At 67.4% G+C, this 57671-nt stretch carries 44 protein-coding genes (1 of these 44 running past the window's edge); 23 read left to right on the forward strand and 21 right to left on the reverse strand.

What is annotated here, in order from left to right; all coding sequences use genetic code 11:
* The 4 genes from ACO6D5_RS12535 to ACO6D5_RS12550 form a co-directional block, all read left to right on the forward strand.
* Positions 1-206 (forward strand): LytTR family DNA-binding domain-containing protein (locus ACO6D5_RS12535; RefSeq protein ID WP_485825552.1); only part of this gene is annotated, 206 nt, incomplete at its 5' end.
* A 140-nt stretch (positions 207-346) separates the two neighbouring features.
* Positions 347-1492: a D-alanyl-D-alanine-carboxypeptidase/endopeptidase AmpH gene (gene ampH, locus ACO6D5_RS12540; RefSeq protein WP_485825553.1), complete on the forward strand. Its 1146-nt coding sequence runs from the start codon at positions 347-349 to the stop codon at positions 1490-1492.
* Positions 1493-1572: 80 nt separating this feature from the next.
* Positions 1573-2685, forward strand: a complete 1113-nt coding sequence (locus ACO6D5_RS12545; protein ID WP_485825554.1) for a hypothetical protein — start codon at positions 1573-1575, stop codon at positions 2683-2685.
* Positions 2686-2692: 7 nt separating this feature from the next.
* Positions 2693-4270, forward strand: a complete 1578-nt coding sequence (locus ACO6D5_RS12550) for a serine hydrolase (protein WP_485825555.1) — start codon at positions 2693-2695, stop codon at positions 4268-4270.
* A gap of 19 nt (positions 4271-4289) precedes the next feature.
* On the opposite strand, the gene ACO6D5_RS12555 is transcribed toward ACO6D5_RS12550, so the two are convergent.
* Positions 4290-10463, reverse strand: a complete 6174-nt coding sequence (locus ACO6D5_RS12555; protein ID WP_485825556.1) for an autotransporter outer membrane beta-barrel domain-containing protein — start codon at positions 10461-10463, stop codon at positions 4290-4292.
* A gap of 262 nt (positions 10464-10725) precedes the next feature.
* Here ACO6D5_RS12555 and ACO6D5_RS12560 point away from each other — a divergent pair, with 262 nt between their 5' ends.
* Positions 10726-11502 carry a fused MFS/spermidine synthase gene (locus ACO6D5_RS12560; protein ID WP_485825557.1) on the forward strand — a complete coding sequence of 259 codons (777 nt, stop codon included), beginning with the start codon at positions 10726-10728 and terminating at the stop codon, positions 11500-11502.
* A 19-nt stretch (positions 11503-11521) separates the two neighbouring features.
* Here the strand turns inward: ACO6D5_RS12560 and ACO6D5_RS12565 are convergent, their stop codons facing one another.
* The 6 genes from ACO6D5_RS12565 to dkgB all read right to left on the reverse strand — a co-directional run bounded on the left by ACO6D5_RS12565 (position 11522) and on the right by dkgB (position 19052).
* Positions 11522-13792: an FdhF/YdeP family oxidoreductase gene (locus ACO6D5_RS12565; protein ID WP_485825587.1), complete on the reverse strand. Its 2271-nt coding sequence runs from the start codon at positions 13790-13792 to the stop codon at positions 11522-11524.
* A gap of 7 nt (positions 13793-13799) precedes the next feature.
* Positions 13800-15107: a chloride channel protein gene (locus tag ACO6D5_RS12570; RefSeq protein WP_485825558.1), complete on the reverse strand. Its 1308-nt coding sequence runs from the start codon at positions 15105-15107 to the stop codon at positions 13800-13802.
* A 171-nt stretch (positions 15108-15278) separates the two neighbouring features.
* Entirely contained in the window at positions 15279-16172 is an 894-nt protein-coding gene (locus ACO6D5_RS12575; protein ID WP_485825559.1) for an NAD-dependent epimerase/dehydratase family protein, read from the reverse strand.
* The gene (locus tag ACO6D5_RS12580; RefSeq protein ID WP_485825560.1) at positions 16169-17293 is read right to left on the reverse strand and encodes an alkene reductase; all 1125 of its coding nucleotides are present in this window, start codon (positions 17291-17293) and stop codon (positions 16169-16171) included. Before ACO6D5_RS12580 ends, ACO6D5_RS12575 begins: the two co-directional genes overlap by 4 nt.
* The gene (locus ACO6D5_RS12585; protein ID WP_315528580.1) at positions 17268-18236 is read right to left on the reverse strand and encodes a TIGR03571 family LLM class oxidoreductase; all 969 of its coding nucleotides are present in this window, start codon (positions 18234-18236) and stop codon (positions 17268-17270) included. Before ACO6D5_RS12585 ends, ACO6D5_RS12580 begins: the two co-directional genes overlap by 26 nt.
* A gap of 12 nt (positions 18237-18248) precedes the next feature.
* Positions 18249-19052, reverse strand: coding sequence for a 2,5-didehydrogluconate reductase DkgB (dkgB, locus tag ACO6D5_RS12590; RefSeq protein ID WP_315528581.1), 804 nt, complete (start codon positions 19050-19052; stop codon positions 18249-18251).
* 123 nt (positions 19053-19175) lie between these two features.
* On the opposite strand from dkgB, the gene ACO6D5_RS12595 reads away from it, so the two are divergent.
* On the forward strand, positions 19176-20090 hold the full coding sequence (locus ACO6D5_RS12595) for a LysR substrate-binding domain-containing protein (protein ID WP_485825561.1): 915 nt from the start codon (positions 19176-19178) through the stop codon (positions 20088-20090).
* Between the two features lie 85 nt (positions 20091-20175).
* The gene (locus ACO6D5_RS12600; RefSeq protein ID WP_485825562.1) at positions 20176-21069 is read left to right on the forward strand and encodes a DUF4261 domain-containing protein; all 894 of its coding nucleotides are present in this window, start codon (positions 20176-20178) and stop codon (positions 21067-21069) included.
* 124 nt (positions 21070-21193) lie between these two features.
* Here the strand turns inward: ACO6D5_RS12600 and ACO6D5_RS12605 are convergent, their stop codons facing one another.
* Positions 21194-22414, reverse strand: coding sequence for an MFS transporter (locus tag ACO6D5_RS12605; RefSeq protein WP_315528585.1), 1221 nt, complete (start codon positions 22412-22414; stop codon positions 21194-21196).
* Positions 22415-22511: 97 nt separating this feature from the next.
* Here ACO6D5_RS12605 and ACO6D5_RS12610 point away from each other — a divergent pair, with 97 nt between their 5' ends.
* Positions 22512-23447: a LysR family transcriptional regulator gene (locus ACO6D5_RS12610; RefSeq protein ID WP_485825563.1), complete on the forward strand. Its 936-nt coding sequence runs from the start codon at positions 22512-22514 to the stop codon at positions 23445-23447.
* A 21-nt stretch (positions 23448-23468) separates the two neighbouring features.
* Complete coding sequence (locus ACO6D5_RS12615) at positions 23469-24146, forward strand: hypothetical protein (RefSeq protein ID WP_315528588.1); 678 nt, start codon at positions 23469-23471, stop codon at positions 24144-24146.
* Positions 24147-24155: 9 nt separating this feature from the next.
* Here the strand turns inward: ACO6D5_RS12615 and lhpI are convergent, their stop codons facing one another.
* Positions 24156-25091: a bifunctional Delta(1)-pyrroline-2-carboxylate/Delta(1)-piperideine-2-carboxylate reductase gene (gene lhpI, locus ACO6D5_RS12620; RefSeq protein WP_485825564.1), complete on the reverse strand. Its 936-nt coding sequence runs from the start codon at positions 25089-25091 to the stop codon at positions 24156-24158.
* Positions 25092-25493: 402 nt separating this feature from the next.
* Here lhpI and ACO6D5_RS12625 point away from each other — a divergent pair, with 402 nt between their 5' ends.
* From ACO6D5_RS12625 to ACO6D5_RS12645, 5 genes are all read left to right on the forward strand, one after another.
* Entirely contained in the window at positions 25494-26432 is a 939-nt protein-coding gene (locus ACO6D5_RS12625; protein WP_315528591.1) for an ABC transporter permease, read from the forward strand.
* Positions 26429-27334 (forward strand): ABC transporter permease, encoded by a 906-nt coding sequence (locus ACO6D5_RS12630; RefSeq protein WP_234704841.1) that lies wholly within the window; start codon positions 26429-26431, stop codon positions 27332-27334. Before ACO6D5_RS12625 ends, ACO6D5_RS12630 begins: the two co-directional genes overlap by 4 nt.
* Positions 27335-27380: 46 nt before the next feature.
* Positions 27381-28958, forward strand: coding sequence for an ABC transporter substrate-binding protein (locus ACO6D5_RS12635; protein WP_485825565.1), 1578 nt, complete (start codon positions 27381-27383; stop codon positions 28956-28958).
* A 71-nt stretch (positions 28959-29029) separates the two neighbouring features.
* Positions 29030-30484 (forward strand): amidohydrolase family protein, encoded by a 1455-nt coding sequence (locus ACO6D5_RS12640; protein WP_315528596.1) that lies wholly within the window; start codon positions 29030-29032, stop codon positions 30482-30484.
* A 12-nt stretch (positions 30485-30496) separates the two neighbouring features.
* Entirely contained in the window at positions 30497-32257 is a 1761-nt protein-coding gene (locus tag ACO6D5_RS12645) for an ABC transporter ATP-binding protein (protein WP_485825566.1), read from the forward strand.
* An 81-nt stretch (positions 32258-32338) separates the two neighbouring features.
* On the opposite strand, the gene ACO6D5_RS12650 is transcribed toward ACO6D5_RS12645, so the two are convergent.
* A complete protein-coding gene (locus ACO6D5_RS12650; RefSeq protein ID WP_485825567.1) occupies positions 32339-32995 on the reverse strand; it encodes an aspartate/glutamate racemase family protein in 657 nt (218 codons plus the stop codon).
* A 78-nt stretch (positions 32996-33073) separates the two neighbouring features.
* Between ACO6D5_RS12650 and ACO6D5_RS12655 the strand changes: the two genes are divergently transcribed.
* Positions 33074-34030, forward strand: a complete 957-nt coding sequence (locus ACO6D5_RS12655) for a LysR substrate-binding domain-containing protein (RefSeq protein ID WP_315528602.1) — start codon at positions 33074-33076, stop codon at positions 34028-34030.
* Here ACO6D5_RS12655 and ACO6D5_RS12660 read toward each other — a convergent pair.
* The 3 genes from ACO6D5_RS12660 to ACO6D5_RS12670 all read right to left on the reverse strand — a co-directional run bounded on the left by ACO6D5_RS12660 (position 34027) and on the right by ACO6D5_RS12670 (position 37226).
* Positions 34027-34959, reverse strand: coding sequence for an N-carbamoyl-D-amino-acid hydrolase (locus tag ACO6D5_RS12660; protein WP_006226762.1), 933 nt, complete (start codon positions 34957-34959; stop codon positions 34027-34029). The two genes, ACO6D5_RS12655 and ACO6D5_RS12660, sit on opposite strands and share 4 nt — an antisense overlap.
* Before the next feature lie 83 nt (positions 34960-35042).
* Positions 35043-36512, reverse strand: a complete 1470-nt coding sequence (hydA, locus tag ACO6D5_RS12665) for a dihydropyrimidinase (RefSeq protein WP_485825568.1) — start codon at positions 36510-36512, stop codon at positions 35043-35045.
* A 288-nt stretch (positions 36513-36800) separates the two neighbouring features.
* Positions 36801-37226, reverse strand: coding sequence for an Lrp/AsnC family transcriptional regulator (locus tag ACO6D5_RS12670; protein WP_006226764.1), 426 nt, complete (start codon positions 37224-37226; stop codon positions 36801-36803).
* Positions 37227-37350: 124 nt separating this feature from the next.
* On the opposite strand from ACO6D5_RS12670, the gene ACO6D5_RS12675 reads away from it, so the two are divergent.
* From ACO6D5_RS12675 to ACO6D5_RS12685, 3 genes are all read left to right on the forward strand, one after another.
* On the forward strand, positions 37351-38403 hold the full coding sequence (locus ACO6D5_RS12675; protein ID WP_485825569.1) for an ornithine cyclodeaminase: 1053 nt from the start codon (positions 37351-37353) through the stop codon (positions 38401-38403).
* Positions 38404-38577: 174 nt separating this feature from the next.
* On the forward strand, positions 38578-40068 hold the full coding sequence (locus ACO6D5_RS12680; RefSeq protein WP_485825570.1) for an EAL domain-containing protein: 1491 nt from the start codon (positions 38578-38580) through the stop codon (positions 40066-40068).
* A gap of 36 nt (positions 40069-40104) precedes the next feature.
* Complete coding sequence (locus ACO6D5_RS12685; RefSeq protein ID WP_485825571.1) at positions 40105-41982, forward strand: hypothetical protein; 1878 nt, start codon at positions 40105-40107, stop codon at positions 41980-41982.
* A gap of 46 nt (positions 41983-42028) precedes the next feature.
* Here the strand turns inward: ACO6D5_RS12685 and ACO6D5_RS12690 are convergent, their stop codons facing one another.
* From ACO6D5_RS12690 to ACO6D5_RS12720, 7 genes are all read right to left on the reverse strand, one after another.
* Positions 42029-42241 carry a DUF1059 domain-containing protein gene (locus tag ACO6D5_RS12690; protein WP_315528611.1) on the reverse strand — a complete coding sequence of 71 codons (213 nt, stop codon included), beginning with the start codon at positions 42239-42241 and terminating at the stop codon, positions 42029-42031.
* Positions 42242-42421: 180 nt separating this feature from the next.
* Positions 42422-44506: a putative bifunctional diguanylate cyclase/phosphodiesterase gene (locus ACO6D5_RS12695; RefSeq protein WP_485825572.1), complete on the reverse strand. Its 2085-nt coding sequence runs from the start codon at positions 44504-44506 to the stop codon at positions 42422-42424.
* 212 nt (positions 44507-44718) lie between these two features.
* Positions 44719-45615, reverse strand: coding sequence for a LysR substrate-binding domain-containing protein (locus ACO6D5_RS12700; RefSeq protein WP_315528614.1), 897 nt, complete (start codon positions 45613-45615; stop codon positions 44719-44721).
* Between the two features lie 74 nt (positions 45616-45689).
* The gene (locus ACO6D5_RS12705; protein WP_315528616.1) at positions 45690-46586 is read right to left on the reverse strand and encodes an ABC transporter permease; all 897 of its coding nucleotides are present in this window, start codon (positions 46584-46586) and stop codon (positions 45690-45692) included.
* A 2-nt stretch (positions 46587-46588) separates the two neighbouring features.
* The gene (locus tag ACO6D5_RS12710; protein WP_485825573.1) at positions 46589-47539 is read right to left on the reverse strand and encodes an ABC transporter permease; all 951 of its coding nucleotides are present in this window, start codon (positions 47537-47539) and stop codon (positions 46589-46591) included.
* Positions 47540-47556: 17 nt separating this feature from the next.
* Positions 47557-49200, reverse strand: coding sequence for a peptide ABC transporter substrate-binding protein (locus tag ACO6D5_RS12715; protein ID WP_485825574.1), 1644 nt, complete (start codon positions 49198-49200; stop codon positions 47557-47559).
* Positions 49201-49247: 47 nt separating this feature from the next.
* Positions 49248-50375 (reverse strand): NAD(P)/FAD-dependent oxidoreductase, encoded by a 1128-nt coding sequence (locus ACO6D5_RS12720; protein ID WP_485825575.1) that lies wholly within the window; start codon positions 50373-50375, stop codon positions 49248-49250.
* A gap of 347 nt (positions 50376-50722) precedes the next feature.
* Between ACO6D5_RS12720 and ACO6D5_RS12725 the strand changes: the two genes are divergently transcribed.
* From ACO6D5_RS12725 to ACO6D5_RS12745, 5 genes are read left to right on the forward strand one after another with little or no spacing between them, the layout of a single operon-like run.
* Complete coding sequence (locus tag ACO6D5_RS12725; RefSeq protein WP_315528621.1) at positions 50723-51136, forward strand: Rid family hydrolase; 414 nt, start codon at positions 50723-50725, stop codon at positions 51134-51136.
* Entirely contained in the window at positions 51123-52478 is a 1356-nt protein-coding gene (locus ACO6D5_RS12730; RefSeq protein WP_315528622.1) for an FAD-dependent oxidoreductase, read from the forward strand. Before ACO6D5_RS12725 ends, ACO6D5_RS12730 begins: the two co-directional genes overlap by 14 nt.
* A 14-nt stretch (positions 52479-52492) precedes the next feature.
* Positions 52493-54022 carry an aldehyde dehydrogenase family protein gene (locus ACO6D5_RS12735; RefSeq protein WP_485825576.1) on the forward strand — a complete coding sequence of 510 codons (1530 nt, stop codon included), beginning with the start codon at positions 52493-52495 and terminating at the stop codon, positions 54020-54022.
* Positions 54019-55830, forward strand: coding sequence for an ABC transporter ATP-binding protein (locus ACO6D5_RS12740; protein WP_485825577.1), 1812 nt, complete (start codon positions 54019-54021; stop codon positions 55828-55830). The genes ACO6D5_RS12735 and ACO6D5_RS12740 overlap by 4 nt, the downstream gene beginning before the upstream one ends.
* A gap of 54 nt (positions 55831-55884) precedes the next feature.
* The gene (locus ACO6D5_RS12745) at positions 55885-57018 is read left to right on the forward strand and encodes a serine hydrolase (RefSeq protein ID WP_315528625.1); all 1134 of its coding nucleotides are present in this window, start codon (positions 55885-55887) and stop codon (positions 57016-57018) included.
* Positions 57019-57030: 12 nt separating this feature from the next.
* On the opposite strand, the gene ACO6D5_RS12750 is transcribed toward ACO6D5_RS12745, so the two are convergent.
* A protein-coding gene (locus ACO6D5_RS12750) for a YcjF family protein (RefSeq protein WP_485825578.1) crosses the window boundary here: on the reverse strand, positions 57031-57671 show its 3' portion. 469 nt of this gene lie beyond the right edge of the window; only the last 641 of its 1110 coding nucleotides appear in the window; the start codon falls outside the window, past its right edge — the gene reads right to left on this strand; the stop codon is at positions 57031-57033.

A 57671-nucleotide genomic window follows, 5' to 3' on the forward strand; every position in this document is an offset into this window, starting at 1 on the left:
CCCGCGCGCTGGGCATGTGGTCGACCCTGCTGCCCGAGAAGACGTTCTTCCGCGTGCACCGGACCGCCATTGCAAACGCATTGCATGTCATGGATGTGGACCGCCGCAGCGTGGACAAATGGCTGATCCGGATGCGCGCGGTGGACAGCAACTGGCCGGTGTCGCGGTCGTACCGCAAGCTGCTGCGCGAGCGCATGGGGATCTGAGGGCGGCGGTCCCCCTTTCATGTCATTCGTCATGCCGGCATGTTGTTTCGTCCTGGCGGGCGCGACCGTTCGCCAAGTTCTTGGGATCATCTCGCATGCGGCGCAATCCCCGTTCCGCGAGCCACCCTGAGAGAACCGGCATGCTGGCCTCCCGCCTTTTTTCCCGCTTTACCCTTCTGGCGTTGTCGGCTGCCTGCATGCTGGGCGCGTCCCCGGCGCGGGCGACCGACCTGGCCCTGCAGGATGCCGTGTCCATGGCCGGCATGCAGCTTTACCTGAACTCGGGCGCACCCGCCGTGATCATCGCCGTGGTGCGCGGCGACCAGGTCGTGATCCAGGGGTATGGCGAGACGGCGCCCGGCAATGGCGTCGAACCGGACGCGAATTCCATCTTCAGGATCGCGTCGGTGTCGAAGGTCTTCGCCGCAGACGTGCTGGCCTCGCTGGCCGCCAAGGGCAAGCTGAAACTGACCGATCCGCTGGCGAAATACGCGCCCGACAATGCCCGCGTCGAGACGAATGGCCGCCCGATCACGCTGCTGGACCTGGCCACGCATTCGGCCGGCCTGCCGCGTGAATTGCCCGACCCGGACGCCAAGCCGTCCGACAACCCTTTCGCCGCCTTCGATCGCGCCTATTACTGGAAATGGATCGGCGGCAACAAGCCGGCCTACGTGCCCGGCACCACCACGCTCTATTCGAACCTGGGCTTTGGCCTGCTGGGCGATGCGCTGGCGAAGGCGGGGGGAGCAGACTATTCGACGGTGCTGGCCAACGAGGTCATCAAGCCTGCGGGCCTGGTCGATACCACCAATGTGCTGAACGACGCGCAAAAGAAACGACTGATGACGGGCCTGGACCCGTTCGGCAAGCCGGACCCGAACGCCACGGTGCCCGACGTGATGTACGCGAGCGCGGGCATCTATTCCACAGCCTCGGACATGGCGCGCTGGATGCGTTGGCATCTGGACGGCGCCAAGCAGGCGCAGGAGGCGTTCGCGCTGGACCATGTGATGTGGCTGCCGTATGACGGGCTGAAGTCCGTCGTGGGCACCGAAGTGACGGACGCCGACGGCATGGGACTGGGCTGGGTGGTGACGCTGCCGCGCAACGGCTCGCCGCTGCTGCTGGGCAAGAGCGGTGGCCTGGGCGGCTTTATGAGCTATGCCGTGTTGTCGCCGAACCGTGACCTGGGCGTGTTTGTCGTGGCCAGCCGCGTGAACTTCGCGATGTTCGGCAACATCCATTCCCAGGTACGCGAACTGGCGGCCGAGCTGGCGCGGTGATCGGGTCAGGTTTGTGGACGGCCATGGGCAAGCGTCTCGGATTATCGCTCTGCAGCGCCGCGGTCTTGGCGGCATGCGTCGTGCAAGCCGCGTCGGCGCAAGAGACCAGGGACATCTTCAAGACGGAGATCTTCCTTACGCCTTATAGTGAATTGGGCGACGGGCAAGACACGTATCCCCGTTTGAACGGCCGTTTTCTGCTGATGACGGGGTACACCGGTTTCTTCGGGATCAAGGACGACAACGGCCAGATTCCGCGTTCGCATTGGAGCAGCGTGCAGCCGACGGCGGAAGCCGCACTGGTCTTGCAGCTGACGCGGGAATTCTCGATCCGCACGAAGGCGACGTTCAACTCGTCGACCAACGAAACGAAAGACAACGCGTTTTCCGACCTGGGCGCGGACCTGGATAACCTGTTTGTCGCCTACACCGCCGACAACTACGCGCTGTATGGCGGGAAGATGGACCTGGGCTTCGGCGACGCCTGGCACGTCATTGATGGCCTGTATAGCGGCTTCAACGAGAACTCGGAGTTCCGCGGATCGATCGGCGTGGGCGGACGCTACACCTTCGATACGGCAGGCCAGGGAACGCACTCGGTTGCCGCGGTGCTGTTCAAGCGCGACGACACCGGCTTGAACCACCGGCTGAGCCTGGACGATGGTTTCATCCGGCCGGACCAGCCGCCCGCGTTCAGCGACCAGATGAAGTCGTTCATCCTGTCATACGATTTTCGTGATCTGCCCGGGCTGGAACGCTTGTCGGGCGGGGTGGATGCGGGCCGCCTGCACCTGGACCCGAACCAGGGCGAAAGCGCCAACACGGTGTCTGCGCGGCTGCGCTACGACGCGCCCCTGGGCAATTCGTGGAACCTCGGCTGGTTCAACGAAGCGACGTTTTCCAGCGCCTTCCGGGGGGCGCCGGTGTCCAACGGCAATGGCGTGACGTCGCTGTCGTTTTCGCGCGACCGCTGGCAGCTGACCGCGACCGCCGCCGTGCGCAAGCTATCGGGCAGCGAACAGAAGCTGGCGCAGTTCGGGCTCAAGGATGACGTGGATTGGGCGCTTTCAGGCGCGGTCACCTACGTGACGCCGATCGGCTTCATCGTGCAGGCGGGGCTGACGCATCAGCGCGACCAGACCACGCGCATCAACCAGGGTGTTTTTCGCATCGCTTATCAAGCGGGATTCTGAGGGCATCATGACAAGCAAACCATCACTTCTTGCCGGCGCATGCGTTCTGGCGCTTGGCGCCTCCATGGCGGCGTGGGCGCAGCCCGTGGCCGTTGAAAGCGCGCCCAATCCGCCGGCGGACGCCGTCGCGATCCCCAAGGGCAGCAAGGAGCGCGCAGTCGAAGACCTGCCGCGCATCGTCGAAGACATCATGAAGCGCAGCCAGGTGCCCGGCATGGCCGTCGCCGTCGTTATCGACGGCAAGACCGTGCTGGCGCAGGGCTACGGCACGCGCGAGGCGGGCAAGAATGCGCCCGTGGACGCGCAGACCGTGTTCCAGATCGCTTCGATCTCCAAGTCGCTGTCGGCGACGGTGGCGGCGATTGAAGTGTCGAAGGGCACCGTGGCGTGGGGCGATCCGGTGGCGCGGTATCTGCCGGACTTCAGGCTAAGCAATGCCTATGTGTCGGAGCACGCCACCATCGGGGATTTCTTCGCGCATCGATCCGGTTTGCCGGGCACGGCCGGTGACGACCTTGAAGACCTGGGTTTCGCGCGCAGCGACGTCATCGCCCGCCTGCGGCTATTGCCGCTGGACGCCTTCCGGACGTCCTATCACTACGCGAACTTCAGCACGACGATCGGCGCCGAGGCCGTGGCACGCGCCGCGGGGCGCCCGTGGGACGGGCTGGCCGATGACTTGCTGTTCAAGCCGCTGGGGATGACGGCGACGAGTTATCGGTTCAGCGATTTCATGGCGCGCGAGAACCGCGCCGTGCTGCACGGCTACCAGAAGGGCGTGTTCGTGCCGCTGGGGCAGCGCGATGCGGATCAGCAGGCGCCTGCGGGCGGCGCGTCGTCGACGGTGGTCGATATGGCGCAATGGATCAAGCTGCTGCTTGCCGACGGCCAGTATCAAGGCAAGCCGATGATCGCCGCCGGCGCCCTGCTGCCCGCGCTGACCGCCCAGGCCTTTTCCGCGCGGGCGCACGACCTGAATTCGCGTTCGGGCTTTTACGGCTATGGCTTCAACGTCAACACCGAGTTGGGCGGGCGGCCGTCCATGGGCCATTCGGGCGCCTTCCTGATGGGTACGGGCACCACATTCAGGATCGTGCCGTCCGCCGGTATCGGTATCGTGGTGCTGACGAACGGCGCGCCCGTCGGCGCAGCCGAGTCCGTCGCGGCGTCGTTCATCGACACGGCGTTGTACGGCAAGCCCACGCGCGACTGGTTCGCGGCCTATCACGGCGCGATGAAGGGCTTCTTTGAACCGCAAGCGGATCTTTCCGCGCAGACCAGGCCCGCGAAACCTGCGCCGGCGAAGGCGTGGGCGGCGTACGTGGGCCGTTTCGAAAACCCCTATTACGGCACCGCCGACATCGAGCAAGCCGACGATGGCCTGGTCCTGGTGTTGGGCCCCAAGGGCATGCGTTTCCCGGTCCGGCACTGGGATGGCGATACCTTCGCCTTCGCGCCGGCAGGCGAGGCGGACCTGATCGACTCGCTGGCGTCCCTCGTCTTCAAGACGGATCAGGGCAAGGCCAGCGGGTTCGACATCAAGTTCTACGACGACAACGGCCTGGGGCGCTGGACCCGCAAGTAGCCGGGTGCCGCCTGCCGCGTCAGAAGCGGTAGGCGGCGCGCAGCGTCAGCGACTGGTCGCGGTATTGCCCGTTGCCGCGCAGCGCGTATTCCGTCTTCAGTTCCATGCCCTTGGGCGTGACGTATTCCAGGCCAGCCGACAGGTTGCCGTAGGTTTTCGGCATGCCGGACTTCAATGAGAACGGGGTCGTGTTGAAGCCGCTCAGCTGCATGGTCGTCACGACGTCACCGCCGCTCAGGAAACTCATCCCGGCGGCCGCATACGACCGCAAGGTCGAGCCATTGTCCAGGTCATGGCGTCCGCCGATTTCGATCATGGGCGAGACCATGAGCGACGTCGTGTCGTTGCCGCGCACCTTCAGGTTGAACACGCTGGGGCCCTGTTCCCGGTAGCCGTCCTGCCGGATATGGTTCACGTCGACGTCCACGTACGGGCGCAGGTACCAGGACGGCTGGCTGAATTCATAGGCGGTGCGCCACCGCGCCGCAAGAAAGGACGAATCGGGTTTGCTCTTGGCCACGCCGTCCAGCGTGCCGCGCGACATCCTGCTTTTCTCAACGCCGCCATGCACGGCAAGCGCGATCTGCCAGGGCGCGTTGTTGTACTTCAGGGCCAGGCCGCCGGCGAAGGTGTCGCTGTTGCCGGACAGGTCGGAGGACGACGTGGTCTTGCCGTAGGCATAGCTGAGCGATCCCCCCAGGAACCAGTTGGTGGCGACTTCGCGTTGCGCGCCAAGCGTCAACGCCGTCTGCCGGATACGGTAGCCCTGGTCGTTCGAGGTGCCTTCACGCTGCGTCCAGTTCGTGTCCAGGCGCGACCAGACGCAATCGCCTTCGCGCAGGATCGTGCTTTCACCGACAAATCCCGGGCAACTCATCATGCGGTTCATCGAGGCGTACGACGCATGCATCTGGTTGGCGGCGCGGGCGAATTGCCCATCGTGCGCGACGCCGTTCAGCGCGTCGCGGTACTGTTCGGCGGTCTGGATGCCGGTGAATTTGTCGAACAGGGATGCGCTGCTGCGATTGCCCTGATTCCACAGCCCTTGCAGCGCATTCGCGATACTGATGCGGTCTGCGCTGATCGGCAGCGCCGACGGCGTGAAATTGGCATCGACGGAGATCAGCGGGTCGCGCAGGCCGCCGTTGCCGTTGTTCTTGATCGCGTACTGGAACAGCGGGCTGTCGCTGGCGGTGGCCGGGACGCTGGTTTGCGGCGCATCGAAATGGCCGATGCCCAGCCACACGTTCTTCACGGGGTTGCGCAACACCGGCTTGACGGTGCCTGCGAAGGTCGATGCGCCCGACACGGAAATGAAATCGCTGTTGTGGCCGCCGAAATCCAGGTCCGGCCGGTAGGTGCCCGTGTTGTTCAGCGTGCCGGTGAAGCGGGTCGCGGCATACGTGCCCGGCCCGCCCGGGTTCAGGATGCCCGCGTTGTTCAAGTCGCCCTGGAAGCGGCCGCCGCTGTACAGGTTGGCGCCGGCCTGGTTGTTGAACGTGCTGCCGCCGCCCATCACCACATCGCCCGCCATGGTTCCCGTGTTGTTGACGATCGTCAGGCCCAAGGTATCGATGGCGGTCTTGGCCTGGATGGTGCCGGCATTGGTGATGGTGGTGGTGGCCAGCGGGGCGACCGCAAGAATGGCCGTTCCGGACGTGCCGTTGGCGCTGAGCAGCGCGTTCGGACCCACGTTGACGGTGATCGGCCGGCCGCCGCCGTTCGCGCCATTGCTGATGGCCACGATGGCGGGCGAATTGGCGCCGGTGGCGGCCACGTGCGCGGCCTGGCCGATATCGATGGCTACCGGTCCGCCGTACGTCAGGGCGTTGTTGGGGGTGCTGTATTGGTACAGCGTGCCGTCCTTGAACACGCCGCCGCCGCCCACGCTCATGGCCAGGATCGCGGGCGCGTTCGCGCCGGCGGTCTGGACGGTGCCGCCTGTGCCGATGGTCACGTTGACGGCACTGCCATTGCCGGTGCCGCCGGTGAGTCCGGCGCTCTGGATGAGGCCCGTCGTGTAAAGCGCCGAAGACTGGTCGCCGGTCAAGCCGCCGCCGCCGCCCACGCTCTGGGCCAGGATGCCGGCAGCGCCATTGCCGGATGTTGCGACCGTGCCTTGGAGGGTCAGGTTGACGGTGTTGCCGTCGCCGTCTTCGGTGGAAGCGGCGACCGGCTTTAACGTCGTCAGGCCGGCCTGGGTGGCGAGCCCCGCGATGCCGCCGCCGCCGCCCACGCTTTGCGCCACGATGCCATGCGAATTCGTGCCGGCCGTGAACAGGCTGCCGCCGACGTCTTGCGTGACGGTGACCGTTCCTGCGGCGCCGCGCATCGGCGAGTTTGCGCCGAAGGTGATGTTCGCGGCGTTTGCCGCTGGCGTGACGCCGTTGTCGATCGTGACCAGGCCTCCGCCGCCGCCGACGCTTTGCGCCAGCACGCCGAAAGACAGCGCGCCGTAGGTGGCGATGCTGCCGCCCGTGTTGGCGACGGTGACGTTGCCGCCATTGCCGGTGACTGAGTTGGGCGTGGGGCCGAAGGTATTGGTGGCGATGCTGCCCAGCTGGATGTCGACGCTGCCGAGCGACGCGCTGGACGACACCGCGGCTATCCCGCCGCCGCCACCCACGCTTTGCGCCAGGACTCCCGGTGAGAAGATCCCTTGCGTCACGATGCGGCCGGTGTTGTTGGCGACGTTCACGTCGCCTCCCGGCACCAGCGAGAAGTTCGACCCGCCAAAACGGTTCGCCGGGTATTCGCTGCCAAGCGTGATCGTCAGCGTCGCGGTCTGCGTCATGGCGGCCTGGCTGGCGTTGCGCAGGGAAAGTGTGCCGACGCCACCACCGCCGCCGACGCTTTGCGCGATGATCCCTGCGGAGCCCGCTGCGTTCGTCCCCAACGCGCCGCCATGGATGACGTTGACGGCGCCGCCCATGCTCAGCTGGGGGCCTTGTCCAGAATCGCCCGCGACCCCTAGCCCCATCGTCGCGGTGGTGGCGCCCGACAGGAACAGCGGCTGGTCGACGACCGAAAGGCCGCCACCCCCGCCCACGCTCTGGGCCAGGATGCCGGGCGCCTGGACGCCTTGCGTGGTGATCCGGCTGGTCGAGGCGCTGGCGTCGACCGTGACCGCGCCGCCCGCGCCGTTGGCGCCGTCCAGGCCGCCATTGCGCACATTGATGAGGGAGCCCAGCACGGAGCCGCCTTTGGTGCCCAGGATATTGATGATGCGCGTGATCTTGTCGATGATCTCGGGGCTGGTGTTGCCCGCCGCGGCGGACACGACGTCTAGCAGGTCCTGTCCGCTGGCCGTGCTGCGGCCACCGCCGCCGCCGATGCTCTGCGCCACGATGCCTGCTGAACCCCTGCCTTGCGTGGCGACCGTCCCGGTGTTCACGACGAGGCTCGGGTTGGACGCGGTGCCACCGCCCGAGCCGCCGGCGCCGCCGCTGCCGCCGGTCTGGTGGGTGATATTGGCTTGCGGAAGCGCAACGGTGAACACGTTCTCCACGCCCGATCCGGCGGCCTTGATCAAGGCGTCGATACTGGACAGCAGGCTGGATGCCCCGGCCGAGTCGATCATGCCGGCATTGCCGCCGCCGCCACCGACGCTCTGCGCCAGGATGCCGGGCGCATGATCGCCCTTCGTGGCGATGGCGCCGTCATTGCGAACGTTGAAGGCGCTTGCCGCGCCGCCGTCGCCGCCATTGCCGCCGGTCGTCACTCCGACGGACAGGCTGACGGCTTTGCTGAACGCCACTTGCGGACCGCTTTCCAGCCAGCTGGCCGCCTTGTCCAACAGGCCGGCCAGGTTGGAGGGCGAGCCCAGGATGTCGTTGAAGGAATTGGCGTCTTGCGCCTGGACGATGCCGCCGTTGCCGCCGCCGCCACCGATGCTCTGCGCCACGATGCCGGCCGAGCCCGTGCCCAGCGTGGAGACGGCGCCGGTGCCGGAATTGCTGGCTTGCACCCAGCCGCCATTGCCGCCCTTGCCGCCTTGGGCGCCATGCCGCACGCTCAGCTGCAGGTCGATCAGCGAGTTGCCGATGGTCGGTGTCTTGACGGGCGCCAGGACGCCGCCGCCGTTGCCGCCGCTGCCGCCGATGCTTTGCGCCACCACGCCGTTGCTCTGTGCGGCGGCCGTGCTGATGGTCCCGTCGTTGGCGACGTTGATGGTGCCGCCGTTGCCTGCCCCTTGTCCTGCGCCGCCGTTGGAGACCGTCAGCGTGACGGTGCCGCTGGGGTTGTCGCCCACCTGCGGCGCGATCGTGATGGCGCGGGAGTTGGCGACCCCGCCGTTGCCGCCGCCGCCGCCGATGCTCTGCGCCAGCACGCCATTGCTTTGCACGCCCAGCGTCGCAATCGCGCCCTGGCTTGCCTGCGCGAACGACACGGTGCCCGCGGAGCCGCCCTTGCCGCCCTGGCCGCCGGTCGCCACCGTCACGTTCAGCCCGACGCCGACGCCGACGGCATTGGCCGACCCGCCGCTGCCGCCGCCGCCACCGATGCTCTGGAGGACGACGCCTGCGGCATTGGCCGCACGCGTCAGGATCTTGCCTTGCGATGAAAACTGGACCAGGCCGCCGTTGCCGGCCGCGCCGCCCGTGCCGCCGATCGCGACGGTGGCGATGACGCCGGTGGCGTTGGCGTCGCCGCCTATGCCGCCACCGCCGCCGATGCTCTGCAGGATCACGGCTGCGCTGTGGTCGCCGGACGTGTCGATGGCGCCGCTGTTCGTCATCGCCACGCCGCCGCCTGCGCCGCCCGCCCCGCCATGGCCGCCACCCACGCCGATGATGCCGTTGCTGGACGACGCCATCCCGCCGCCGCCGCCCGCGCTATTGGCGACGACGGCCGCGGCGTCGTTGCCGAGGGTGCTGATCGTCCCCGCGTTGGTGAGGGTGATCGCCTGGCCCGCAACGGCGCCCGCGCCGCCGTTGCCCCCAGGCCCGAAGGCGCCGCTGGCGCCGCCGGGTCCGCCCTCGCCGCCCAGCACGCTGGCCACGATGCCTTTCGCACCGACGGTGCCGGTCGCGCCGGTCGTGATCGTTCCGGTGTTGGTGATGGCGATGGCGCCGGGCGTGCCGCCCGCGGCGCCGTTGTGCCCGCCCGCCCACGACCCGTCGCCGCCGTTGCCGCCATTGCCGCCTTGCGTCAGCGCGTAGATGCCGATTCCGCGGTTGCCGGTCGTGGTGATCGTGCCGCCGTTGGTGAGGTTGACCTGGCCGGCATTGCCGCCTGCCGCGGCTTGCGTATTGACGTCGTTCGCGGTCGACGCATTGCCGCCGATGGAGCGCGCGATCACGCCATACACGCCATCGCCCTGGCCGGTGACCGAGGAGCCCGCCGACGAGACGAACGTGATGGTCGACGCATCCCCGCCGCGGCCGGCATCGACGTGCCCGCCAAAGTCGCCGCTGCGCGCGCCGGCTCCGCCGCTGCCGCCCGACGAGATCAGGCCGACGGCCGCGCTGACGTCGTTGGGGCCGGGGCCGCGGGCGGTGATCGATGTGCCGCCCTGCAAGCTCACGTATGCCTCGCCCGCGCTGCCGCCGTGGCCGGCGTTGTCCGCGCCGCCGAACCAGCCGACGATCCCGCTGTCGGATCCGGCGCCGCCCCAGGACTGGACCGCGACGCCGAAGCCGGTGCCGATGACGGTGGCGTTGTTCAGCGTGACGCCCGCGCGGTGCCCGTCGCCGCCGATGCCGTAGCCGCCGTGCGGCCCGTCGGCATTGCCCCACAGGCCGCCGCTGCCGCCGGCCGAGTACAGGTCGATGCCGCGGCCGGTGGCAGTGACGGAACTGGTCGCCAGGGTGTAATCGATGATCCGCCCGCCGCCGCCGTTGCCGCCCCAATGATTGGGGTCGGAATCCCGCCCGTTGCCGCCACGGCCGCCACTGACATCGATGAGGATGCCGGTCTGGCCGGGCGCCGTCGCGTTGATGTGCTGGTTGCTGTCCTGGTGGACGAAGTCAGACGGGGCCCATTGGCCGTCGTGGCCGTTGTCCGGGTAATCGCCGCTGGAGCAGCAGGTGCCGTCCGCGCCGCGATTGACGTAGGACAGCGGCTCGGACTGCGCGTAGCCCGGCCGGCCGAACACATACAGCGTCGATATGCCGGCGTGCAGCAGGACGGCAAGCCAGGGGAACCGGGGGCGGAGCCGGTCCGGCTTCGGGAGATATCGCGGGGAGGTCATGGCAGCGCGTCGACGTCAAAACGGGGCAGATAAGAAAATCGCCGTTCGCCGCTTGCCGGACAAGGTGAAGATGACGAATCAACCATCCTGTATGACGAGTGCCTGCCGCCTGGCCACCGGTGCACGCGGCCCAGCCGTTTGCCGAAACCGTGTCCAGGCGCAGGCGGCCGCCGCATCCCGAAACCGGTCCGGCGCCGCGACGCCGACGTGTCGTGGCGCAGCGGGTGGTATCTTGTGCCTGTTTTCTCTACCCGCCTTGCCCATGTCCGATACCTCGCATTCCGCCGACGCCCAGCCCCCTGACGAGCCGGCGGCCATTCACAGGCCTTTTGTCCAGAACCACGGCACCCACCGCACGCTGCATTTCACGCAGAAGGAAATCCAGAGCAGCATGTCCGTGCTCAATCCCGATGCGTTGGAGCTCGAGTACACGCGGATGATGATGGGCTTTGTGCTGTTCAACCCCGAGCCCGCCCGTATCCTGATGGTGGGCCTGGGCGGCGGTTCCCTGCCGAAATTCTGCTATCGGCACCTGCCCCGGGCGGCGATTGAAGTGGTCGAGATCGATCCGGCCGTGATCGCGCTGCGCGATACCTTCATGGTGCCGCAGGACGATGCGAGATTCTCGGTGATCCAGGCCGATGCGGCAGAGCATCTGCATCGCCTGTCGGACCACGCCGACGTGATCTTCCTGGACGGCTTTGGCGTGGGCGGCATTCCCGATGCGCTGTGCGCCGAGGCGTTCTATGCGGATTGCCACCGGGCGTTGCGCGATGACGGGATCCTGGTCATCAACTTCCACGTCAATCACCCGATGCATCACGACTACCTGGACCGCGTGCGCGCGGCCTTCGGGTCCGCCATGTTCGAAGTGGTGGACGACGACATGACCAACAGCATCGTCTTCGCCTGCAAGGGCGATTTGCTGAACGACCCGGCCGCCGCCGATCTCAAGCGCCCCGCCGCCATCGCCAAGGACGCCTGGCGGCAGTTGATGCCGACCCTGCGCGTGATCGGCGCGACTCTGGAGCTCAGGTAGCGCCCGAGCCGCCCGCGCGCTAGGCGGCTTTCCTGATCACCACCGGGATGGACTTGTAGCTGGGCGTGCCGCTTTGCTTGTCCTGATAGTCCAGCGGGCAAAGGTTGTTGGCTTCGGGGTAGTACGCGCCGACCGAGCCCGGCGCGATGTCGTAGGCAATGGCGGTGAGCCGCAGGCGGCGATGGGATTCGCCGGGCAGGCCGGTGCTGATGTCGACCGCGTCGCCATGCTCCAGGCCATGCCGCGCCAGGTCGGCGGTATTCATGAACAGCACGTCGCGCCGGCCGAACACGCCGCGGTAGCGGTCGTCCAAGCCGTAGATGGTGGTGTTGTACTGGTCGTGGCTGCGCAGTGTCGTCAGTTTCAGGCTGCCCGATTCGACGGCGCCGGGGTCTTCCTGCAACCCCTTGAAGGGCAGGAATTCAGCCTTGCCCGACTTCGTTTTCCAGACGCGTTCAGTGGGCGGCAACGGCAGGCGGAATCCGCCCGGCTTCAAGATGCGTTCGTTGTACCCGCGGAAATCCGGGTAAACCTTTGCGATCAGGTCGCGGATGCGTCCGTAATCTTCGACCAGGTAATGCCATTGAACGCGCGTGTGGGGCAGCGTGGCGGCAGCCATGCCCGCGATGATGGCGGGTTCCGAGCGCAGGTATTCGGAGGCCGGCGCCAGCTTGCCGCGCGAGGCGTGCACCATGGACATGGAGTCTTCCACCGTGACGGACTGGGCGCCGGTGGCCTGGACGTCGCTTTCGGTACGGCCCAGCACCGGCAGGATGATGGCGTCGCGCCCGATCATCAGGTGCGACCGGTTCAGCTTGGTGTTCATGTGCACCGCAAGTTGCAGCCGGCGCATGCCGGCCTCGCACTGCTCGGTGTCGGACAAGGCCATGGCCAGGTTGCCGCCCAGGCAGATCAGCACGCGGGTGTAGCCGCTGACCATCGCCTTCATGGCGTCGACCGCGTCGTGCCCATGGCGCTCGGGCGGGCGGAAACCGAAGGTCTTTTCGATGTTGTCGAACATCACCGGATCGATCTTCTCGGTGATGCCGACGGTCCGGTTGCCCTGCACGTTGGAGTGGCCGCGCAACGGGCAGATGCCGGCGCCGGGCCGGCCGAAGTTGCCGCGCATCAGCAGCAGCGCGGCGATCTGCTGCACGTTCTGCGTGCCGCGCGCATGCTGGGTGATGCCCATGCCATAGGTGACGATGGCGGCCTTGGATTTGGCGTAGGCGGCGGCGACCTGTTCAAGGTCGGCTTGCGTCAGGCCGCAGGCTTGTTCGATGTCGGCCCATGCGGTGTTGTCCAGGTCTTCGATATAGGCGTCAAAGCCGTTCGTGTGTTCGGCGATGAACGCGTGGTCGATGGCGCCGGGCGCGCGGCGATCGGCCGCCAGCAGCGCTTTCATGATGCCTTTGAGCGCGGCCGCGTCGCCGCCGACCTTCACCTGGTAATAGGTGGACGCGATGCGCGTGGAACCCAGGGTGCCCATTTCAATGGCGTTCTGCGGGTCGGCGAAGCGCTCGAGCGCCCGTTCGCGCAAGGGGTTGAACACGATGATGGGTACGCCGCGGCGCGCGCATTCGTGCAAGGTGCCCATCATGCGCGGGTGGTTGGTGCCGGGGTTGTGTCCCATCGAGATGATCAGGTCGCAGGCGTCGAAGTCGTCCAGCGACACCGTCCCCTTGCCGATGCCGATCGTCTGCGGCAGGCCGACGCTTGTGGCCTCGTGGCACATGTTCGAGCAGTCGGGGAAGTTGTTGGTCCCGAACTCGCGCGCGAACAGGCTGAACAGGAAGGCGGCTTCGTTCGAGGCGCGGCCCGACGTGTAGAACTCGACCATGTCGGGTTCGGGCACGCTGGCCATGGCGCTGCCGATGCGCGCGAACGCGGCGTCCCATTCGATGGGCTGGTAGGTGTCGCTGGCGGCGTCATAGACCAGCGGGTGCGTCAGGCGGCCGGCGTCTTCCAGGTCGTGGTCCGACCAGGTCTGCAATTCCGTGACCGTGTGCGCGGCGAAAAACTCCGGCGTGACGCGCTTCTTGGTGGCTTCCCACGTGACCGCCTTCGCGCCGTTCTCGCAGAACTGGAAGGTGGACGTGTGGGCCTTGTCGGGCCACGCGCAGCCCGGACAGTCGAAGCCGTCGGGCTTGTTGGTGCGCAACAGCAGCACGGGCGCTTCGGCCAGGCGCATCTGGTCGGCCACCGCCTGCGCGGTCGCCTTGAGCGCGCCCCAGCCTCCTGCGGGCGCGTCGTAACGATGGATACCGGTCAGGTTGCGTGATTTCATGATTGGTCTCTTAAGGGGAGCTGCGCATCGTCCGGCTGGCGGCCGCCGGGGATCGGGCGGCGCGGGACGAGAAAAAATGGTGCGCTGCCGTAGAGCCTGCCACAGCCAGGATGATCGGCACCAGAAAACCCTGATCGACGCGCGTGAATTCGGCGATCAGCACGATGGCGGTCAGCGGCATGCTCATGGAGGCCGCGAGGAATGCCGCCGCGCCGACGACGGCATAGGCGCCGAGCGGCGCGCCCGGCCAGGCCAGGCTCCACAGGCCGCCCAGGACGACGGCCAGCAGCGCGCCGATGGCGATGCCCGGCGTCAGCAGGCCGCCCGAGGCGCCGGCGCGCAGCGAGCTGCTGGTGACGGCGACTTTCAACACCAGCAGCGTGGCCGCCATCCCGATGGTCAGTGCATTGCTGAATCCCAATTGGGCGGCGCCCTTGCCGTTGCCCAGCAGCGCCGGCAGCGCCATGGCCAGGCAGCCGATGAGGGTGAAGTTGATCAACGCCGCCACGGGCAGGCGCCAGCCGCGCGCGGCATGGCGGCGGGCGGCCGACGTCAGCCGGACGAAGCAATAGGCCGCCAGGCCGAACACCGGGCCCGCCAGCACCGACCACGCGATGAGACCGGCATTGACCGTCATGGCGGGCAGGGCGTACTGGATCTCGTCGCCCAGCCCGATCCAGGCGACGACGGCGCCAATGCAGCTGGCAGCCAGCGCCGCCGTGGCGGCGGGCCAGGTGAAGGTGCCCAGCAACACTTCCAGCACGAAGAGCGCGGCGCCCAGCGGCACGTTGTACACGGCGGCCAGGCCCGCGCCTGCGCCGCACGCCACGATCAGGCGATGCGCGTCGGGCGGCAGGCGCAGCAGCGCCGACAACCGGCCGGCGGCCAGCGCGCCCACTTCGCGCGGCGCGACTTCGCGTCCCAGCGGCGAGCCCAGCGCCACGGTGACGATCTGCAGGGTGGCGTGCGCCAACGTCGTCTTGGCGGGCATGCGGGCGGTGGGATCCCGCACGGCCTCGGTCACGCTGACCAGCGGGCGCCCATAGCGGTAGATCAGCCACCAGCCGGTGCCAGCGACCAACCCGCACACGACCAGCACCAGCAAGCGGCGCGTGCCGTCGGCGGCTTCGACCCCTTCCAGAAAAGACTCGTGGCTGACGATGCGGTCCAGGCTGTAGCCATAGGCCAGATGCTGGACCGCGTGCAGCAGCATGCCCAGCAACATGCCGCCCAGGCCCGCCACGACGCCGGTCAGCAGAACGGCAATAAACAGTCTGGCGCGCCATCGCGGCGGATCGTCCGCCGAACCCTCATTCATCGCTGAACCACTCCTATCCGTCCCGCGCCCGCAAAGGCTTGCAAGCGTTTTATAGCAGGCAGTGTATGCAGGAGGTTGTCAACGAAATGTGATCGGGGAGGTCAAGGGCATGCGCGCGCCAGGGGGAGACCGGAACGGTCCGACCCCATTTGGACGCGCGCTGTCGGCGGTTCAGCGCGGCATCTCGCACTCGATCCAGCCGAGCACGCTGGCGTGCCGTGGCGACCAGCCCAGTTCCTTGCGCGCCTTGTCGGCGCTGACGCGGCTGTTGGATCCCAGGGCGTAGGCGCCCAGGTCCCTGCCCCAGCACGCGATCGCGTCGGCGGGCGGCCAGGGCTGGGCCGCGCCCAGTCCTAGCCGGTTGGCGATGGCGCCGACCAGGTCGCTGAACGACGCCTCGCCGTTCTCGACAAAATAGAAACTGCCGGCTGGCGCCTCGGACAGCGCCAAGACATAGAGCGCCGCAACGTCGGCGATATGCACGTTCGACCAGCGGTTCAGGCCGCGGCCGACGTGCCGCGCGATGCCGCTGGCTTGCGCCTGCGCGACCAGCGGCGGAATCTGCACGCTTTGCGCGCGCGGCCCGAGCGCGTTGCCGTAGATCAGGCTATGGCACAGCACCACGCCGTGCACGCCGGGCGCTGCGGCCAGGATGCGGTCGTTGATCGCGATGCGGGCGGCCTTTGCCGGGACCGGCGTGATGGGGGTGGCTTCGTCGAAGCGCGCCTCCGAGGGTTCGCCCAAGGCGTCGTCCGCGACCAGGCTGGAGCCGCTGGTGTGGATAAAGCGCTTGCCGCTGCCGCGCAACGCCTCAAGCATGGCGTCGACCGCGCCGCCGTGATCGCTGTCGGCGGCGTTGATGACGGCGTCGGCCGCACGCGCTTCATCCTGCAGCAGCGGGGAATCGTCCAAGGTGCCGACAACGGGTTCGATGCCGAAGGCGCGTAGCTCGTCCGCGCGCGACGGATCGCGGATCAGTCCCCTGACCGCGTGGCCGGCCTTTGCGAGTGTTGCCGCGACGGCGCCGCCGATGAATCCGCCGGCGCCAGTGATGAAGATCTTCATGCGGGTTGCTCCTGGTTGTGCGGGTAGGCCGGATAGTCCGTCAGCCCCCGGGCGTCGCCGCCGAAGAGGGTCGCGCGGTCATGCTCGGCCAGCGGTTCGTCGTTGCGCAGCCGTTCCGGCAGATCGGGGTTGGCCACGAACGGCCGGCCAAACGCGATCAGATCGGCCCAGCCCGCTTGCAGGGCATCGCGGGCGCGCAGGGCGGTGTACTTGCCGGCGTAGATCAGCACGCCGGGGTAGGCGCGGCGCAGCGCCTGCTTGAAGGCCGCCGGCATGTCCGGCGCGTCGTCCCAGTCCGCCTCGGCGATGTGGAGGTAGCCCACGCCGATCTCGCCCAGGCGCTGCGCGGCAGCCGTATAGGTGGCCACCGGGTCCGCATCCACGCAGCCGTTCAGGGTGGTCAGCGGCGCCAGGCGGATGCCGACGCGGGCCGGATCGCCCACGGCGTCGACCAGGGCGCGGGCCATTTCGTCCAGGAACCGGATGCGGTTCTCCAGCGAACCGCCGTACTCGTCGGTGCGCGCATTGGCGTGCGAATCCAGGAACTGGTTGACCAGGTAGCCGTTGGCGGCATGCAGCTCTACGCCGTCGAAACCGGCAACGAGGGCGCGGCGCGCGGCTTGGGCGTATTCCTCGACGATGGCGCGGATTTCGGCTTTGGACAGCGCGCGCGGCAGGGAGGCCTGCACGAAGTTGGGGCTGCCATCGGCATTCTCGACGAAGACGTTGATGCCGTCGGCCTGGATCGCGGATGAGGACACGGGCGCGCGGCCGCCCAAGAGGCTGGTGTGGCTCAGGCGCCCCACATGCCACAGCTGCGCGAAGATGCGGCCGCCGGCGGCGTGCACCGCGTCGGTCACACAGCGCCAGCCGGCGACTTGCGCCGGGGTGCACAGGCCCGGCGTGCCGGCATAGCCCTTGCCCATGGGCGAGATATAGGTGCCTTCGCTGACGATCAGGCCGGCGCTGGCGCGCTGGGCGTAGTAGTGCGCCATCAGGGCGTTGGCTTCGTCGCCCGGCTGGGTGGCGCGCGAGCGGGTCATGGGCGGCATCACGACGCGATTGGGCAGCGTCAGGCCGCCCAGCGTCAACGGCTCAAACAAGGGATCGCGTGTCTTCATGGAGGCTCTCTTCGGGGGATTCGGTATGGAAATGGGGCAAGACTTCTTCCGCGATTTCGCGCAGTGTCTCGTCCAGCGGCCGGGTGTTGCGGCGCAGGTGCAGTCCGATGTGGTGCACGCCCGAGGCATGCAGCGCGCGCAGTTCTTCGATCAAGGCGCGGCGGCCGGCCTGTGCGCCGAAACGGAACCGGCGCAGCGGCGCGTCGGCATCCTCCACCAGGTCCAGATGGATGAAGCTGATGTAGGGCTTGTCGCCCGCCACGCGGCGCCAGGCGGCGGCGCGGTGCAGATGGTCGTCCGGCGCGCCGGGGTAAGCCAGGCAGCCGTCCAGATGGGCGCCGATCCAGTCCGGCGTCTGTTGCGCCAGCCCGGCCACCAGCAGCGGCAGCGGCGAGGGCGGACGGGGCAGCATGGCCAGGCCCGGCGGCAAATGCGCGCGCGCGTTGTCGCGCAGCAAGGCGATCTGCTCGCGGAACGCCGCGCCGCGCGAGGCGAAGTCGCGGCCGAACAGCGGGTACTCGACCGGACGGTCGCCGCTGGCCACGCCGAACAGCAGGCGGTTGCCGCTCAGGTGCTGGAGGGTGGAAGCCGACTTGAGCGTTAGCAGGGGTTCGCGCAGCGGGAGCACCACGGCCGCCGTGCCCAGCAGGATGTCACGCGTGATTCCCGCCAGATACCCCAGGTAGCTGAAGACCTCGAAGACCTGGGCGGCGTCGCCGAAGTTGGGGTCGTACACGGGCACATCGCGCACCCACAGCGCGCGAAAGCCCAGATGGTCGGCCAGGCGCGCCAGATCCGCATGCTGCTGCAGATCCGGTTCGCCGGGCAGGCGGCCAGACTGCCGCCGGGATGCCTCGCCGGCGGCGGTCCAGTCATGGTCGAGCGGGGCTTCAAGACCGATGCTGAAGCCGCCAGCCGTCAAGGTGTCCAATGCGGTCGTCATGGCGATTTCCTTTTAGTCCCAGGCGGCGGCCAGGCCTTCCGGGCTGACTTCGCGGCCGTTGCGTTCCAGCGCGGCGATCGCGGCCATGTCATCGGCCGTCAACCGCAGTTGCTGGGCGAGGAGGTTGCTGGCCAGGTTCTCGCGCCTGGTCGACGACGGGATCACGGAATAGCCCAGCTGCAGCGCCCACGCCAGCGCGACTTGCGCGGGCGTGGCGTCGTGGCGTTCGGCGATCTGGCCGATGACGGGGTCTTTCAGCACCTTGCCGTAGGCCAGCGTCATGTAGGACGTGACGTGGATGCCCTGCTCTTTCAGGAAAGCGGTCAACGCGGCGTTCTGCAGGTACGGGCTGAGCTCGATCTGGTTGGTGGCGATCGCGTCGCGGCCCACGGCGGCGATGGCGGCGCGGGTTTCGGCGATGGGGAAATTGGAAATGCCGATCTGGCGGGTCAGGCCCTGCGCCTTGGCTTGCCCCAGCGCGGTCATGAATTCCGCGACGGTCACGCCATTGCCCGGTGCGGGCCAGTGAATCAGGGTCAGGTCGACGTAGTCGGTGCGCAGCTTGGCCAGGCTGTCTTTCAGGCTGGGCACGAGCTTGTCCTGGCCATAGTTGGGCACCCAGATCTTGGTGGTGACGAACAAGTCTTCGCGGGCCACGCCCGACTCGGCGATGGCTTGGCCGACCTCGGCTTCGTTCTCATAGATCTGCGCGGTGTCGATGGCGCGGTAGCCGACGTCCAGCGCGTTGCGCACCGAATCGATGACGACCTGGCCTTGCAGGCGGAACGTGCCGACGCCAAATGCGGGAATGCTCATGTAAAACTCCAGGGTGGGTATGCGGGGCCGGACGGTATTGCCCGGGAATGCAGCCAGTGTGCCCGCGCGATACTTGCGGAAAAAGCCCTGTATTGGCGAAAGACTTTTGATATAACGTCAACTATGAAAACCACACTCGACGAAATGCAGGTCTTTATCGCCGTGGTCGACAGCGGGTCCATCACCGCCGCCGCCGACGTGCTGGGGCAGACCATTTCGGCCACCAGCCGCACGATGAGCCGGCTGGAAGAGAAGCTGCAGACGACGCTGATGCGCCGCACGACGCGCCGGCTGGAGCTGACCGAAGAGGGCAAGACCTACCTGGAGCAGGTGCGGCGGATCGTGGCCTCGGTGGAGGAAACCGAAGAACTGATGAACGTGCGCCGCAACCAGCCCGCCGGGCTGCTGCGGGTGGATGCGGCATCGCCGTTCATGCTGCATGTGATTGCGCCGCTGGTGCCGGGCTACCGCAAGCGCTATCCGCAAGTGGAGCTGGAGCTCAACAGCAACGAAGGCAACATCGACCTGCTGGAACGCCGCACGGACCTGGCCATCCGCATCGGGCGGCTGAAGGATTCGTCGCTGCACGCGGTGCCACTGAGCGCAAGCCGCGTGCGCGTCCTGGCCAGCCCGGCGTACCTGGCCGCGCGCGGCACGCCCAAGCGCGTGGCGGACCTGGCCTCGCACACGCTGCTGGGTTTTTCGCAGCTGGAATCGTTGAACGAATGGCCGTTGCTCGATGGCGATGGCCAGCCCCTGCACGTCAAGCCGGGCGTGCGCGCCTTCAGCGGCGAAACGCTGCGGCAGTTGGCGCTGAACGATGGCGGGGTCGTCTGCCTGTCGGATTTCATGACGCGCGGCGACCGCGCCAGCGGCGCGCTGCAGCAGGTGCTGGTCAAGCAGACGCAGGACGTCAGGCAGCCGATCAATGCGGTGTATTACCGCAATACGGCGATCTCGTCGCGCATCAAATCCTTCATCGACTACGTGGTGGAGACGATCGGCAAGGACGGTTTCCTGGAGCCGGCCGCGCGGTGAGAGATGTGTCCATTGGCGACAGGGGCATGGTGGACGCCAGGGGCAACCGTATACTGCCCCCGTTTATTTTCCAGGTCCCCGAACCATGAGCATCTTCTCCCGTTTCTTTGGCCGCAAGGAAGAAACCGCTGACGCCCGCGCGCTGTCCGCCAACCCCGCCATCGAGAACCCGCTGAGCCTGCAAGTGCTCATCAAAGCGCCGCTGGCGATCGCGGAAGACACGCTGACGGCGGCGCTGCGCGCCTATCACCCGTCGATGGGCCAGGCGCGTGCCGAGATCGCGCCCGACATGCCCGAATTCCTGGGTCTGGCCGGGTGGGACCAGCATGTCGTGCGGATGGTGGGCTTCAACGCGCCCTATCCCAAGGACTCGCTGGAAGCCTGCGTGGCGCCCGCGCATTATCCGGGCACGGTGAAGGACGAGATCCGCGGCCATGCCAGCCACATCATCCTGTATTACGCCGGCTTTGAAGAAGATCCGCTGGAGCAGTATGTGGCGCTGGCCGCCGTGGCGGGCGCGTTGACGGGCTTCGGAGCAATGGCCGTGCTGAACGAGCATGCGCACACGTCGCTGCCCGCCGGCGTGTTCGACGCCGAATCGCTGGGCGAGCAAAGCCTTGACCTGTTGCGTACGCTGCCGCTGAACATGCTGTATTGCGGCTTCGTGAAATACGAGGTGGAAGGCGTGGACGGCGTGTGGATGCGCACCTACGGCGGCGACGCGTTCGGGCTGCCCGACTTCGCGGCGCTGGCCAGCGGCCATCATGAAGGCGAGACCTACTCGAACATGTTCAACAACATCATGGGATACCTGCGCGAGAGCGGCGCCGAGCTGGCCGCCGGCCACACGATGCAGATTGGCGAAAACGCCTTCATGAAGCTGCGCGACCCGGCCGAGGAAGAGTATTACCTGGACGGCCCCGGCCAGGTGCTGGTGGCCGAGATCATCACGGCCGACGAGATCAACAAGCCGCAATAGCGGCGAACGTCCGCGCGCCGGCGATAGCAGCCCGGCGCTGCAGTCCGGCGTCGGCGTGGAGAACGCCTTGGACGGACTGCTGGAATACACCGGCGTGCGGACGGTGTTGGCGCTGGCCTGGTCCCTATGCCGCGTAGCGGCTGGGGTGGCCGTTGCGGGTGATGCCGGGCCGCAACCGCAGGGCCAGCGCCACCGCCGCCGCGCTGGCTGCGACCAGCGTGACGCCGGTCCAGCCCCAGTGCGCCAGTGCCAGGCTGCCCAGCGCGCCGCCGGCGGCCATGCCGATGAACACGCCGGTCATCAGGATGGCGTTGAGCCGGCTGCGGGCGGCCGGGTCGATGCCGTAGACGATGCTCTGGTGCGCGATCAGCGAGGTCTGGATGCCCAGGTCGAAGCCGACGGCGCTGCCTGCGATCAGCCACAGCGCGGCATGCGGCGACAGCAGCGGCAGCAACAGCATCGCGGCGAACGACACCATCGTCAGCCCTGCGCCCAGGCTGGCGACGGCCATCGGGCCCCGGGTGTCGGCAACGCGCCCGGCCAGTGGCGCGGCCAAGGCGCCGGCCGCACCCGCCAGGCCGAACGCGCCCGCTGCGCCCGCGCCCAGATGGAAAGGCGCGCCGTGCAGCATCACGGCCAGGGTCGACCAGAACGCGCTGAAGCCCAGGGACAGCAGGCCTTGCGCGATGGCGGCGCGGCGCAGCCCGGGATGCTGGCGCCACAACGTCGCCAGCGATCCCAGCAGCGCGCGGTAGGCCAGTTGCGTCGAGGGCACGAAACGCGGCAGGCCCCGCGAGAGCGCCACGCCGAGTGCAACGATGGTCACGGCGGCCGCCACGAACATCGCCCGCCAGCCGAACTGTTCGGCGACGAAACCGCTGACCACGCGAGACAGCAGGATGCCCAGCAACAGGCCCGTCATGACCGTGCCGACGGTCTTGCCGCGTGCCTCTGCGGGCGCCAGATGGGCGGCCGCCGGCACGATGTCTTGCGCCAGCGTGGCCGACAGGCCCACCACGAAGCTGGCCGCCAGCAGCACGCCGATGGAAGGCGACACGGCGGCTGCCAGCAGCGCCAGGCTCAGCACGGCCGCCTTGATCAGGATGATGCGTTTTCTGTCGTGGCGGTCGCCCAGCGGCGCCAGCATCAGGATGCCGAAGGCATAGCCCAGCTGCGTCAGGGTGGGAATCCAGCCCAGCGTTTCGGCGCTGGCGTGGATGTCGGCGCCCAGGACGCCCAGCATGGGCTGGCTGTAATACAGGGACGCAACCGACAGGCCGGCGCCGACGGCAAGCAGCAGGACCAGGCCGCGCGACAGGGGGGATGAGGAAGTTCGAGATGACATGATGGCTATCCGGTGGATCAGGTACGGGGCAGATTCTGGGCGCCGCACCGCGGTTTTGGTAGCCGATCCCGAGGTACATCCGTTATACGATAGACGTATGAGCACTTCCGCCCTGAACGCCGCGGCCGGCACGGACCGCCTTCTTCTGATCGAAACGTTCGTGCGCATCGTCGAGGCTGGCAGCTTGTCGGCCGCCGCCGCGCAGATGGGCGGCACGCAGCCCACTGTCAGCCGGCGGCTGCAATTGCTGGAACGCACGATGGGCGTGCGGCTGTTGCAGCGGTCCACCCACGCGATCCGGCTCACGGAAGATGGGCAGCGCTGCTATGAACGCGCAAAGGAACTGATCGCCACCTGGCAATCGTTCGAAAGCGAGGTGCGCGGCGCGGGCGATGAGCCCATCGGCACCTTGCGCGTGGTGGCGCCGCATGCGTTCGGACAGGACCAGTTCGTCGAGCCGCTGGCGAAGTACCTGCAGCAGTACCCGAACATGCGGGTGGAATGGCTGCTGCATGACCGCATGCCCGACCTGATCGCCGAGAACGTCGATTGCGCGATCCGCGTGGGGGCCGTGACGGATCCGTCGGTGATCGCCGTGAAACTGGGCCACGTCCCGCGCATCGTGATCGCTTCGCCCGACTTGCTGCAAGGCGCGCCGGTGCCGCAGCAGCCCGCCGAACTGGCGCGCCTGCCCTGGCTGGCGCTGCGCACCTTCTACCGCACCGAAGTGAGCCTCACGCATTGCAGTTCAGGCGAATCTGAACGTTTCGGCATCCAGCCCCGCCTGTCCACCGACGGCCTGCATGCGCTGCGCAAGGCCGCCGTGCTGGGGCTGGGCGTGGCGCTGGGGTCCGCCTGGGCCATGCAGGAAGACCTGGCCGCGGGCCGGCTGGTGCATCTGGCACCGCACTGGCAGGCGGATCCGCTGCCGGTGTCGCTGGTTTATGCGCCGTCGCGTTTCCAGCCGGCGCGGCTGCGCCGATTCATCGAGATCATGCGCGAACACCTGCCGGCGGAACTGGCTGGCGGTTGACGCAACCCGGGAGCCCATCGCATGCGCAATCTGGATTTCAGTTCTTGGCAGGGCCTGCTGTCGACCCTGCTTGGCCTGGCGCTGATCACGCTGATCGGGGTGGGCATCCGCTTGCTGGTGATGCAGACCATCCAGCAGCGCCGCGCGCGCGAGAACCGGCAGATCAACGAACGGTTGCGCACCTTGATCGCAGCCTACAAGACGTTGGGCGGTTCGTTCACCGGCAATCTGGCGGTGGACCCGCGGCATCTGCGCGACGTGAAACGGCAGGCCGCGGGAGAGCCGCAGGCCGGGGGCGACGCGGAACCCGATTGGCCCAGCGGCGAACGCGCGCGCCGCATGCGCGACGCGGCCGAAGCGGCGCTGTCCGACATCATCCTGCTGGGCACGGAAGCACAGGTGCGGCTGGCGGCCAAGGCGGCGGCCGATCTGGTGGCGGGGCGTCCGGTGCACACGGCCGAGCTGGTGGTGTCGCTGCGCGATTTCATCCGCCAGGTCCTGGACCTGGAGCCGGTATCCGCAACGCTTGAGATCCCCAGGCAAGGCCCCGCGCGGCCGGCTTCGACTGCGCGCGGCAAGGGCGACGGCGGCGGTGCGAAATCAGGCGGCGAAGGCGGTGGCCAGGGCGGCGGCCAAGGCGGTGGGGGCGGCCTGATGATGGGCGTGAACCTGGATCAACACCCGGACCGCCATCCCTGATTCAGGACGTCAGCCGTTTACCGCTTCATATACCAGCGTGGCCAGCGTCAGGTCTTCCAGCGCGCTGCCTACGGCCTTGAACACGGTGATCTCCTGCGCATCGCGCCGGCCCGGGCGTTGGCCCGTCGTCAGCTGGTGCAGGTCGCCCTGGATGGCTTCGCGCGTCAGCACGCCGGCCTCGAATGCGGACAGCAGGTCGCCGGACTTGGTGGGCGCTTCGTCGGTGTCCACATAGACCGTCGTGCCGTCGAAGCAGGCGGCGTCGGTCTCGCGCATTTCCGGCTTGAAGCTGCCGATCAGGTCCAGATGGGTGCCGGGGCGCAGCCAGGCGCCCTGGATCAGGGGCACGGTGGACAAGGTGGCGCAGCTGATGATGTCCGCCTGGCGCGCGGCGGCTTCCAGATCGGTCGTGGCCTGGGCGTCGAAGCCTTGGGCGCGCAAGCCTTCCGCCAGCGATTCGGCGCCCGCCGCCCGGACGTTCCACACCAGCACGCGCTGGATCGGGCGCACGGTGCGCATGGCCTGCGCGACCAGGCCGGCGATGCGGCCCGAGCCCACGATCAAGAGCGTGCTGGCGTCCTGGCGGGCCAGGTAGTCCGCGCCCAGGGCCGCGGCGCCGGCCGTGCGGTAGACGGTGACGATGTCGCCGTCCACCTGCGCGATCGGCACGCCGGTCTTGGCGCTGTACAGGTTGTAGGTGGCATGCAGGCCGGGCAGGCCCAGGTGGGTGTTCTCGGGAAAGATATTGATGATCTTCACGCCGAAATAGCCGCGGTCGCTCCAGGCCGGCATGATCAGCGAGGTGCCGTGGGCGGTGCCGGACTGGATGGCGTGGACGTGCCGCCCCGGCACCGTGGCGCCCTCGCGGAAGGCGTCGCGCAGGGCGGGGATGACGGCGTCGAAGGACAGGGCGTCCCGGGTCTGTTCCGTGTCGATGAAGCGCATGGGATCACTGCCTGAAAGGGTTCAATCAATCGAAGGGCCGCAGGCAGTCTAGCAGCGCGCCTGCGGGGCCGTCCCGAGCAGCCGCTTCCCGGCTATCAATCTTTGCGCAGGCGTCATAACACCCCGTTATCGGGTGCGCTTTCCGGCCGCGCCGGAAATTCCATAAATCCATTACGAATCAATTGCTTGCGACGTCCGCGTCGCGCCGCGTCCAAATGGCTCCATAGTGGATTTCCCTGGGTCCCCGCGGCCCGGGCGCACTGGCATTCTTCGACCACCGTAAGCCCCCGGGCGCACCAAGAGAGGTTGTTTCATGCCGAGATCCGTTCCCCCTGCCCACGCGCAGCCCGCACCGGGCGGCCGCGCCGGCGGGCCGAATCCCGCGACCGGAGGCCGCGTCGCATGATCCGGCAACTGCTCAACCGCCTCACCATTTCCTTGCCGGTCCTGCTGGGCGTGATCGTGGTGTGCTTCGTGCTGCTGCAAGTGGCGCCCGCCGATCCCGCCGCCGTCATCGCCGGCCCGACTGCCACCGCCGACGAGCTGGCGCAGGTGCGCCAGGAGCTGGGCCTGGACAAGCCGCTGCTGGTGCAGCTGACCGGCTACATGTGGCGCCTGGCGCATCTGGACCTGGGGCGCTCGATGATCTCGAACGTGCCGGTGATCGACGAGATCGGCGGCACCATCGGGGCCACGGTCGAATTGATGCTGGCCAGCGTGGTCTGGTCGATTCCGCTGGCGATCCTGCTGGGCACGCTGGCCGCCTACCGCCGCGGCAAGCTGATCGACCGCTTCGTCATGACGCTGTCTGTTGTCGGCGTGTCGTTGCCCGTGTTCTGGGTGGGCCTGCTGCTGGTCCAGCACGTGGGCGGCGCCGGGATCCTGCCCTACATCGGCCGCAACGGCCCCTTGTGGACGCTGGCCGGCCTGGAGTCCATCGCCCTGCCCGCGCTGACGCTGGGTTCGGTGCTGATCGGGCCGGTGGCGCGCATCACGCGCACCGCGGTCATCGAAACGCTCAGCGGCGACTACGTGCGCACCGCGCGCGCCAAGGGGGCGGGCGAAGGCCGCGTGGTGCTGCGCCATGCGCTGCGCAACGCCTTGCTGCCGATCGTGACGCTGGTGGGCCTGCAAGTGGGCAACCTGCTGGGCGGCGCGGTGGTGACCGAGCAGATCTATTCGTGGCCCGGCGTGGGCCGCATGGCGGTGGGCGCCATCTTCGCCGGCGACTTCCCGCTGGCCCAGGGCGCGATCCTGGTGACGGCGCTGGGCTTCATCATCATCAACCTGATCGTGGATCTGCTCTACGGCTACCTGGATCCGCGGGGACAAAAATCATGAGCGCAGGGTCGACCTCTTCCATGGGCGCATTGCCGCCCCAGGCCATGGCCACGCCGCTGGCGCGCATCGCCGAGCGGCTGCGCCGCGATCCCATCCTGCTGCTGTCGCTGCTGGCGGTGATCGCCATCGTGCTGACGGCCCTGTTCGCGCCCTGGCTGGCGCCGCACGATCCGTACGCCACCAACATGGCCATCGCGCGCAAACTGCCGGGCTGGATGTCGTCCGACGGCATCACCTATCTGCTGGGCACCGACGTGCAAGGCCGCGACATCCTTTCGCGCATCATCTACGGCATCCGCGCGACCCTGATGCTGAGCGTGCTGGCGGTGATCGGCGGTTCGGGCATCGGCGCCGTCCTGGGCATCCTGGCGGCGTATTACCGGCCGCTGGAAGGCGTGATCATGCGCGTCGTGGACGTGCTGCTGTCGTTTCCGGCCATCCTGTTCGGCCTGAGCCTGTCGGCGCTGCTGGGGCCCGGCACCTTGTCGATGGTGCTGGCGCTGGGCGTGTCGGCCATCCCGGGCATGGCGCGCATCGCGCGCGGTTCCGCCATGGTGGTGATGAAGCAGGAATACATGGAAGCCGGCCACGCCATGGGCTTCGGCAACTTCTACCTGATCACGCGCTACCTGCTGCCGAACTGCTCTTCCATGCTGATGATCTACGCGACCCTGCAGCTGGGCCACACGATCCTGCTGGGTTCGGTGCTGTCTTTCCTGGGCCTGGGCCCGCAGCCGCCGTTCGCCGAGCTGGGCAGCATGGCCGCCGACGGCCGCAAGTTCCTGCAGATCTTCCCGCACATTTCCACCATACCCACGATGACGATCTTCTTCATCGTGCTGGCCTTCAATCTGCTGGGCGACAGCCTGCGCGATGCGCTGGATCCCAAGCTGCGTTTCTGAATCGCGCCTGACCACCACAACACACCACAACGGGGAAACCACCACCATGACGCTCATCAAAGGCCTGGCCCTCGCGCCCCTGGCGCTGACCTGCCTGCTGGCTGCGCCCATGCACGCCGTCGCCCAATCCGACAAGACGGTGCTGATCCTGCGCGAGCTGGACACCGACAAGTACGATCCGCACCGCACCACCGCGCGCGGCGCGGCGGAAGTGCTGTTCATGGCCGCCGACACCATGGTGGGCCTGGACTACGACATGAAGACGCCGGTGCCGGCGCTGGCCAAGAGCTGGACGGTGTCGCCCGACGGCCTGACCTACACCTTCGCGCTGCGCGACAACGTCTCGTTTTGCAGCGGCAAGAAGATGACGGCCAAGGACGTGGTGGCCAGCTACGAGCGTTGGCTGAACCCGGAAACCAAGGGCCTCGAGCGCTGGCGCGCCGGCCCCGTCGACAGCATCACGGCGCCCGACGACGTCACCGTGGTCTACAAGCTGAAGAAGCCCTACAACGAGCTGCTGCAGCAGATGGCGCACTACATGCACTCGGTCATCAACATCGACCAGGTCAAGGAGCTGGGTCCGGACTACGGCGTGAAGGCCTTTGACGGCACGGGCCCGTACTGCTTCCAGAGCTGGTCGCCGCGCAACGAAGTGGTCTTGACGCGCCACGCCGGCTACAACTGGGGCCCGTCCATCTACAAGGACCCGACGCCCAAGGTCGACAAGATCGTCTGGAAGATCGTGCCCGAGGAAAGCACCCGCCTGACCGCGCTGCAAAGCGGACAGGCCGACCTGTCGCGCTATTTGCCGCAATGGGCCATCAAGGACTTGAAGGGCGACAAGCGCCTGTTCGTCAGCCGCGCCGATCCGTTCTACTGGACGTTCTTCCTGGGCTTCAAGATCGACAAGCCCATGTTGACCGACGTGAACGTGCGCCGCGCCATCAACCTGGCCATCAACCGCAAGGCGTTGACCGAAGCCATCACCTTCGGCGAAGCGCAGCCCGCCACCAGCATGCTGGCCACGGCCACGCCCGCCGGCAGCAACGACGCCTTCCGCTACGACCCCGCCGCCGCCAACAAGCTGCTGGACGAAGCCGGCTGGAAGAAGCAGTCGGACGGTTACCGCTACAAGGATGGCCAGAAGCTGTCGCTGCTGCACTACGGCATCACCGGCTACTGGAAAGACATCATGGAAGCCGTGCAGGGCGACATGAAGAAAGTGGGCGTGGACCTGCGCGTGCAGCTGTTCGATTCAACGTCCGCCTGGGGCAAGCTGGCCACGCAGGAATTCGATGAATTCAGCATGAGCTTCGGCTACATGAGCACGGGCGAAGCGCTCAACAGCTACTTCCTGTCCAACAGCGTGCCCACGCCCAACCGCATGAACTGGAAGGACGCCGAGACAGACCAGTGGCTGGCCGAAGGCAGCGAGGCGCTGGACGCCGCGGCCGGCGACGCCATCCTGTCCAAGGCCTTGACCAAGATCTCGGACGGCGCCGCGTGGATTCCGCTGTACCACGACTCGCTGTACCTGGTGGGCGGCCCGCGCATGAAGCCGTTCCGCGCGCACGGCATCTTCGGCGCGGCGGCCTACAAGGGCCTGGACATCGCCTTCAAGTAAGCCACGACAAGGCGGCGCGGCTCCGGCCGCGTCGCCGTTTCACCCCCTTTACGCCGTACAGAGAGCCTTCCGTGAGCGACACCAATCAAGCCCGCATCACCCATTTCAAAAACCTGTCCACGCTGGTGGCGTGGGACGCCGAACTGGGTTCGCACGTCTACATCGAAAACGCCGACCTGGTGATGCGCGGCAACACCGTCATCCACGCAGGCGCGGGCTATGCGGGGCCCGCCGACCACGTGGTGCCGGGTAGCGGCCTGATGGCGATGCCGGGCCTGGTCAACGTCCACACCCATCCGTCCTCGGAGCCCGGCAACCGCGGCTTGCTGGAAGAGCTGGGCAGCGACAAGCTGGGCCAGAGCTCGCTGTACGAATACATGCCCGTGTTCCGCATGGGCATCGAGACCGCGCAATACGCCAACCAGGTCGCCGTATCCGAAATGCTGCTGTCCGGCGTGACCACGTTCGTGGACATGTCCTTGCCGCGACCGGGCTGGGCCGACGTGGTGGCCGGCACCGGCATCCGCGGCGTGCTGGGCCCCATGTTCCGCTCCGCCGCCTGGCGCACGACCGACGGCCACTCGGTGGAATACACCTGGGACGAAGCCGGCGCCGTCAAATCGTTCGAAGCCGCGCTGGACGTGGTGGATAGCGCCATCAGCCATCCGAGCGGCCGCCTGAGCGCGATGCTGTGCCCGTCTCAGGTGGACACGTGTTCGCCGGAATTGCTGAAGGAAGCGCAGGCCGCCGCGCGCCGGCTGGGCATCCCCATGCAGATCCATGCCGCGCAAAGCGTGGTGGAATTCTCCGAGATGACGCGCCGCCACGGCCGCACGCCGATCGAATGGCTGGACGACCAGGGGCTGCTGGACCAGGACCTGATCATCGGCCACGGCATCTTCCTGAACGATCACCGCGCGCTGTACTGGCCGCATGCCGACGACTTTGGCCTGCTGCAGCGGTCGGGATCGCACGTGGCCCACTGTCCCACGGTGTTCGTGCGCCGCGGGATCGCGCTGAGCTTCCTGGGCCGCTATTTGCGCGCCGGCATCAATGTGGGCATCGGCACCGACACCTTCCCGCACAACATGCTCGATGAGATGCGCCTGGCCTGCTATGTGGCCCGGCTGCAGGCCGGTCACTTCCGCGCCGCATCCACCGAAGAAGTGTTCAACGCCGCCACGGTGAACGGCGCCAAGATGCTGGGCCGCGACGACATCGGCCGCATCGCGGTCGGCGGCAAGGCCGACTTCTCGCTGGTCGACCTGTCGCACCCGTACATGCGCCCCGGCCGCGAGCCGCTGCGCAGCCTGATCTATTCGGCCGGCGACCGCGCCATCCGCGACGTGTATGTGGACGGCGAACAGGTCGTCAAGAACGGGCAGCTGCTGACCATCGACATCGAACGCTGCATGCAGGAAGTCGAACGCGCCCAGGCGCAGACGATCGCGACGGTGTCGCAGCGCGACTACGCGGGCCGCAGCATCGACGCGATGTCGCCGCGCGTGTTCCCCAGCCGCGCGTAACGGAGAGCCGTGATGAACGAGACACTACTGGCGGTTGAAGGCCTGAGCGTGGAGTTCGGCGCCCGCGCCAAGCCGTACCGCGCGGTGAAGTCGCTGGACTTCACCATCGGCCGGGGCGAAACGGTGGCGCTGGTGGGCGAATCGGGCTCGGGAAAATCGGTGACGGCGCTGTCCATCCTGCGCCTGATCGAGCGCGCCGGCGGCCGCATTGCCACGGGCGCCGCGCGCTTCGTGCCGCGCGACGGCCGGGAAGTGGATCTCTTCAAGCTGCCCGAGTCGGACTTGCGCCGCATCCGCGGCAACGAGATCTCGATGATCTTCCAGGAGCCCATGACGTCGCTGAACCCGGTGATGACGGTGGGCGAGCAATTGGCCGAAGTCTATCTGCTGCATCAGGACATCTCGCGCGAAGAAGCGTGGACCCAGGCCGAGGCCATGCTGGTGGCCGTGAAGATGTCGGAGCCGCAGCGCCGCATGACGCAATACCCCGGCGACTTGTCCGGCGGCATGCGCCAGCGCGTGATGATCGCCATGGCCCTGGCCTGCCGCCCGCAGCTGCTGATTGCCGACGAGCCCACGACCGCGCTGGACGTCACCGTGCAGGCCGAGATCATCGACCTGATCCGGGACCTGCAGCGCGAAGTCGGCATGGCCGTGCTGTTCATCACGCACGACATGGGCGTGGTGGCCGAGATCGCCGACCGCGTGGTGGTGATGCGCCATGGCGACAAGGTCGAAGAGAACGCCACCGTGGCGCTGTTCGACGCGCCGCAGCAGCCCTACACGCGCGACCTGCTGGCCGCCGTGCCCAAACTGGGTGACGGTTCGCCCGACGAGGCCGTGGTGAAGGACCGGCCCACTGTGCTGGAAGTGACGGGCCTGGCCAAGCGTTTCCCCGTGAAAGCGGGCGCGTTCGGCAAGGTGGTGGCCAATGTGCATGCGGTCGAAGGCGTGTCGTTCACCCTGCGCGCCGGTGAAACGTTGGCGCTGGTGGGCGAATCCGGGTCGGGAAAGTCGACCACGGGCCGCCTTTTGATGAGGCTGGTGCAGCCCACGGAAGGCGCGATCCGGCTGGTGGGCCAGGACGTCACGCACATGTCGCCCGACAAAATGCGCGACATGCGCCGGCACATCCAGATGATCTTCCAGGACCCGTACGCGTCGCTGAACCCGCGCCTGCACGCGTGGGACCTGGTCAGCGAACCGCTTAAGGTCCACGGCGGATTCACGCGCGAACAGCGCCGCGAACGCGCCGCGCAACTGCTCGAGCGCGTCAACCTGCCGCGAGAATTCCTGGACCGCTACGCGCACCAGTTCTCGGGCGGGCAGCGCCAGCGCCTGTGCATCGCGCGCGCGCTGTCGGTGAACCCCAAGATCATCGTGGCCGACGAACCCGTGTCCGCGCTGGACGTGTCCGTGCAGGCGCGCGTGATCGAATTGATGAAGGAACTGCAGGCGGAGATGGGCTTGTCGTACCTGTTCATCTCGCACGACATGGCGGTGGTGGAGAAGGTCAGTCACCGTGTGGCGGTGATGGTCATGGGGCAGATCGTCGAGATCGGACCCACGCAGGAAGTGCTGCACCGGCCGCGCCATCCGTACACGCAGCGCCTGCTGTCGGCGGTGCCGATCCCCGACCCGGCGCGCCGTCATCAACGCACCGTGCGCGCCGCGCGCGACATCCCCAGCCCCATCCGCAAAGTGGGCGACAACCCGCAGGTGCCCCAGCTGGTGCAGGTTGCCGCGGGGCATTTCGTGCAACAGGCGGCATGATGGGTTGCGCGCGGCGGGCGGCAGGGTTCTTGCCCGACGCCCTGCGCGCTGCACCCATCCCAGGGCAGACGTACCCGTCTTCTAGCGGCTGAACAGCCGTCCCGCCGCCATCGCCACGGCGGCTTGCGTCGGTTCCACTACCGGCAGCCCGCAAGCGTCTTCGAGCCGGTCGCGCAGGTCGGCCATGCCGGCGCATCCCATGATCAGCACATCGGCGCCATGCGCGTCGCGCAAGGTCTTGCCGACGCTCACCATGCGCGCAAACGCCAGGTCGGCGTTGGCCAGGTCGCTGACCTTCATATCCAGCGCCAGTTCGGCGCAAATGCGGTCGGCCACGCCCATCTGGCGGAAGTAGCGCAGGTGGCGCGGGACGGATGCGCCCGCGATGGCGATCACGCCGATGCGCGTCGCCATGCTCATGGCTGTCAGCACCGAGCACTCACCGATGCCCAGCACGGGCGCGGCCACCAGGTCGCGCAGGCCATGCAGCCCGGGGTCGCTGAAGCACGCCACGATGAAGGCGTCGGTCGCGGCCGCTTCCTGCAGGAACAGCTGCGCCATCGGCGCGATGCTGGCGTCGGCTTCGGCCTGGGTCTGGATGCCGGCCGGCCCGCCCGTGGAGGTCAGGCAGCGGAACGTCAGCGGCAGGCGCTCGAACGGCGCGACCGCGCGGGCGATGGCGTCCGTGACCGTGGTCAGCGAGTTCGGGTTTACGAGGGTGATGCGGGCGTTGGGCACGATTGAGTAGAATCCCTGCAAAAGAGGCGGACACGCGCAGTGCGCGCAGCGCCCAGGTCAAGAGGAAAGAAAAGCAGCATGTCGGAATTACCCGGGAAGGTCCGGTCTGGCCCGTTGAACCTGCGGCAGATCGAGGTGTTTCACGCCATCATGATCACGGGTTCGCTCAGCGCCGCAGGGCGGCTGCTGCATGTGACCCAGCCCGCCATCAGCCGGGTGCTGGCGTCGATAGAACTGCGCTTGGGTTATGCGTTGTTTGAACGGTTCAAGGGCCGCCTGCATCCCACCAAGGAAGCGCGCAAACTTTTCCAGGAAGTGGAATCCATTCAGGCGGGCGTCAACCGGCTGAACGATATGGCGGCTGGCCTGGCGGGCCACGGCGGCGGCCTGGTCAGCGTGGTGTCCAGTCCCAGCTTCGGCGAATGGCTGATTCCGGCGGCCACGGCGAAGTTCTGCGCCCGCAACCCCGGCGTGCGCATCCGTTACCGGCCGCTGGGCATGGACGCGCTGTTGCCCCAGTTGCTGCTGGGGCACGCGGACATCGCGATTTCCACGTTCAAGCCCGAACACCCCAACCTGATCACCAGCGAGCTCGCGCAGGGCGAGATCGTCTGCGTGCTGCCGGCCGGCCACCGGCTGGCGCGCGAGGCCGTCATCGAACCGGCGATGCTGGCCGGCGAGATGCTGGTGGGCTACGGGCGCGACACGCCGCTGGGCGAAACCTTGTTCAACTATCTGGAGCCGCTGGGACAGGCGGTCACTCCCGCCATCGAGGTGCGTTCGTCCCAGACGGCATGCTCGTTCGTGCGCCAGGGCGTCGGTGTGGCCCTGGTGGACTCGTACGGCCTGACGGATGCGCTGATGCACGGCATCGTGGTGCGTCGTATCGAGCCAGCGATTGCGTTGTCGGTGCACGTGTCCCATTCCCGGATCGAACCTCCGCCATCCATCGCCAAGGCGTTCCTGACCCAGTTTTCCCAGATCGTCAAAAAAGAATTGCCTGCGATGACGCAGGCAATCATCAGCCGGGCTTAGACCACTTCCGGCACGGGCAGCGGTTCGCCGGCGCCGGTGCGTTCGGTGATCAGCTTGTAGTGGTGCGGGCTGCGGTGCTTGGCGAAGTTGAAGACGTGGTCGCGGAAGGTCTGGCCCATGCCCAGGTCGATCTTCGCGGTGATCACTTCGTCTTCCTCGCCGCTGGAACGCGCCACGATCTCGCCGGACGGCGCCACGATCATCGAACTGCCGATCATGTGGTGGCCGTCTTCATGGCCGCACTTGGCGGCGGCGCCGACCCACACCGCGTTCTGATAGGCGCTGGCCTGCAGCACGATCTCGTGCGTGGTGGTGCGCCAGTGCGCGGGCTCGTCCCAGTGGATGTTCAACGACGGCGTGTTGTAGCCCAGCACGATCAGTTCGGCGCTTTGCAGCGACATGACGCGATACGTTTCGGGCCAGCGGCGGTCGTTGCACAGGCACATGCCGATCTTGACGTCGTTGGTGTCCCACACGCCGAAGCCCAGGTCGCCCACTTCGAAGAACTTCTTCTCCAGATGCTGGAACGGCGCGTCGACCTTGTGGTCCGAGTGGCCGGGCAGGTGGATCTTGCGGTATTTGCCGATGATCTTGGCGCTGCGGTCCACCAGGATGGCCGTGTTGAACTGGCGGCCTTCCGGGGTCAGTTCGGCGTATCCCAGATAGAAGCCGATGCCCAGTTCGCGTGCCGTGTCGAACAGCGGCTGCACGTCGGCGTTCGGCATGGTCTTTTCGAAGTAGCGGTCCACGGCTTCCGCGTCTTCCATCCAGTAGCGCGGGAAGAACGTCGTCAGCGCCAGTTCCGGGAACACGACGAATTCCGCCTTGCGGGCGGCGGCCTCGCGCATCATCTCGACCAGGCGGCGCACGACCACCGCGCGGGTGTCGGCCAGGTTCACGGCGCCCATCTGGGCGACCGCCAGGCCCATTTTGCGGGAGGGGGTTGCGTTGCTCACGATATCAATCTCCAGGTGTTCTTATCGAACGGGGTTCAGGTGCAAGGCGCCGCGGATCACGGCTCGATCACGTTCGGGAAAATCTTGCGCAGCAAGGCGGCGCGCGGCGAGATCTCGCGCGTTTTCTGCAGCGGGGCGGGCAGGCCGCGGGCGATGAAGCGGCCGCGGCCGCGCGCGGCCTGCAGCGCGCCGTCCTCGACGATGACTTCGCCCCGGCTCACCACCGTGGTGGGCCAACCGGTGACCTGGCGGCCTTCGTAGGGCGTGTAGCCGACGTTGTCGTGCAGCGTGGCGGCCGACAGCGTCACGACGCGTTCGGGATCCCAGATGGCGATGTCGGCGTCCGCGCCCACGCAAATCGTGCCCTTCTTCGGGTACAGGCCGTACATGCGGGCGTGGTTGGTGGACGTCAGCGCCACGAACTGCTGCAGCGTCAGGCGGCCGCTGCGCACGCCTTCCGAGAACAGCAGCGGCATGCGCACTTCCAGGCCGGGCAGGCCATTGGCGATCTGCTTGAACGTGGTGGCGTCGCCCGCGGGCAGCTTGCCGGATTCGTCGTAGCGATACGGCGCGTGGTCGGACGACAGCAGCGCCAGCGTTCCGCTGTCCAGGCTTTGCCACAGCGCCTGTTGCGACACCGGGTCGCGCGGCGGCGGACTGCAGCAGAACTTGGCGCCTTCAACGCCGGGGATGTCGATGTCTTCGGCGGTCAGCAGCAGGTAATGCGGGCAAGTCTCCCCATAAACGGGGGCGCCCAGCGTCTGTGCGGCGTGGATGGCCTGCGCGCCGCCCTGCGTGGACACGTGCACGATCAGCACCGGCACCTCCAGCACGGACGCCAGGCTGATGGCACGCTGCGTGGCTTCGTTTTCCGCGATGGGGTCGTGGCTGACCGCATGGTATTTCGGCGCGGTGTGGCCGGCGGCCAGCAGATGGCGCGCGATCCAGCTGATCACGTCGTTGTTTTCGGCGTGCACCATGGGCAACGCGCCCTCGCGCGCGGCGATCGCAAACACGTCCAGCAGCTGCTTGTCGTCCAGCTTGAGCTTGTCGTAGGTCATGAAGACCTTGAACGACGTGATGCCGGCGCGGATCAGCTCGGGCAAGTCGTGGTTCAACGTCTGCGGCGTGGGGTCCGAGATGATCAGGTGATAGCTGAAGTCGATGACCGATTTCGCGGCGGCGGACGCGGCGTACTCGTCGGCCACCTGGCGCAGCGATTGGCCGCGGTGCTGCGCGGCGAACGGCACGATGGTGGTGTTGCCGCCATGGGCCGCGGACACGGAGGCGCTGTACCAGTCGTCGGCGCACAGCACGCCCATGCTCGAGAGCTGTTCGATGTGGCAATGGCTGTCGATGCCGCCCGGCATCACCAGGCGGCCGGTCGCGTCGATGGCGCGCTTGCCTGCGGGAAGGCGGGTGGAGATGGCCGCGATGACGCCGTCGACGATGCCGATGTCGCCAATGAAATCGGCATCCGCGGTGACGATGCGGCCGTTGTGCAGAGTCAGGTCGAAGTCGGTCATGGGTGTCTGGACGCAAGGGTTGCATGCCGCGAGGCGCCTGGGCGGCGGGCGCGGCTGAAGGTGCAAGCATGCATGCGCTGGCGGAAAACCGATACCGCGCGACGGCGCGCCGCGGCAGGCGGCGGCGCCCGCGGGAATTTCCGCTAAGACACTGATTGGATTGAGGATTCAGGCAGGGGCGGCATCGGCGCCCGACCCCACGCATAACGCTGGATCATGGACGCTATGCAAACTTTTATATCGGGTTTCCCCGTGCTTCGACGTGGCTCGCGCCGGGCGGCTGCCGTCTCAGAACGCTTTGAACGTCTTCAGGTGGATGCTGGTCTCGGTGGCCGAGATGCCCTTGAGCGTGCGCAGCCGGTCCAGCACTTCGGACAACTGTTCGATGGTGGGCACGCGCAATTCGGCCAGCAGGTCCCAGCGGCCGTTGGTGTCGTGCAGGCCGGCCACGCTGGGTTCGCCCATCAGCAGGTTCACGATCTTGCGGGTCTCATGGCCTTCGACGGCGATGCTCATCCAGGCCACGATGTCTTCGGTTTCGACTTCGGGGCGCAGCCGAACGGTGTAGCCGACGATGATGCCCCGCTCTTCCAGCTTGCGGATGCGGTTGTCGATGGTGCCGCGCGAGACATCCAGCTTCTTCGCCAGCGTGGCGACAGACAGGCGGGCATTGGCGCGCAACAGGCCCAGCAAGCTTTGATCTAGCGTATCCATTGTGAGAAATGCTAATTGTGACTGTCGTAATGCCAGAATCTTAGCGTTTCGTGTTGAATGTTGTCACTATGAATTGGTTCGGCCGTCCGCCAGAATTTCTGTTCCATAACTCGGGGAGAAAATTTTGACGACACTGCTGACGACTTCGGACGTAGCCAATATCGTGGCCTTGCAAGGCCCGCGCAAGGTCTTCACCGACCTGCTGGACTATGTGCTGGCCGACTTTCTGCGATGGCAGGAATTCGACAAATGCGCACGCGTAGCCAGCCATTCCGCCACCGGCGTCATCGAACTGATGCCCACTGCCGACAACGAGCTCTACAGCTTCAAGTTCGTGAACGGCCACCCGGATAACCCGCAGGCGGGCTTGTCCACCGTGATGGCTTTCGGCGCCCTGGCGCAAGTCAGCACGGGCGAACCGCTGCTGATCAGCGAACTGACCCTGACCACCGCCCTGCGCACCGCCGTGACCTCGGCCTTGGCTGCGCGCGCCCTGGCCCGCCCGGATTCGCGCACCATGGCGCTGATCGGCAACGGCGCCCAAGCCGAATTCCAGGCGCTGGCCTTCCACTACGTGCTGGGCATCGACACGCTGCATGTCTATGACGTGGACCCGGACGCCACCCGCAAGCTGGAAAGCAATCTGGCTACCGTGGCGCCCGACTTGCGCATCGTGCGTTTTGCAGGCACGTCCGAGGCCGTCAAGGGCGTGGACATCGTTACCACGGTCACGGCTGACAAGGCCTACGCCACCATCCTGACCGCCGACATGGTCGAGCCGGGCATGCACATCAATGCGTTGGGCGGCGACTGCCCGGGCAAGACGGAGCTGCATGCCGACGTGTTGCGCATGGGCCCGGTCTTCGTGGAGTACGAGCCGCAGACGCGGATCGAGGGCGACTTGCAGCAGATGCCGGCTGATTTCGCCGTGACGGAACTGTGGCGCGTCCTGACGGGCCAGAGCGGCGGCCGCCAAAGCGCCGCGGAAGTGACCATTTTCGACTCGGTGGGTTTCGCGCTGGAAGATTTCTCGGCCCTGCGTTGGTTGCGCGACAGCGCGGCCCGGCACGGCGTGGGCACCCGCATCGAAGTGGCGCCGCAACTGCAGGACCCCAAGAACCTGTTCAACGTGGTGCGCACGGCCCGTAGCGGGCAGTCCGTCCTGGCGCAGGGCTAGGCTCGCGCGGTTTTCGCAAAAAAAAGACGCCCGTTCCCGAGGATGGGCGTTTTTCTTTTGGGTGGAAGGCAGGGTTGCGGTTACATTGCCTTACGCGCCGTCCTTTCCTCGGCAGGCGCAGCCCGTCTCCCCCACCCGATGTCACGTTTCCGAATTGCGGCTGTAGTCCTGTCGATGTCGACGCTGGGTTTCCTGGCGGGACTGGCGGCCGGACGGCTGATTGAAGTCAGCCAGGTCGACGACAGGCTGTCCCGGCACAACACCCGACTGCTGGCGCAAGCCGTGCGCGTGTCGCAGGAAAGCCAGCGGCTGATCCAGGCCGCCACGCACAGCACCGACCTGTGCTCGGATTCCGACGTTGCCACGTTGCGGGTGCTGTTGTTCAACGCCACGTTCCTGCGCGACATCGGCCGCCTGCGCGACGGCATGCTGGTGTGTTCCGCCGCGTGGGGCGTGCTGGCGTCGCCCCACGCCTTGCCGCCCGCCTCTTTCACGACGCGCAGCGGCACCACCTTGTGGGTGGGGGCCGCCAACATCATCGATCGCCGCATCATCGGGGACATGGCGGCGCGCAACGACGTGGTGGTGTTCACCGCGCCGGGCGCGTTCGACGGATTTCCCGAACCCGGCTCGGCCATCGATTCCCTGCTTGTGACCCGCGATGGCGCGCACGTCTTCCGGCGGTTCGGCCGGACGGACGGCCTGGCGCTTTTCGGGGGCGCCAGCCCATCCGAAAACAGCCTGCGGGCCGAACGCCTGGTCGCGGAATGCGCCCCGCCCGCTGCGCCTGACATCTGCGCCGTGTCGCGCGTCAGCTCGCATGACTGGTTCACGTTGCCGGCGCTGATCCTGGCAGGCACGGGCGCGCTGGTCGGCGGCCTGCTGGCGGGCCTGTGCGTGCTGTGGCACCAGCAATCCAAGAGCGAACGGGCCGCGCTGCGCAAAGCCATCCGCCGCGGCGGCGTGCAGGTCCGCTACCAGCCGTTGCGGGAGCTGTCCACGCGTCGCCTGGTCGGTGTCGAGGCCCTGGCGCGCTGGCGCGGGCGCGACGGGTCGGCGGTGCCGCCGGCGCTGTTCGTGCCGCTGGCCGAAGAGATGGGGCTGGGCCGCGAATTGTCCCGCGTGGTGACGCAGATCGCCCTGCACGACCTGGCGGCCCGGCTGCGGGACGCGACCGGGTTCTACGTCAGCATCAATGTGTCCGCGGAAGATCTTCAGGATGACGCCTATCCCGACTTCCTGCTGCGCACGGTGAACGAGCAAGGTATCGCGCCGCCGCGCGTGGCGCTGGAGATCACCGAAGGCTCGCCGCTGTCGGACGGCCACGTGCGCGGCATCATCCGGACGCTGCGCACTCAGGGGTTCCGGATCCTGATCGACGACTTCGGCACCGGCAATTCCAACCTGAACTACCTGGCCGAAATGCAGGCCGACGCCATCAAGCTGGACCGCCGCTTCACCCAGGCCATCGGCGCGGAACCCGCGGGCACGCTCATCATCGACCACGTCATCGATATCTCGCGCGAGCTGGGCGTGGGGCTGATCGTCGAAGGCATCGAGACCGAAGACCAGGCGCAATACCTGATGTCGCGCCAGCCCGCGACCGTCGGCCAGGGCTGGCTGCTGGGGCGGGCGGTGCGGGCGGAAGACATCCCGCTGGCGTGACAGCGGGGCGGCAATCCGGCCCCGTATACTGGCGCGATGAAGCCACTGACCCGCACCTTGCTGGCTGCTTCGCTGCTGTCCGCGACGGCCGCCTTATGGCCCGCCACGGGCGCCGCAGCTGCGGCCGCCGCCGAAGCTCCTGCCGAAGCCTCCTCGGAAAGCCCCTCGCCGTTCCTGCATCACATGCAGGAAGCGCACCGCCTGATGGCGGAAAAGGACTGGCCCGCCGCCGATCAAGCGGCAGGCAAGGCGCTGGAGGCCGCGCGGGCGAACGAGAACAGCTACGAAGAATTCGACGCCGTCGCTACCGTTGTCGGCCTGCTGCACCGGCAGCAGCGCTATGCCGATGCGCGCCGCGCCGCCGAAGCGCAGATTGCGATCTTCGACAAGCGCGACGCCAGCCAGGACGCCATCACGCAGCTGCTGGTCATGGCGATCCGCGAGGGCGCGGCCGCAGGCGAAGCCGCGGACGTGGCGCGCCTGCAGGACAGGGTTTATGCGCAGGCCAACCCCTACCCCGGGCAATGGACGCGCGATGCCGCCGCGCACCGGCTGGACTATGCGCTGGCCGGCATGAGGCTGCCCCTGGCCGTCGGGCGCTGGGCGCTGGTGAGCTTCAAACCGGCGGACCAGCGCGGCGATCGCGCGCAACTGGACTACGTGCAGACGCTGGACGACGGGCGCGCGGTGACCGCCCGCGTGTGGATCGCCTATCGCGAAGACCTGCGCGCCAAGGACGCGCCGGCGCGGCGCGAGGCTCTGGCCAGGCGCATGGAGACGCCGGACGGCGACCTGGCGCCCGCGCCGGACGCGGAACCGGCGTTGCCGGACCTGCCGTTCAAGGACGCGGTTGCCGCCAAGCGCGCGCAGCAAGCCGAGTATCCGCGGGGCGTGGGCATCGAAGCGCAGTGGATCGCGGTGCGCGGCGACTGGCAGGTCGAAGCGCGGGCCTCGTTCGCAAAGGACAGGCAGCCGGAGGCCGTCGCCCAGTTGCGCGTGTTGTTCAACGCCATGGCGTGGGAACGCGACGTGCGCCTGTTCCGCAGCAAGACCATGGCCGAGCAAAGCCGCGAGATCGAATCCTATTGGTCGATGGCGCGCGATTGGCCGCAAGCGGCCACGTTGGCACAGGCCGCGCTGCCGGATGCGGCATTCCCGCTGGAGATCGCCCGGTTGAACACTGTGGCGGGCCGCGCGGCGTACGGGCGCGATGACCTGCCGACGGCGCGCCGCGATCTGGACGTGGCGCTGGCCGCCTGGGCGCACGCCGGCAAGGCATATCACGACGAAACGCTGTATCAGACGGCGCTCGACGTGGCCGCCGACGTCGCCTACCGCCAGGGCCGCACGCAAGACGCCGTGGCGTTTAGCCGGCAGTTCGTGGCTTGGGTGGGCGGTCTGGGTCCGGCCTGGTCGATGCCGGCGGGCGGCGCGGTGCTGCGCAATGCCGAGTCCGGCATGTCGCTGCCGCTACGGCTGGGCGATTTCCGCCTGGAACCCATCGATCCGAATCGCTTTTACTACCGCAATCTGAAGACGGGCGAACAGCTGGGCCTGGCGGTGGACCAGAACGCCGCGCTGCCGGACGAGACGCTGGAGGCGTCCATGCGGTCATTCATCGAAGACAAGCTGGGGCTGCGCATCCTGGACCTGGAGACGGCGGCGTTTTCTCCTGTTGCGCAGGCGGGCATTAGCGGTGAACCGCAAGGACGCAAGTGGACGTTCCAGGTCGAGGCCAGGCCGGACGACGGCCGCACGGTCGACCTGGGCGGCGGCCCGGCCGCCGCGCCGCCCGCCCGGATGGTGTTCTGGGTGGTGGACCGCGGCAACAGCCGGACCATCCTGCGCGCCCCGCTGCCGGCCGAAGGCGCGGCATCGGGCGCGGCAGGGTTCGCGCAGACGCTGGCCTGGTAGCCGCCTCTGCGTCTCTGCGCATCGGGCGGGGCGTCGGCCGGCGCCGTCACGTCCGCGGCGGCGCCTCGGCCGGCGGCGTGCCGTCATGGAACAGGCCCTTGAGCTGCGTGCGCAGCGCTGGCGAGTCCGTGTGCTTGTGCACCGTGGTGGCGTGCTGCACGGCGGCTTCCAGCAATTCGTCCTCAGTATCCGCCGCCAGCGCTACCGAGCAATTCATCTCGCTCGGGTACTCGCGGCAATCGATGTATTTACGGGTCATGGCGTTCTCCCTGCGCCGCGCGCTTCGGGGGCGGCTGGCGTGATGGAAAGTCCGACGCGCGGCGCGGAACGCATCGGGTCCGATGGCGCGTCGCAGCGCACCCGATGATGCAGAAAGTATAGGTCTGCGGGGGGCAGGCCAGGGGCCGGGAATGCGGGGTCGGCCCCCGTTTGCGAGCGGCTATTCGGCGTCTTCGATGGGGGTTTCGTGGGACACCGGCCGCCCCAGCAGATAGCCCTGGAAGTGCGAGCACCCTTCTTCGGTCAGACGGTCCAGCTGGGCCGCGGTCTCCACGCCTTCGGCGGTGGTGGGAATGTCCAGGCTGCGCCCGATGCCGTTGATGGCGCGGATGATGGCAAGCGCTTCCTTGCTGGATTCGACGTCCTGCGTGAACGACTTGTCGATCTTGATCTTGTCGAATTCGAACGAGCGCAGATAGCCCAGCGAGGAATAGCCGGTGCCGAAATCGTCGAGCGCCACTTTCACGCCCAGCTCCTTCAACTGGTTCAGCGTGTTCAGGTTGGCGGCCGAGTTCGCCAGCAACACGGATTCCGTGATCTCCAGCTCCAGCCGCCACGCCGGCAGGCCCGACTTGGACAAGGCGGATTCCACCAGCGACACCAGCGCGCTGTTCGTGAACTGGCTGGCCGACAGGTTGACGGCCACGGTTTCGTGGTCGTCCCAGCGCATGGCTTCCGCGCACGCGTCGTGCAAGGTGAAGGCGCCCAGTTCATGGATCAGCCCGGTCTCCTCGGCGATGGGAATGAAGTCGTTGGGCATGATCAGGCCCTTGACCGGATGCTGCCAGCGCATCAGGGCCTCGCGGCCCACCACGCGCACGTGGCTGACGTCCATGATGGGCTGGTAGTGCAGTTGCAGCTGTTGCCCCATGATGGCCTGGCGCAGGTCCATTTCGACTTCGTGCCGCTTGAGCGCCGCGGTCTCCATTTCGGGCTTGAAGAAGGCCAGGCAATTGCGGCCGTTGCGCTTGGCCTCGTACAAGGCCATGTCGGCGTAGCGCAGCAGGTGGTCGGCCGAGCAGTCGGGGGTATCCGCCAGCGCGATGCCGATGCTGACGCTGATGGGCACGGTATGGCCGTCGATCTCGAAGGGCTGGCGCACCGTTTCGAGCAGGCGCTCCGCCATCCTGCGCACGTCTTCCTGCTGGCCGATATTGGGCAGCACGATGGCGAATTCGTCGCCGCCCAGCCGGGCCAGCGTGTCCTGCTCGCGCAGGCTCTTGGGCAGGCGCTTGGCCAGCAGGCGCAGCAGCTCGTCGCCGTACGGGTGGCCCAGCGTGTCGTTCACGCTCTTGAAATTGTCCAGGTCCAGGCACAGCACCGCTGCCGTGCGGTCGGCGCTGCGGCTGTTCAGCGCCTTGAGCAGCTGTTCGCGGAACAGCCGCCGGTTGGGCATGCCGGTCAGGGTGTCGTGATGCGCCATGTAGCGCACCTGCGCATGGGCCGCGTTTTCGTCCGTGACGTCGTCCGAGATCAGCAACACGTAGCGCGACCGCGGATCGTTGCTGTGGAAAACCAGCGTCTTGGTGCGCAAGGTGCGCGTGCCGCGCGCCGTGGCCAGTTCCTCTTCCGCTTCGCGCAGGGCGCCGTCCGAACGCAGGGCCTCGTTGGTCAGCCGATCGAAGAATTCGCAGACGGCCGCCGGCAGGCATTGCTGCGCGGTCTTGCCGACGATGTCGGCGCGGTCGGCGCCGAAGGTCGCCTCGGCCTGCCGGTTGGCCAGGAGGATGGTGCGGGACACGGCATCCTGCACCAGCACGCAGGACGGAATGTGTGACACCACGGCGTCCAGGAAGCTCGATAGCGAGGTCAGTTCGGTGTTGTAGTGCTCGGCCAGTTCCTTGGCGCGCAGCACCTGTTGTTCGCGTTCGCGCCGCTCGGTGTTGTCGCGCGTGACTTTCGCGTAGCCGATCAGGGCGCCGTGGTCGTCATGGATCGCATCGATCACCACGTGCGCCCAGAACAGCGTGCCGTCCTTGCGCACGCGCCATCCTTCCGCCTCGAAGCGCCCGTGTTCGCGGGCATTGGCCAGACCCTGCTGCGGCAGCCCCGCCTCCTGGTCGCCGGGGCTGTAGAAGCACGAGAAGTGCCGGCCCACGATTTCTTCCTGCGAGTACCCCTTGGCGCGTTGCGCGCCGGCATTCCAGTTGGCGACCGTGCCATCCGGATGAAGCATGTAGATGGCATAGTCGACGACACCCTGCACAAGGTGCCGGTACATGACGTCGGAGTTGTCGATGATCATTGGATGTGGCGGGCAGGCGTGCCCGCCGCATGCATGTGAGCGCGCGCGAGGGCGGTCCCGCGGAAAGGCTGTGGATATACGGCTTTACGTCGGATGGGCCGCAATATTTAACGCGTTAGCGCAAAAAACGCGAATCTTGCGAATGTTGTCGCCGAAACTCATTTCTTTGCAATGCGCAGCCTGTCGCCGAGCCAGTCTGGGCGGGATTCAGGCTAGGCGTAGGACGCGATGATGGCTTTGGACTCCACCAGTTCGCTGACGATCCAGTCTTCCACCAGCTTGACCTGCCGCCGGTGGCGCAGGGCGGGACGGCGCACCAGGTAATACGACACCCCCGTCGGCACCGCCCGGCGCAGCGGGACGACGACCCGGCCATCCTGGATGGCCTGGTCGGCCAGCACGACGTCCGCGATGGCGACGCCCAGGCCGGCTTCGGCGGCGCTCAACGCCATGTCGAGCGCGTCGAAATCCAGGCCGCCGCGCGTGAACAGTTCGATGCCGGTCTTCTCGGACCACGTGATCCAGTCCTGATGGTCCGGCAAAGGGTGCAGCAGCGTGGACTCGCGCAGGCCGCGTTCGGGGTCGGCCGCATCGATATGGCCCGGCGCGCACACTGGTACGATCCACTCGGCGTAAAGCTCGGTGGCGTCCTCGTGCGAGAAATTGCCCAGCGCGTAGCGGATGCCCAGGTCGGAGTCGGTCTCGTCGGCCGTCATGTCGTTGAGCCGCGTGCGGACCACGACCTTGATCATGGGGTATTGCTCATGGAAGCGCCGCAGCCGGGGGAAAAGCCAACGCAGCGCGAACGTGGGGATCACCCGCAGCGTGACGATGTCCTGGTCGGTGTGCGTAGGGTCCAGGGCGTTGGCGATATGGTCGAACGCTTCCTTGACCGTCGTGGCCAGTTTGCGCCCGGCCTCGGTGATCTCCAGGCCGCTGTGCGTGCGCAGGAACAGCGTCTGCCCCAGTTGCTCTTCCAGGATGCGGACTTGGCGGCTGACCGCGCTTTCGCTGACATTCAGGATTTGGGCGGCCTTCTTGACGCTGGTGTGGGCGGCCACGACTTCAAAGCAGCGTAGCGCGTTCAGCGAGGGCAGGCGTCGGTGCATCCCGTTCTCCAGGGCGTTGGGGGTTAGGCTCGGCTCGGATCAAGGGGTACCGGCTGGCGCGCCGGCGGCATCATTCACTGGCTGCGCGGCTCGAGTATATTGCGCAGCCCTTCGCCGATGAAGTTCACGCTGGTCACGGTCAGCGCAATGGCGACGCCGGGCACGATGGCCAGCCACGGTGCTGAGGTCAGGTAGATCTGCGCGTTGTTCAGCATGTTGCCCAAGCTGGCCACCGGCGGCTGGATGCCATAGCCCAGGTAGCTGACATAGGATTCAAGCAGGATGGCGCGAGCCACGTTCAGCGTGGCGACGATGATGATGGGCCCCATGGCGTTCGGCAGCAGTTCGACGACCATGATGCGCAGCCCGGAGGCGCCGGCCGTCCGGGCCGCCGCGGCATACTCGGTGTTGCGCAGCGACCGGTACTGGCCTTCGACCAGGCGGGCGACTTCCATCCAGCAGGTGGCCGAGATCAGGATGGTGGTCGAGACGATGCCCGGCTTGACCAGCAAGGCCAGGGCCAGGATCAGGAAAATGGTCGGGAACGCCAGCATGGCGTCGACGAAGCGCATCAGCAGAGCACCCACGAAGCCGCGCCGGTAGCCGGCGATCATGCCCACGATGGTGCCGATGACGACCGATATCAGCATGGCCGCGAACCCGATCGTCAGCGAAATCCGCCCGCCGGCCATCAGGCGGGCCAGCACGTCGCGGCCCAGTTCGTCCGTGCCCAGCAGGTGCCCGCTGGTCAGCGGAGGCGCGAAGCGGTTCAGCACGTCGATATAGCTGGCGTCCAGCCGCAAGACCAGCGGCCCGGCAAAACACAGGATCACCATCAGGGCGATGGTCACGACGCCGGCGGCCGCCAGCTTGTTGCGGGTCAGGCGGCGCCAGCCGGCACGCAGCGGGCCGGGCGGACAGTACGGACCGGCCGCTGCGGCCGGATCGGAGATTCCAGGGGCTTTCATCATGCTCAGTCCATCCGAATACGAGGATCGGCGATGGCGTACAGCACATCGGCCAACAGCGAGCCCAGCATCACCATGATGGCGGACAGCATCAGAATGCCCATGACCACGGGGTAGTCGCGGTATTCCAGCGAATCGAAGAACAACCGGCCCATGCCGGGCCAGCTGAAGACCGTTTCGGTGATCAGTGCGCCGCCCAGCAAGGTCGGGAACTGCAGGCCCACGAGGGTGATCATGGGCAGCAGCGCATTGCGCAGCGCATGCGACAGGATGATGGCGCGCCCGCCCGCGCCTTTGGCGCGCGCGGTGCGGATGTAGTCCTGCTCCAAGGTTTCGATCATTGACGACCGCATGAAGCGCGCCCACACCGCGGTCTCGACCAGCGCCAGCACCATGACCGGCGCGATCATGTGATGCGCCAGGTCCAGGAACGAGCCGTCGCCGAACGTCTGCTGATTGCCGGCGGGCAGCCAGCCCAGTTTGATGGAGAACAGGTAGATCGCCATCAGGCCGAACCAGAACGTCGGGATGGACAGCGCGATCATCGCGCCCACCGACGACAGCGCATCCATCAGCGAGTGCCGGCGGACCGCGCCCCAGATGCCGATCATGCCGCCCAGCAGCGCGGCGATGACGGTGGATACCGCCATCAACGACAAGGTCGCGCCGATATGCGAACCGATGGTGGCCAGCACGCCGATGCCGTCACGGTAGGACGCGCCCCAGTCGCCGCGCAACATGCGCAGCAGCCAGTCTCCGTACTGGATGAGGAAAGGGCGGTCCAGGCCCATGCTGCGGGTCAGGCGGTCGATGTCCTCTTGCGCCATGTTCGACGACTGCGCCAGCTGGGACAGCGGGCCGCCCGGCGACAGGTAGAGGATGCCGAATCCGATCAGGGAAACCAGCAAGAGCAGCACCAGGGACTGGCCGCCGCGCTTGAGCAGATACTGGATCATCTGGAGGCTCCGGCCCGTCAGCTTGCCCAATACCAACTGCGCATGTTCCAGCAGTTGGACGAGCTGTTGATATTGTTTTCGTAGCCGACGAGCTTTTCCTTGACGGCCTCGATGATGACGGTCTGGGACACCGGCAATAGCACCAGGTCGGTTCTGACGATCTCCTGGATCCGATGATAGATGCGTTTGCGCTCATCCAGGTTGAATTCCCGGGTGCCCTGCACCAGAAGCTGATCCATTTCGGGGTTCTGGTACTGGTAGGTATTCAGGCCGCTGCCGCCCTTGGCGGGAATCGATGCGCTGGAGAAGCGCGCGGTCACGTCGGGGTCGCTGCCCTGAAGGAAGTTGGACGCCACCATGACCGACTGGTATTGCGACTTTTGCCAGAAGTTGCCCCAGATGACGGCCGCCGGCATGTTCTCGATGCTCATCTCCACGCCGATCTGCCGCCAGTCCTGCATCAGGAGTTGCTGCGATTGCTCGCGCGCCTGCGCGCCCGCCGTCGTGGAATTGGAGAACGCCAGGCGTTGGCCGTTCTTCACGCGGATGCCGTCGCTGCCCGGCACCCAGCCCGCCGCGTCCAGCAGGGCGCGCGCGGCCTGCGGGTCGTACCGGTGCGCCGGCAGCGTATCGTTGTACGCCCAATGGCCCTTGGGGACATAAGACTCCGTCGGCAGCGGACGGCCCTGGTAGATGGCCTTGATGCGGGCTTCCTTGTTCATGCCCAGATACAGGGCTTCGCGCACCGACTTGTCCGCGAAGGGGGCAAAGCCCAGGTTCAGCGCCACGTGTTCGATGAAGGGGGTGGGCACCGGCATGATGCGCGCCCCGCGCAGCTTGGCGGCCTCCTGCTCGAAACTGGGCTGGATGCCCGACAGCCCCAGGTAATCGATCTGGCCGCTGCGGAACTGCGTGTACAGCATGGTCTGGTCGGGGATGTATTTGAAGATGACGCGCAGCAGATAGGGGCCCTGGCCATGGTAGGCCGGGTTGCGTTCCAGCTGGATGTGGTCGCCGGCGCGGCGGCTGCCCCAGCGGAAGGGGCCCGTCCCGACAGGCGCCTGGTTGTAAGGCGCGGTGTTGGGATCGGCGGCCGTGGCAAGCAGGTGCTCGGGGACCATGAAGGTCTGCGACAGCACCGACATGTAGGGCGTGAAGCTGCTTTCCATGCGCCAGTGGATCTCGTCGTCCGCCACCACGGTGATGTCGCGCACCAGCGCATGCCCGACGCGGTTGCGCGCCCGGAACGCCGGATTGTTGATCAGTTCCAGCGTGTATTTGACGTCGCGCGCCGTGAACGGCTTGCCGTCGTGCCACGTGGCGTTCGTCTTCAGCTTCACCTTCCAGGTCAGGCCATCCGCCGACAGCCCGCCATTGGCGACCGACGGCACGTCGCGCGCCAGGTCCGCCACGGTATTGCCTTGCGCGTCGATGAACCACAGGGTGCTGAACAGCTGCCACCAGACGCCCTGGTCGACTTCGCTGCCCGGCATCAGCGGATTGAATACCGTGGGTTCCTGCGAAATGCCGGCGATCACCTGGCCGCGCGGCGCGGCGGGCGGCGTGGGCGCCGGTTGCGCCCACGCGGGTGCGGCCAGCAGCGTGCCGGCGGTGGCCGACAGTTTCAGGAAATCCCGCTTGGAGAGCTTATGGTGGATCATGGCGTCCGTTTCCCCGTTGTGGTTTGCTTGGTTGTTATGTACGGCAATCAGGCGGATCTGAGCGTGGCGCGGTCCGGCGACAAGGCCTCGGGCGTCAAGCCCTGCGCGCGCAACGCGTCGGGAAGCGCCTTGCGCTGGGCCAACGCCGCCACGGCCTGCCCCATCGCGGGCGAGGTCAGCACGCCGCAACCGCCCAGCGCCGCGTACCAGATGAAGTCGGGGCTGTCGCTGCGCGCGCCGCAGACGGGATTGCGGTCACGCACGTAGCTGCGCACGCCTGCCCAGACGCTGATGGGCCGCGGAACGCGCAACGCCGTTTCCTGTTCGATGTTGTAGATGCCCTGGGCCACGTCCAGCTCGTCCGGATAGACCTCGCCGGGCGCGACCGGCTGCGCGTCGGCAGGCGAACCCATGAAGCAGCCGTGTTCCGGCTTGACGTACCACTGGTAGTCCGCGTTGCACACGTGCGGCCAATGGGCGCCTTCGGCGCCTGGCAGCAGCGGGAAGGTGAAGGCGGTGCGCTTGTACGGCGTGATGCCGATGGGCGCTACGCCCGCCAGGTGGGCGACGGCGTCGGCCCAGCCGCCCGAGGCGTTGACCATGACGCTGGCGGTGTAGTCCTCGTCCTGGGTGCGAATGCGCCATTTTCCTTCCTGCCGTTCGATGGCCAGCACCGGCGTATTCGTGGCCAGCACCGCGCCGTTGCGCTTGGCGCCCTTGAGGTAGGCCTGAAGCAACGTGTTCACATCGATGTCCTGCGCGTCGGTCTCGTGGACACCCAGGTCGAACTTGTCGGCCAGCAGCGCAGGGAACAGGGCCATGGCCTGATCGCGATCCACCCATTCGGCGGTGCCACCCGCTTGCCCGATGCGTTCGTGCAGCTTGTCCAGCACGGCCTTCTGGCTGTGGCGGCCGAGCGTGAGGCTGCCGCGCGGCTCGATCAGGGGCAGTTCGGCGAAACCCGCCGGCGGCGCCTGGAAGAACGCCCGGCTGGCCGCAGCCATGGCGCGCATCTGGTCGGCGGAAATGCCGACGGTGAACTGGCCCGCCGTGCGGCCCGAGCTATGGAATCCGAAATGCGGCTCTTGTTCGATCAACGCCACTTTCCCGGCCTGGGAAAGAAAGTAGGCGGCCGCCGCGCCTGAAATCCCGCCGCCGACGATTGCAAAATCCACGTGCATCCTGTGTTCCCCTGTCATCTGGAAGACCGCCGGTTCTGTGACGCGGCGCCGGGCTGATCCCGGAATGACCCGATTGAATCCCAACGCCTTCGGCAGTGTCGAGTCGAATAAATGGAATCGAAACCGCAATAATCTGCACCGGGTCGGGGTTCGCCTGGGCGCGGCCAAAAGCGCTACGGGAAAACCATGACCGGCTGCGAGGGATTCCTTGCGGCGTGCCCGACCCGCGCCCATCGGTCGTTCTATTAATTGCATCCAGCCCTCGATTTTTTGACATCGACGGGGCCGCGCCTTTTGCGCGATCCTGCTTGCCAATGAAGCACTCCTGGATGAAAACCGACATGAACGACAACACGCGCCAACGCGGCGGCCGGCAAGCCATCTACTCGGGCAGCGAGTATGAACGCACTTACAGCTATGCGCGCGCCGTCGCGCTGGACGGCCACGTCCGCCTGTCCGGAACGACGGGCTACGACTACGTTGCCGACGTGCTGGCCGACGGCGCCCGCGCGCAGACCGAGCAGATCTTTCGCAACGCGCAGCGGGCGTTCCAGCACGCTGGCGCATCGCTGCGCGACGTGGTGCGGGTGCGAATCTATATCGCCCGGGCCGAGGACTACGACGCCGTCATGGAGGTGTACGCCGAGACGTTCCGCGGCGTGGATCCGGCTTGCACGACCGTGCAGGCGGGGTTGTTCGATCCCGCCATCCGGGTCGAGATCGATATGGACGCCATCGTCGATGCCGCCGCTTAACCTGTTGCGCCATGCGCCGGCGGACGCGGTGTCGCGCCTGCTGGACAGGACCGAGCCGCTGCCCGCGAGCGCCGACGTCGTCATCATCGGCGGCGGCATCATGGGTTGCAGCGCGGCCTGGTATCTGTCCCGCGCCAACTTGAAAGTGGTGCTGCTGGAAAAGAACCGGATCGCTTCGCAGCAGTCAGGACGCAACTGGGGGTTCGTCCGTTCGCTGTACCGCGATCCGGCCGAGCTTGCTTTGGCCGCCCAGGCGCTGTCGCTTTGGCCCGGATTGCGGGCGGAGCTGGGCCATGAGACGGGCTGGCGGCGCAGCGGTTGCCTGTTCCTGTGCGCGGACGAGGCCGAGCGACGGTCCTACCAGGCATGGTTGGCCGAGGCCGGCGGCCGTGTCAGCGACACGCGGATGCTGAGCGCCGACGAGGTGGCGGCAAGGTTCCCCCTGGTATCGCCGCGCACGGAAGGCGGCATCATCGCCGAATCGGACGGCCAGGCCGAACCCACGCTGGCGACCTCGGCTTTCGCCCGGGCGGCCATCGGCGCCGGCGCGGTGGTGCTGGAGGACTGCGGCGTCAGCGCCCTGGACGTCGCCGGCGGCAGTGTGCGCGGCGTGCTGACCGAGCACGGCCCGGTGCGCGCGCCCATCGTCATCTGCGCGGCCGGCGCGCAGACTTTCCGCCTGTTGCAGGGCCTGGACGTGCAACTGCCGCAAAAGGTCGTGCGCAGCACGGTATCGCTGACCGCGCCCCTGCCCGCCATGGGTCTGCCTTGCTTTGTCGGCTACGGGCTGGGCCTGCGCCAGCGTCCGGATGGCTCCTGCATCATCGCCACCGATGCCGGCACGGATATCGACCTGACGCTGGATTCCCTGCGCGCGTCGCGGTATTTCGTGCGCGAAGTGGTCCGCAACCGCAAGGGCTTTTCGTTCCGCCTGGGCAAGCCCTTCATCAACGACCTGCATACCCGGCTATCCGTGCCGAAGGCGGATTGGGCGATCAAGCCCCGCGATCCGGAGATCGCGCCCAACACGCACCGCGTGCGCGACAACCGCAAGCGGTTCGCCGAGCTGTTCGCGGGAATGCCGCCGGTCGAGATCGTGAAGTCCTGGGCCGGAAACATCGATGTGATGCCGGACGCGTTGCCGGTGATCGACGCGGCCTGGCCCGCCAGCGGCCTGATCATCGCCACGGGCTTTTCCGGCCATGGCTTCGGGTTGGGCCCCGCCGTGGGCAGCACGCTTGCCGCCCTGGCCCGCGGCGCCGAACCCAAGACCGACCTGGCGCCGTTCTCGGCCGACCGTTACCTGCGGGGGGCGTACTCGCGCCCCTACGCGGCCATCTGATACCCGGAGCAATGATGTCCGATACCGTCCTGCCCAACCCCAGCCATGCAGAACTGCTGCGCGTCGCCGCCGCCCTGCGCCTGCCCGACCGCGCCTTCATCGACGGCGACTGGTCGGCGTCCGACAACGGGGCCCTGATCGAGACCAGCAGCCCCGCCACCGGCGCCGTGCTGAGCACATTGGCGCATTGCGGCCAGAAGGACGTGGACCGCGCCGTAGCGGCCGCCCGATGGTCTTTCCGCAGCGGCGCCTGGTCGCGCTGCGCGCCCGAAAAGCGCAAGGACGCCCTGCTGAAACTGGCGGCGCTGATCCGGCGCGACGGGGTCAGGCTGGCGGTCATGGAAAGCCTGGAAAGCGGCAAACCCATCCGCGATTGCCTGCGCGAGATCACGCAGGAAGTCCCGGCCATCTTCCAGTGGTACGGCGAACTGGTCGACAAGAGCTACGGCCACGTGGCGCCGACCGGGCAGGAAGACTGCGCGATGGTCGTGCGTGAACCCATCGGCGTCGTGGCGGCCGTGCTGCCCTGGAACTTCCCCCTGCTGATGGCGACCTGGAAGCTGGCGCCGGCGCTGGCCAGCGGTTGCTCGGTCATCGTCAAGCCGGCCGAAGAGACCTCGCTGACCGCGTTGTCGCTGGCCGCGCTGGCGATCGAAGCGGGGATACCGGCGGGCGTGCTGAACGTGCTGACGGGGCCGGGCGAGACAACGGGGCGGCTGATCGGCCAGCATCCCGACATCGATTCCGTGTCGTTCACCGGCTCCACGGACGTCGGCCGGCTGTTCCTGCAATACGCGGGTTCCAGCAACCTGAAAACCGTCGGCCTGGAGATGGGCGGAAAAAGCCCCTTCATCGTGCTTGACGATGCGGACCTGACCGAAGATCTGATCGACAATGCGGTGATGGCCGCGTTCTGGAACGGCGGACAGAATTGCTCGGCCAACATGCGCCAGCTGGTCGCGCGGTCGCGGCAGGACGCCTACGTGGAGAAGATCATCGCCCGCACCAAGCAGATCGTGATCGGCGATCCCCTGAACCCGGCGACCGACATGGGGCCGCTGATTTCCGCGGGCCAGCGCAACCGCGTGCTGTCCTATGTGGCCAAGGGCGTGGAGGAAGGCGCGCGGCGCGTGCTGGATGCCGGCGGCGCCCCGCTCGGACGGGGCCATTATCTGGGCCCCACGGTGTTCGCCGACCTGCGTCCCGAGATGACGATCGCGCGCGAAGAGATTTTCGGGCCGGTTCTGGGTGTGCTGCCGGTCGACAGCATGGACCAGGCGCTGCAGATCGCCAATGGCACCGATTACGGCCTGCATGCCACCGTCTACACGCGCGACCTGGATCGGGCGATGTACTTCGCGCGTCGCCTCGAGTGCGGGACGGTTGCCGTCAACGGGTTCACGGAAGGCGACATCAAGACCCCCTTCGGCGGCTACCGCCGTTCGGGTTCGCTCGCCCGCGACAAGGGTTTGGAAGCCATGGCGCAATACCAGCAGATCAAGACCATCTGGCTTCGCCTGTCCGCAATGGGGCTGAACGCGTGAACGCGCCCGTGCTACGCGTCGCCGGCCTGCATACCCGGTTCCGGGTGCCGGACGGCTGGAAGACGGTCGTCAACGGGTTGGACTTCGAGGTCGCGCCGCGCGAGACGCTGGCCGTCGTCGGAGAGTCCGGGTCGGGCAAAAGCGTGACCGCCATGTCCATCATGCGCCTGCTCAATCCGCGCGACACGCAGCTCTCGGGCAGCGTCCTGCTGGGCAGCCGCGACCTCCTGGCGTTGCCCGAAAGCGAGATGCGCAAGATCCGCGGCGCGGATATCGCCATGATCTTCCAGGAGCCGATGACCAGCCTGAATCCGGTGCGCACCATCGGATTCCAGGTGGGCGAATCGCTGATGCTGCATCGTGGCCTGGACTGGTCCGCGGCCCAGGCCGAGGCGCTGCGCCTGCTGGAGAAGGTGCGCATCCCGGCGGCGGCGACCCGTTTGAAGGATTACCCGTTCCACCTGTCGGGGGGCATGCGCCAGCGCGTCATGATCGCCATGGCGCTGGCCTGCCGGCCCCGGCTGCTGATCGCCGATGAGCCGACCACGGCGCTGGATGTCACCATCCAGGCGCAGATCCTGGCGCTGATCCGCGAGTTGCAGCAGGAAGACGGCATGTCGGTGCTGTTCATCACGCATGACATGGGCGTGGTGGCGGAAGTCGCGGACCGGATGGTGGTCATGTGCGGCGGAGAGCAGATCGAATGCGGCGAGACCGCCCGCATTTTCCAGGCGCCCGCCGAGCCCTATACGCGGGCCCTGCTGGCTGCCGTGCCGCGCCTGGGCGCCATGAAGGCCGTGGCGCGGCCGCTGCCGTTCCCGGCCATCGACCGGCAGACGGGCGCCAGGACGCCGGCCGCCGAAGTCGCCGACACCGTGCGTGCGGACGCCCCGCCTGCGCTGGAAGTGCAGGGGCTGACCATGCGCTACCGCATGGGTTCGGGCTTGCTCGCGCGGGATCGCGGGATGGTGCATGCGGTCGAGAACGTTTCGTTCAGCGTGCAGCCCGGCGAAACCCTGGCGCTGGTGGGCGAGTCAGGCTGCGGCAAGTCGACGATCGGCCGCAGCATCATGAACCTGCTGACGCCGACCTCGGGCCATGTGCGGGTCAATGGCCAGGATATCCATGCCGCCGGCGGCCGGGACCGCGGCGCCATGGCGCGCCATGTGCAGATGGTGTTCCAGGACCCGTTCTCCAGCCTGAACCCGCGCAAGACCGTCGCGGCGGCCGTGGCAAGCCCCTTGATCGTGAACAAGGTCTGCAAGGGCGAGGCGCTGCGCGCCCGCGTCGCCGAACTGCTGGCCTGCGTGGGGCTGGACAGCGCCGCCGGCCAACGGTATCCGCAGGAGTTCTCAGGCGGGCAGCGGCAGCGCATCTGCATCGCGCGCAGCCTGGCGCTGGGCCCCTCGCTGCTGGTGGCCGACGAGGCCGTGTCGGCGCTGGACGTGTCCATCAAGGCGCAGGTCATCAACCTGATGCTGAAGCTGCAGCAGGACATGGGGCTGGCGTATCTGTTCATCTCGCACGACATGGCCGTGGTCGAACGCGTCAGCCATCGCGTGGCGGTGATGTACATGGGCGAAATCGTCGAGATCGGCTCGCGCGCCGCCGTGCTCTACGATCCCAGGCATCCCTACACCCGGCGCCTGCTGGACGCGGTCCCGGTGGCCGACCCGGGCGCGCCGCGGGCGCCGCGCAACCTGGCCCAGGACGAGATCCGGCACACGTTGCGCCCGCCCGGCTACACGCCGCCCCGGCGGCGCTACCAAGAGGTCGCGCCAGGACATTTTGTGATGCGGGACGACTGACGTCGCGCAGCCCGCGCCCGCCTTGCCTCCATGAATTCGAAACTGGAACTTTCCATGCCCATGACTCCCGCCCTGAAATCGCACCTGATGCGGTTCTACGACGGCACCCTCCTTCCCGACGAACTGACGCTGGCGCTGTCGAGCGACCCGGGCTGGTTCGCCGCCGACACCGTGGCGCGCGGCCAGCGCGTGCGCGACTTGCCGTTGCGACCCGGCGGGCTGCCGGGCTTGCGCATCCAGGACCAGGGACGCGTCTTCGACCTGTACGACTACCTGGCGGCCAATGGCGTGGCCGGCCTGATGGTGATGAAGGACGGGCAGGTCGCGTTCGAGACCTACCAGCGCGGCATCTCGCCGGAAACCCGCTGGAACTCATGTTCGCTGGCCAAGTCGGTGGCGGCCACCCTGGTGGGCGTGGCGCTGAAAGAAGGCCTGATCGATTCGCTGGACGATCCGGTGACGAAGTACGCGGACCTGGGCGGCGTCTACCGCGAGGTCTCGCTGCGGCAGATGTTGCGCATGTGCTCGGGCGTGCAGTGGAATGAAGACTACGGCGATCCGGCTTCCGAGCGCCGCCAGTTGCTGGATATCCAGACCCGCTGGCAGCCGGGCGGCATCCGCGACTTCATGAAGCAGTTGCCGGCGCGGCAGCCGGCAGGCCAGGCCTGGGCGTACAACACAGGTGAATCGTATCTGCTGAGCGCGGTGATGGAAGGCGCAACCGGCCAGCGCCTGGCCGACTACCTGCAATCACGGCTGTGGTCGCGCATCGGCATGGAATCCGACGCCACCTGGTGGGCGGAATGCCCCGGGGGCATGACGATTTCAGGCAGCGGCATGAACGCCACGATGCGCGACTACGCGCGCTTCGGGCAATTCGTGCTGGAAGGCGGGCAGCTGGACGGCGAACGCCTGCTGCCGGATGATTGGGTAGCGCAGGCGGGCGCCCCGTACCGCATCGGCGACACCGAGATTCCGTACGGCTACATGTGGTGGGTGCCGGAATTGAAGGACCCCGCCTTGGCGGGCGCCTTCCAGGCAGAAGGGATCTACGGCCAGTTCATCCATATCAATCCGGCGCACAGGCTCGTCGCGGTGGTGCTGAGCGCGCGCGGCAAGCCCAGCTACAAGAAACGCGTCGAGATCAATGACGACGCGTTCTTCGCCGCGCTGGCCAGGGCATTCTGATCGGGGCTCGCCCTACAGCTTCACGCGCTGCTTGAGCGCTTGCGCGATCATCCCGATATCGATGTCCTTGCCGGGGTTCTTCTGGCAGAAGTCGTACAGCACCGCCACGTAGGCGTTGCCCAGCAGCTTGGTGATGGCGCCTGCGGTGGTGGCGGCGATGGTGCCGCCCACCGCGCTGCCCGCGCTAGGAATGAATTTCAGCATGCCCGACACCAGTGAGCGGCCGATCAGCGTGGCCGCCGATGCGCCCAGCGTGGACGTGACGAGCGTGGTGATCGCGGTGGTGTCCAGCTCCATGCCGAACGTGATGCCGATCTTGGCGATCATGCCCACCTGGATGGGCACCAGCGCGAACGCGTCCGAGAACGGGATGGGGGCGGCGGCAGCCGATGCGGCCAGGCCAGCCGCGACGTTCACCTCTATCTCAGCCCGCTTTTTTTTTACTTCCAGGGCCTTCTTGTTGCGGGTGGACAAGGCATTGGCGTAGGCACGCTGCTGGCCTTCGGGAATGTATTCGGCGGTGACCCCGATCAGCGCGTCCAACCCCATCGGCGGCAGTTCGGCATCCAGTTCTTCGATCCATTCTGGCAGCGCGCGCACCGCCACGACGTCCTTGGCGCGCGGCAGCAGCTTGCGCGCTTCGTCCACGAAGG

The organism is Achromobacter sp., from assembly GCF_057314935.1.

What these genes read in the sequence shown, in the direction of transcription:
- ampH (WP_485825553.1), top strand. Translation starts at nt 347, where the DNA reads ATGCTGGCCTCCCGCCTTTTTTCCCGCTTTACCCTTCTGGCGTTGTCG.
- ACO6D5_RS12550 (WP_485825555.1), top strand. Translation starts at nt 2,693, where the DNA reads ATGACAAGCAAACCATCACTTCTTGCCGGCGCATGCGTTCTGGCGCTT.
- ACO6D5_RS12555 (WP_485825556.1), bottom strand. Translation starts at nt 10,463, where the DNA reads ATGACCTCCCCGCGATATCTCCCGAAGCCGGACCGGCTCCGCCCCCGG.
- ACO6D5_RS12560 (WP_485825557.1), top strand. Translation starts at nt 10,726, where the DNA reads ATGTCCGATACCTCGCATTCCGCCGACGCCCAGCCCCCTGACGAGCCG.
- ACO6D5_RS12570 (WP_485825558.1), bottom strand. Translation starts at nt 15,107, where the DNA reads ATGAATGAGGGTTCGGCGGACGATCCGCCGCGATGGCGCGCCAGACTG.
- ACO6D5_RS12575 (WP_485825559.1), bottom strand. Translation starts at nt 16,172, where the DNA reads ATGAAGATCTTCATCACTGGCGCCGGCGGATTCATCGGCGGCGCCGTC.
- ACO6D5_RS12580 (WP_485825560.1), bottom strand. Translation starts at nt 17,293, where the DNA reads ATGAAGACACGCGATCCCTTGTTTGAGCCGTTGACGCTGGGCGGCCTG.
- ACO6D5_RS12585 (WP_315528580.1), bottom strand. Translation starts at nt 18,236, where the DNA reads ATGACGACCGCATTGGACACCTTGACGGCTGGCGGCTTCAGCATCGGT.
- dkgB (WP_315528581.1), bottom strand. Translation starts at nt 19,052, where the DNA reads ATGAGCATTCCCGCATTTGGCGTCGGCACGTTCCGCCTGCAAGGCCAG.
- ACO6D5_RS12595 (WP_485825561.1), top strand. Translation starts at nt 19,176, where the DNA reads ATGAAAACCACACTCGACGAAATGCAGGTCTTTATCGCCGTGGTCGAC.
- ACO6D5_RS12600 (WP_485825562.1), top strand. Translation starts at nt 20,176, where the DNA reads ATGAGCATCTTCTCCCGTTTCTTTGGCCGCAAGGAAGAAACCGCTGAC.
- ACO6D5_RS12605 (WP_315528585.1), bottom strand. Translation starts at nt 22,414, where the DNA reads ATGTCATCTCGAACTTCCTCATCCCCCCTGTCGCGCGGCCTGGTCCTG.
- ACO6D5_RS12610 (WP_485825563.1), top strand. Translation starts at nt 22,512, where the DNA reads ATGAGCACTTCCGCCCTGAACGCCGCGGCCGGCACGGACCGCCTTCTT.
- ACO6D5_RS12615 (WP_315528588.1), top strand. Translation starts at nt 23,469, where the DNA reads ATGCGCAATCTGGATTTCAGTTCTTGGCAGGGCCTGCTGTCGACCCTG.
- lhpI (WP_485825564.1), bottom strand. Translation starts at nt 25,091, where the DNA reads ATGCGCTTCATCGACACGGAACAGACCCGGGACGCCCTGTCCTTCGAC.
- ACO6D5_RS12625 (WP_315528591.1), top strand. Translation starts at nt 25,494, where the DNA reads ATGATCCGGCAACTGCTCAACCGCCTCACCATTTCCTTGCCGGTCCTG.
- ACO6D5_RS12630 (WP_234704841.1), top strand. Translation starts at nt 26,429, where the DNA reads ATGAGCGCAGGGTCGACCTCTTCCATGGGCGCATTGCCGCCCCAGGCC.
- ACO6D5_RS12635 (WP_485825565.1), top strand. Translation starts at nt 27,381, where the DNA reads ATGACGCTCATCAAAGGCCTGGCCCTCGCGCCCCTGGCGCTGACCTGC.
- ACO6D5_RS12645 (WP_485825566.1), top strand. Translation starts at nt 30,497, where the DNA reads ATGAACGAGACACTACTGGCGGTTGAAGGCCTGAGCGTGGAGTTCGGC.
- ACO6D5_RS12655 (WP_315528602.1), top strand. Translation starts at nt 33,074, where the DNA reads ATGTCGGAATTACCCGGGAAGGTCCGGTCTGGCCCGTTGAACCTGCGG.
- ACO6D5_RS12660 (WP_006226762.1), bottom strand. Translation starts at nt 34,959, where the DNA reads ATGGGCCTGGCGGTCGCCCAGATGGGCGCCGTGAACCTGGCCGACACC.
- hydA (WP_485825568.1), bottom strand. Translation starts at nt 36,512, where the DNA reads ATGACCGACTTCGACCTGACTCTGCACAACGGCCGCATCGTCACCGCG.
- ACO6D5_RS12670 (WP_006226764.1), bottom strand. Translation starts at nt 37,226, where the DNA reads ATGGATACGCTAGATCAAAGCTTGCTGGGCCTGTTGCGCGCCAATGCC.
- ACO6D5_RS12680 (WP_485825570.1), top strand. Translation starts at nt 38,578, where the DNA reads ATGTCGACGCTGGGTTTCCTGGCGGGACTGGCGGCCGGACGGCTGATT.
- ACO6D5_RS12685 (WP_485825571.1), top strand. Translation starts at nt 40,105, where the DNA reads ATGAAGCCACTGACCCGCACCTTGCTGGCTGCTTCGCTGCTGTCCGCG.
- ACO6D5_RS12690 (WP_315528611.1), bottom strand. Translation starts at nt 42,241, where the DNA reads ATGACCCGTAAATACATCGATTGCCGCGAGTACCCGAGCGAGATGAAT.
- ACO6D5_RS12695 (WP_485825572.1), bottom strand. Translation starts at nt 44,506, where the DNA reads ATGATCATCGACAACTCCGACGTCATGTACCGGCACCTTGTGCAGGGT.
- ACO6D5_RS12700 (WP_315528614.1), bottom strand. Translation starts at nt 45,615, where the DNA reads ATGCACCGACGCCTGCCCTCGCTGAACGCGCTACGCTGCTTTGAAGTC.
- ACO6D5_RS12705 (WP_315528616.1), bottom strand. Translation starts at nt 46,586, where the DNA reads ATGATGAAAGCCCCTGGAATCTCCGATCCGGCCGCAGCGGCCGGTCCG.
- ACO6D5_RS12710 (WP_485825573.1), bottom strand. Translation starts at nt 47,539, where the DNA reads ATGATCCAGTATCTGCTCAAGCGCGGCGGCCAGTCCCTGGTGCTGCTC.
- ACO6D5_RS12715 (WP_485825574.1), bottom strand. Translation starts at nt 49,200, where the DNA reads ATGATCCACCATAAGCTCTCCAAGCGGGATTTCCTGAAACTGTCGGCC.
- ACO6D5_RS12725 (WP_315528621.1), top strand. Translation starts at nt 50,723, where the DNA reads ATGAACGACAACACGCGCCAACGCGGCGGCCGGCAAGCCATCTACTCG.
- ACO6D5_RS12730 (WP_315528622.1), top strand. Translation starts at nt 51,123, where the DNA reads ATGCCGCCGCTTAACCTGTTGCGCCATGCGCCGGCGGACGCGGTGTCG.
- ACO6D5_RS12735 (WP_485825576.1), top strand. Translation starts at nt 52,493, where the DNA reads ATGTCCGATACCGTCCTGCCCAACCCCAGCCATGCAGAACTGCTGCGC.
- ACO6D5_RS12745 (WP_315528625.1), top strand. Translation starts at nt 55,885, where the DNA reads ATGCCCATGACTCCCGCCCTGAAATCGCACCTGATGCGGTTCTACGAC.